At 58.6% G+C, this 51,280-nt stretch carries 42 protein-coding genes; 15 read left to right on the top strand and 27 right to left on the bottom strand.

The annotated features are described in order from the left end of the window. Positions 1-209: 209 nt before the first annotated feature. The 5 genes from CJF39_RS17715 to CJF39_RS17695 form a co-directional block, all read right to left on the bottom strand. Complete coding sequence (locus CJF39_RS17715; RefSeq protein ID WP_094994609.1) at positions 210-611, bottom strand: hypothetical protein; 402 nt, start codon at positions 609-611, stop codon at positions 210-212. A gap of 56 nt (positions 612-667) precedes the next feature. Continuing rightward, on the bottom strand, positions 668-1,303 hold the full coding sequence (locus tag CJF39_RS17710) for a TetR/AcrR family transcriptional regulator (protein WP_094994608.1): 636 nt from the start codon (positions 1,301-1,303) through the stop codon (positions 668-670). A gap of 5 nt (positions 1,304-1,308) precedes the next feature. Further along, a complete protein-coding gene (locus CJF39_RS17705) occupies positions 1,309-3,723 on the bottom strand; it encodes a membrane-bound PQQ-dependent dehydrogenase, glucose/quinate/shikimate family (protein WP_094994607.1) in 2,415 nt (804 codons plus the stop codon). A gap of 140 nt (positions 3,724-3,863) precedes the next feature. Then, positions 3,864-4,334 (bottom strand): GNAT family N-acetyltransferase, encoded by a 471-nt coding sequence (locus CJF39_RS17700; RefSeq protein ID WP_094994606.1) that lies wholly within the window; start codon positions 4,332-4,334, stop codon positions 3,864-3,866. 20 nt (positions 4,335-4,354) lie between these two features. Beyond that, positions 4,355-5,320, bottom strand: a complete 966-nt coding sequence (locus CJF39_RS17695) for a threonine dehydratase (protein WP_094994605.1) — start codon at positions 5,318-5,320, stop codon at positions 4,355-4,357. A gap of 86 nt (positions 5,321-5,406) precedes the next feature. On the opposite strand from CJF39_RS17695, the gene CJF39_RS17690 reads away from it, so the two are divergent. Together CJF39_RS17690 and CJF39_RS17685 are read left to right on the top strand one after the other, a co-directional pair. Further along, the gene (locus CJF39_RS17690) at positions 5,407-6,774 is read left to right on the top strand and encodes a PLP-dependent aminotransferase family protein (protein ID WP_094994604.1); all 1,368 of its coding nucleotides are present in this window, start codon (positions 5,407-5,409) and stop codon (positions 6,772-6,774) included. Further along, positions 6,759-6,983 (top strand): hypothetical protein, encoded by a 225-nt coding sequence (locus CJF39_RS17685; protein ID WP_094994603.1) that lies wholly within the window; start codon positions 6,759-6,761, stop codon positions 6,981-6,983. The genes CJF39_RS17690 and CJF39_RS17685 overlap by 16 nt, the downstream gene beginning before the upstream one ends. Positions 6,984-6,988: 5 nt before the next feature. Here CJF39_RS17685 and CJF39_RS17680 read toward each other — a convergent pair whose 3' ends face one another. Continuing rightward, positions 6,989-8,098, bottom strand: coding sequence for a DUF1615 domain-containing protein (locus CJF39_RS17680; protein ID WP_141232202.1), 1,110 nt, complete (start codon positions 8,096-8,098; stop codon positions 6,989-6,991). 43 nt (positions 8,099-8,141) lie between these two features. Further along, positions 8,142-8,483 carry an FKBP-type peptidyl-prolyl cis-trans isomerase gene (locus tag CJF39_RS17675; protein WP_094994602.1) on the bottom strand — a complete coding sequence of 114 codons (342 nt, stop codon included), beginning with the start codon at positions 8,481-8,483 and terminating at the stop codon, positions 8,142-8,144. Positions 8,484-8,838: 355 nt separating this feature from the next. Here CJF39_RS17675 and CJF39_RS17670 point away from each other — a divergent pair, with 355 nt between their 5' ends. From CJF39_RS17670 to CJF39_RS17645, 6 genes are all read left to right on the top strand, one after another. Then, on the top strand, positions 8,839-11,097 hold the full coding sequence (locus tag CJF39_RS17670) for a FepA family TonB-dependent siderophore receptor (RefSeq protein ID WP_094994601.1): 2,259 nt from the start codon (positions 8,839-8,841) through the stop codon (positions 11,095-11,097). A gap of 138 nt (positions 11,098-11,235) precedes the next feature. Further along, on the top strand, positions 11,236-11,526 hold the full coding sequence (locus tag CJF39_RS17665) for an iron transporter (protein WP_094994610.1): 291 nt from the start codon (positions 11,236-11,238) through the stop codon (positions 11,524-11,526). Further along, positions 11,523-13,061 carry a PepSY-associated TM helix domain-containing protein gene (locus CJF39_RS17660; RefSeq protein ID WP_094994600.1) on the top strand — a complete coding sequence of 513 codons (1,539 nt, stop codon included), beginning with the start codon at positions 11,523-11,525 and terminating at the stop codon, positions 13,059-13,061. The genes CJF39_RS17665 and CJF39_RS17660 overlap by 4 nt, the downstream gene beginning before the upstream one ends. 1 nt (position 13,062) lies before the next feature. Continuing rightward, positions 13,063-13,404 carry a DUF3325 domain-containing protein gene (locus tag CJF39_RS17655; RefSeq protein WP_094994599.1) on the top strand — a complete coding sequence of 114 codons (342 nt, stop codon included), beginning with the start codon at positions 13,063-13,065 and terminating at the stop codon, positions 13,402-13,404. A gap of 387 nt (positions 13,405-13,791) precedes the next feature. Then, positions 13,792-14,787, top strand: coding sequence for a hypothetical protein (locus CJF39_RS17650; protein WP_094994598.1), 996 nt, complete (start codon positions 13,792-13,794; stop codon positions 14,785-14,787). A 51-nt stretch (positions 14,788-14,838) separates the two neighbouring features. After that, positions 14,839-19,629, top strand: coding sequence for an RHS repeat domain-containing protein (locus CJF39_RS17645; RefSeq protein ID WP_094994597.1), 4,791 nt, complete (start codon positions 14,839-14,841; stop codon positions 19,627-19,629). A 42-nt stretch (positions 19,630-19,671) separates the two neighbouring features. Here the strand turns inward: CJF39_RS17645 and CJF39_RS17640 are convergent, their stop codons facing one another. From CJF39_RS17640 to CJF39_RS17560, 16 genes are all read right to left on the bottom strand, one after another. Next, a complete protein-coding gene (locus CJF39_RS17640) occupies positions 19,672-20,367 on the bottom strand; it encodes an amino acid ABC transporter permease (protein WP_094994596.1) in 696 nt (231 codons plus the stop codon). Positions 20,368-20,370: 3 nt separating this feature from the next. Continuing rightward, on the bottom strand, positions 20,371-21,099 hold the full coding sequence (locus tag CJF39_RS17635) for an amino acid ABC transporter permease (RefSeq protein WP_094994595.1): 729 nt from the start codon (positions 21,097-21,099) through the stop codon (positions 20,371-20,373). Between the two features lie 76 nt (positions 21,100-21,175). Beyond that, positions 21,176-21,982 carry an ABC transporter substrate-binding protein gene (locus CJF39_RS17630; protein WP_094994594.1) on the bottom strand — a complete coding sequence of 269 codons (807 nt, stop codon included), beginning with the start codon at positions 21,980-21,982 and terminating at the stop codon, positions 21,176-21,178. Between the two features lie 162 nt (positions 21,983-22,144). Further along, positions 22,145-22,924 carry an acetolactate decarboxylase gene (gene budA / locus CJF39_RS17625; RefSeq protein WP_094994593.1) on the bottom strand — a complete coding sequence of 260 codons (780 nt, stop codon included), beginning with the start codon at positions 22,922-22,924 and terminating at the stop codon, positions 22,145-22,147. 162 nt (positions 22,925-23,086) lie between these two features. Beyond that, a complete protein-coding gene (locus CJF39_RS17620; RefSeq protein WP_094994592.1) occupies positions 23,087-24,709 on the bottom strand; it encodes an ABC transporter ATP-binding protein in 1,623 nt (540 codons plus the stop codon). A gap of 1 nt (position 24,710) precedes the next feature. Further along, positions 24,711-25,733, bottom strand: a complete 1,023-nt coding sequence (locus tag CJF39_RS17615) for an ABC transporter permease (protein ID WP_094994591.1) — start codon at positions 25,731-25,733, stop codon at positions 24,711-24,713. Further along, the gene (locus tag CJF39_RS17610) at positions 25,733-26,803 is read right to left on the bottom strand and encodes a microcin C ABC transporter permease YejB (RefSeq protein ID WP_094994590.1); all 1,071 of its coding nucleotides are present in this window, start codon (positions 26,801-26,803) and stop codon (positions 25,733-25,735) included. Before CJF39_RS17610 ends, CJF39_RS17615 begins: the two co-directional genes overlap by 1 nt. A 1-nt stretch (position 26,804) precedes the next feature. After that, a complete protein-coding gene (locus CJF39_RS17605; RefSeq protein WP_094994589.1) occupies positions 26,805-28,679 on the bottom strand; it encodes an extracellular solute-binding protein in 1,875 nt (624 codons plus the stop codon). Between the two features lie 140 nt (positions 28,680-28,819). Beyond that, positions 28,820-31,546 carry a TonB-dependent receptor gene (locus tag CJF39_RS17600; RefSeq protein ID WP_094994588.1) on the bottom strand — a complete coding sequence of 909 codons (2,727 nt, stop codon included), beginning with the start codon at positions 31,544-31,546 and terminating at the stop codon, positions 28,820-28,822. 216 nt (positions 31,547-31,762) lie between these two features. Next, complete coding sequence (locus CJF39_RS17595) at positions 31,763-32,164, bottom strand: ExbD/TolR family protein (protein ID WP_094994587.1); 402 nt, start codon at positions 32,162-32,164, stop codon at positions 31,763-31,765. Continuing rightward, positions 32,164-32,868 carry a MotA/TolQ/ExbB proton channel family protein gene (locus CJF39_RS17590; RefSeq protein ID WP_094994586.1) on the bottom strand — a complete coding sequence of 235 codons (705 nt, stop codon included), beginning with the start codon at positions 32,866-32,868 and terminating at the stop codon, positions 32,164-32,166. Before CJF39_RS17590 ends, CJF39_RS17595 begins: the two co-directional genes overlap by 1 nt. A gap of 52 nt (positions 32,869-32,920) precedes the next feature. After that, positions 32,921-33,712 carry an energy transducer TonB gene (locus CJF39_RS17585; RefSeq protein ID WP_094994585.1) on the bottom strand — a complete coding sequence of 264 codons (792 nt, stop codon included), beginning with the start codon at positions 33,710-33,712 and terminating at the stop codon, positions 32,921-32,923. Positions 33,713-34,614: 902 nt separating this feature from the next. Next, entirely contained in the window at positions 34,615-36,429 is a 1,815-nt protein-coding gene (locus CJF39_RS17580) for an ABC transporter ATP-binding protein (RefSeq protein WP_094994584.1), read from the bottom strand. Positions 36,430-36,905: 476 nt separating this feature from the next. Next, complete coding sequence (locus CJF39_RS17570) at positions 36,906-38,312, bottom strand: sensor histidine kinase (RefSeq protein WP_094994582.1); 1,407 nt, start codon at positions 38,310-38,312, stop codon at positions 36,906-36,908. Beyond that, positions 38,290-38,973 (bottom strand): response regulator transcription factor, encoded by a 684-nt coding sequence (locus CJF39_RS17565; protein WP_094994581.1) that lies wholly within the window; start codon positions 38,971-38,973, stop codon positions 38,290-38,292. The genes CJF39_RS17570 and CJF39_RS17565 overlap by 23 nt, the downstream gene beginning before the upstream one ends. A gap of 135 nt (positions 38,974-39,108) precedes the next feature. Next, positions 39,109-40,644 carry an MFS transporter gene (locus CJF39_RS17560; protein ID WP_094994580.1) on the bottom strand — a complete coding sequence of 512 codons (1,536 nt, stop codon included), beginning with the start codon at positions 40,642-40,644 and terminating at the stop codon, positions 39,109-39,111. A 210-nt stretch (positions 40,645-40,854) separates the two neighbouring features. Here CJF39_RS17560 and CJF39_RS17555 point away from each other — a divergent pair, with 210 nt between their 5' ends. The 4 genes from CJF39_RS17555 to CJF39_RS17540 all read left to right on the top strand — a co-directional run bounded on the left by CJF39_RS17555 (position 40,855) and on the right by CJF39_RS17540 (position 45,269). Then, complete coding sequence (locus CJF39_RS17555) at positions 40,855-41,751, top strand: LysR family transcriptional regulator (protein WP_094994579.1); 897 nt, start codon at positions 40,855-40,857, stop codon at positions 41,749-41,751. A gap of 139 nt (positions 41,752-41,890) precedes the next feature. Further along, positions 41,891-43,987, top strand: a complete 2,097-nt coding sequence (locus CJF39_RS17550) for a putative bifunctional diguanylate cyclase/phosphodiesterase (protein ID WP_094994578.1) — start codon at positions 41,891-41,893, stop codon at positions 43,985-43,987. A gap of 63 nt (positions 43,988-44,050) precedes the next feature. Beyond that, a complete protein-coding gene (locus tag CJF39_RS17545; protein WP_094994577.1) occupies positions 44,051-44,797 on the top strand; it encodes an SDR family oxidoreductase in 747 nt (248 codons plus the stop codon). A gap of 142 nt (positions 44,798-44,939) precedes the next feature. Next, positions 44,940-45,269, top strand: a complete 330-nt coding sequence (locus CJF39_RS17540) for a DUF4880 domain-containing protein (protein WP_094994576.1) — start codon at positions 44,940-44,942, stop codon at positions 45,267-45,269. On the opposite strand, the gene CJF39_RS17535 is transcribed toward CJF39_RS17540, so the two are convergent. Further along, a complete protein-coding gene (locus CJF39_RS17535) occupies positions 45,222-46,490 on the bottom strand; it encodes an AGE family epimerase/isomerase (protein WP_094994575.1) in 1,269 nt (422 codons plus the stop codon). The genes CJF39_RS17540 and CJF39_RS17535 overlap by 48 nt on opposite strands. A gap of 114 nt (positions 46,491-46,604) precedes the next feature. Then, entirely contained in the window at positions 46,605-47,468 is an 864-nt protein-coding gene (locus tag CJF39_RS17530) for a LysR family transcriptional regulator (RefSeq protein ID WP_094994574.1), read from the bottom strand. A 206-nt stretch (positions 47,469-47,674) separates the two neighbouring features. On the opposite strand from CJF39_RS17530, the gene hcnA reads away from it, so the two are divergent. Genes hcnA through hcnC form a run of 3 tightly spaced genes read left to right on the top strand, consistent with a single transcriptional unit; the run spans position 47,675 to position 50,644 of the window. Next, positions 47,675-47,992 carry a cyanide-forming glycine dehydrogenase subunit HcnA gene (gene hcnA / locus CJF39_RS17525; RefSeq protein WP_094994573.1) on the top strand — a complete coding sequence of 106 codons (318 nt, stop codon included), beginning with the start codon at positions 47,675-47,677 and terminating at the stop codon, positions 47,990-47,992. Then, positions 47,989-49,386: a cyanide-forming glycine dehydrogenase subunit HcnB gene (gene hcnB, locus CJF39_RS17520; RefSeq protein ID WP_094994572.1), complete on the top strand. Its 1,398-nt coding sequence runs from the start codon at positions 47,989-47,991 to the stop codon at positions 49,384-49,386. Before hcnA ends, hcnB begins: the two co-directional genes overlap by 4 nt. 1 nt (position 49,387) lies before the next feature. Next, on the top strand, positions 49,388-50,644 hold the full coding sequence (gene hcnC / locus CJF39_RS17515) for a cyanide-forming glycine dehydrogenase subunit HcnC (protein WP_094994571.1): 1,257 nt from the start codon (positions 49,388-49,390) through the stop codon (positions 50,642-50,644). Between the two features lie 64 nt (positions 50,645-50,708). On the opposite strand, the gene CJF39_RS17510 is transcribed toward hcnC, so the two are convergent. Together CJF39_RS17510 and CJF39_RS23385 are read right to left on the bottom strand one after the other, a co-directional pair. Next, positions 50,709-51,158: a DUF1289 domain-containing protein gene (locus CJF39_RS17510; protein ID WP_094994570.1), complete on the bottom strand. Its 450-nt coding sequence runs from the start codon at positions 51,156-51,158 to the stop codon at positions 50,709-50,711. 45 nt (positions 51,159-51,203) lie between these two features. Then, positions 51,204-51,280, bottom strand: a 77-nt coding sequence (locus tag CJF39_RS23385) for a hypothetical protein (protein WP_223820631.1), incomplete at its 5' end; no start/stop codon positions are given.

The raw sequence follows: 51,280 nt of genomic DNA, 5'->3' as shown, positions 1-51,280 counted from the left end.
CTTCAGGTACAGGCTGGGGGGCCGCGGCGGGCGTGGGGGTATCAAGGCCGAGCGCTCTGCGCATTTCGTCCTCGGTGAATCCGGTGCTCATGGTGTGACTCTATTGATGTGAAACACGGGCTTATATTTCAGGCCTCTGGTCAAGGCAAGCGAATTCTTCAGGTAATTTCAAAAAATCGGGATTTGGGCGCCGGGTATCGCATTCCGATTCAGGTATCGCGCAACAGGTCGTGGCCGTCGAGCAGGCGATAGGCAATTTCTGGACGTTTCTCCAGCGCTCGCCGTATGGCGGCGGGAATTGCCTGACGGGTTTTGCGGCACAGGCCAGGCTGATCGGCCAAGCGGATGGCAATACCGCGCATGGTGCGCACTTCATTAAAACCCGGCTCTATGTCGAGCCGGATGCCCAGTTGCTCGTGCATGCGCCGTTGCAAGTGTTGAAGCTCGTTGAGGTCTTGAATGTTTTCCAGCCGTTGCAGCAGCTCTTTTTCAGCCTGACGGGTTAATTTGAAAATCCGCAGGTCGGCATCGGCGCGGGCCAGCAAAGTGTCACGCTCGCAGATGCAAACGCCGGGCGGGCAGGCAGGTCGGATGGGTACGGATGGGGTCATGGGCTAGAGCATAGCCAGATTGCCCGCAATTTGCCGCCGTGCCCGCCGCGCAGTGTTCAAGCGGTTTGCAGGCGCCGCATTACCAGGCCAATCAGCTCCTGAATCATGGGCTGGAATGCGTTGGCGGTACACGTTTGGCCCAGCATCACGGTGCGGGTCGTCAGGTGAGAGAACAAGGCATCGAACAAGATGGCGGGCAATTCGCTGGTAGATGCGTCGGTGGCGATCACCCCCCTTTGGCGCTGCTCTTCGAGCAGGTTGGCGATCAACTGGTGCCAAAATTTGGGGCCGTGCTCGTACCAGGTTTGCCCCACTTGCGAGACATGGGCCGAGCCATTGACCACCAGACGGTAGAAGCTGACATGACGAGGGCTGGTGACCACTGCCACCAACTGTTCAAGGATCATTTCCAGACCGCGCGTCAACTCGACACCCGAGGTGTCGAGTTGCTTGAGGTCCATGATGAAGTCTTCGCACAGGTACTCGACCACGGCCACCAGCAGCTCTTGCTTGCTGCCGAAATACCGGTAAATCGTGGCCTTCGAGCCGCCTGCAGCGGCGACGATGGCGTCCATGCTGAGGCCATCGTAGCCCTGCTGCAAAAACAGTTCGCTTGCCGTGATCAGCAGGTTGCGCCGTCGGTCCTCACTCCGGGTCGGGGTTGAAGTCGGGGAACGGTGCACCTGCGGCATGGGAACTACTCTTTGTCGGGAAGCGCGTACGCTATCACGTAATCCCCGCGATCTGGAGACTGACGCGCGCCACCTGCGACGATCACCACATATTGACGCCCGGTCTCAGGTGAGCGATAGGTCATCGGCGTGGCTTGGCCTCCCACCGGCAAGCGGCCCTTCCACAGCTCTTTGCCGGTGGCCATGTCCATGGCACGCAGGTAGTAATCCTGTGTACCGGCGTAGAACACGATTCCGGAGCCCGTGATGGCGCCGCCCCCCAAGGTCGGCATGCCCAGTGGAATCGGCAAGTTGGCGCGCACACCATGGATGACCGCGTCTTCAACGGTACCGGCCGGGCGCTCCCAGACCTGTTTGCGTGTCTTCAGGTCTACCGCAGCAAACACGCCCCACGGCGGGCTCTGGCACGGAATACCCAAGGGCGAGTTGAAGCTTTTGTGGTCAATCACGAACGGCGTGCCGTCCATGGGGTAGGTGCTGCCGACGCCATGTCCGGATTTGAGGTGGGAGAGGTCGACACCTTCACGCGGCACCAGTTTGACCACCTGCGGGATGCGAATGTCATTGACGAACAGGTAACCGTTTTTCTCGTCAATCGCCGCGCCGCCCCAGTTAAAGCCCCCGTAGTAGCCTGGGTAGATCAATGTGTCTTCGGTGCTCGGTGCGGTGAACTCGCCGTGGTAGTTGAGCTTCTTGAAGTCGATGCGGCACATCAATTGATCGAAGAAGGTCGCGCCCCACATGTCTTTCTCGGTCAGCGGTGCTGCGCCGAAGGTGGGCATGCCGACTGAGTAAGGTTGGGTTTTGGCAACCCAGTCGCCAGCCGCATGGTCCTGTGGCACCGCTTTTTCGATGACCTCGGCAATCGGCTGACCCGTGCGGCGGTCGAGCATGAAAATCTGCCCGCGCTTGGTCAGTTGGATCAGCGCCGGAATCTTGCCGCCTTTACCGTCCGGTACGTCATACAGGGCCGGTTGGGCCGCTAGGTCATAGTCCCAGATGTCGTGATGCGCGGTCTGGAACGTCCAGCGTTCGCGGCCGGTGGCCATGTCCAGCGCAACCACGGCAGACGAGTATTTCTCGGTCAATTCGGGGCGTGCGCCGCCCCAGAAATCCGGTTGCTGGTTACCCGTGGGCAGGTACACCAGACCCAGTTCGTCATCGAATGCCGGGCTGGACCACATGTTTGGTGTGCTGCGGGTGTAGGTTTGACCTTCAGGCGGCAATTTGGTGATGGCCGGATTGCCCAGGTCCCAGGCCCAGACCAGTTCACCCGTGTCGGCACTGAACGCCCGAACCACGCCGGACGGTTCATCGGTCGAACGCCCGTCAAAGACCCAGCCGCCCAAGATAATCAGGTTGCGCGAAACGGTCGGGGCTGAGGTGTAGGCGTAATACGGCACGTTTTCCATGACCTTGCCCAAGCCCTGGGTCAGGTCCACGGCGCCTTTGTCACCAAAGGCCTCGCACGGTTTACCGGTTTGGGCATCGATTTCCAGCAACTGGGCATCCATGGTCACTTGCACAATGCGCCTGGCACATACGCCGTCTTGCGGGGGAGCAGCGGGCTTCAGGTCGGCAAACACCAACGGGTGTTCAACCTTGGCAGGCTCGTAATAGCTCACGCCCCGGCAGCGGTTCCAGGTTTTGATGTTGTGCGGCTTGGGGTCGAACATCCAGCGTTGTTCACCGGAATCCGCATCCAGCGCGATGACTTTGCTGGTAGGTGTGCAGGTGTAGACGGTGTTGCCGACCTGGATCGGCGTGTTCTGGTATTCAGACGCGCCTTCGGCGACTTCACCGGTGCGATAGGTCCACGCCACTTGCAACTGATCGACATTGTCTTTGGTGATCTGATTCAGTGCCGTGTAGCGGGTGCCCGCCGGGTTGCTACCGTAGTGGCTCCAGTCCACGACACGTTCTTGCGGGGTGTCAGCAGCCAGTTGGGCAACCGGTAGCGGCGTGCCTTCGATCACACCGTGCGGGGTGAAGAGGGCATTGGCACCCACGGCCAGCAAGGCGGCAAACACTGCACTGGCGCTATAGCTGGCAGCACGCTGGCGACCCTGTGTGAGCCAGGGGTGCAGCAAACACGCCAACAGACCCATGACCAAGAACGGCGCCAGCCGCGGCACCATCGCCCAGAACGTGAAGCCGACTTCCCACAGTGACCAGATAACGGTGGCGACAAACACAATGGCCATGACCGCAGTGGCGGCGGGTTTGCGGCGGATATACAGCACACCCGATCCAAGCATGCCGAGCCCGGCGAGCAGGTAGTACCAGGACCCTCCCAGTGCCATCAGTCGCGTCCCTGCAACTGCCAGAAACAGCCCGCTGAGGGCCAGCAACAGTCCGAAGATGCCCAGTATCAGGTGTCTTCCTTTAGAGGCAGGCGCCTCTTGTTTAGCGTTTTTCATTACGGTGATCCCGGCAACCGGCAGCCAAGGCCTTAGAAGCGCTGCGGGTTTAGGTTTTAGAATGGTACTGTACAGTACAGTTTTTATTCTGAGCCTGTTTCCGGCACAAATAAAGACAATTTGTCGCAGGGGATGAAATTTTAGTTAACCGGTGATGACTCGTTCAGCGGCAGGTTCATGACGATGGTGCGTTCTTCGCCATGGTACTGGTCGCGCACTTTTTCAAAGCCCAGCCGGGAATAGAACGACTCGGCCGTGACCGAGGCCGGGACCTGCAATGCGCTCAGGTGTGCCGCGCGCGCCAGCGCAACGAGCTGCGCCATTAATGCTTGTCCTACGCCGCGTCCTTGCCAGTCGGGGTCCACAAATACACTTCGCACCACGGCGCCATCCAGGCTGGCGGTGCCGATCAGTTGCTGTTCGGCATGGGCGACGTACACCTGGCGCTGTTGCATGAGCTGAAGAATTGAGGGCGGGGCGAAGTGCTGCTCCACCTGCGCGATGACCTGCGGCGAGTAATCACCGGCGTTGGAAACACGCAACGTCGTGATAATCAGTTGGCTGATGGCGGGTGCCTCTGCGGGGGTGGCGCGTCGAATCGTGCAAGTCATGGCGCTTCCTTGTTGTGACCTCAGTCGTCGAACCCTTCGGCCAGAATGCCGGCATACAGCTGCCGATCAATATTGGCACCGCTCAAAATCACCGCCACTCGGCGTCCCTGCTGCTGGGGCTGTTCCTGGATCAAACCGGCCAGCGCCGCAGCGCCTGCACCTTCGGCGGTGTTGTGCGTGGTTTCATGATAGACCCGCATGGCGTGGGCAATTTCACGGTCTGAGACCCGAATCACTCGCGCAGCGCCCTGCGCAATCATGGCCAGCGCTTGCGGCATAGGCTGGCGGCAGGCCAGGCCGTCGGCGAAGGTATGGGCGGTTTCTGTGCTCACTACGCGACCTTGCTCAAGACTCTGGGCAAACGCATCGGCATGCCGCGACACAACGCCCACGATTTCGGTCTTGAGGCCCAGCAGGTCGCGGGCCTGGATCAACCCGCAAATACCCGAACCCATGCCAATAGGCACATACACCGTGTGCAAGTCGCTCACTGCTTCAAACAGTTCCAGTGCATAGGTGGCGACCCCGCGGATCAGGTCAGGATGGAACGCGGGCACCAGATGATGCCCATGGGATTGTGCAAGCAGGGCTGCTTCGGCTCGGGCCTCGTCAAAGTCGTTGCCAAACTCGATCACATGCGCCCCCAGTGCCCGCATCGCAGCGTTTTTTTCGGACGAATTACCGACCGGCACCACAATGCTGATCGCCAGCCCCATGCGGCGCGCAGCCAGTGCCAGGCTTTGCCCGTGGTTACCGCGCGTGGCGGTCACCAGGCCTCGCGTGTGGGGTTCGCGCTGGATCAAGCCTTGGACGTAGATCAACCCGCCGCGCACTTTGAAAGCGCCGGTCGGGGTGTGATTTTCATGTTTGACCCACACCTGCGCGCCCAAGCGCTCGGCCAATAAAGGCCACGCCAGTTGTGGCGTGGGTGCCAGGGTCTGGTGGATATCGTGGGCGGCGAGACGCAGGCTATTCAAGTCAAACATTGGAGGTACCGTGATCGAGGGTTTGACTCGATTCTAAGCACGGCACATTGTATGGGCCGATTCTTATATTGCATGGCCAACAATAAATGTGGATGCCGACCCTCAACCAGACACAAGAGCCGCGCTATTTGGCGTTGGTCGATGCAATCACCCGTGCCATTGCCTGTGGTGAGTTGCAACCCGGCGAACGCTTGCCGCCACAGCGCCGTCTGGCCTGGGCGTTGGGCTGGAACCCGAGCACCACGATGCAAGCCTATCGCGAGGCGGCGCGTCGGCATCTGGTGTCGGGAGAAGTGGGGCGCGGCACTTACGTACTGGCCAGCAGTCAGGAGGCCACATTATTCAAGCTGCAACAGGTTGAGGATCTGCCCTCGCGCCTTGACCTGCGAACCAACCTGCCTGCCATCGACCTGCACACCGAGCGCGACGCGCAGGCGCTGAGCTGGTTGCTTGACACCCGACAGGCCAGTCGCCTGCAACACTATGTCAGTGCGGCCGACTTGCTGCAGGCCAGGGCGCAAGGTGCAGCCTGGTTGCGCGGGCGGGGGCTGGAACTGCCGGTCGATCACATCATGTTGTGTACCGGCGCGCAGCAGGGGTTATTCACCGTGCTGTTGTCACTGTGTCAGGCAGGTGAACCGGTGTTGGTTGAAGCGTTGACCGCCCCCGGCATCAAGGCCGCCTGTGCGCAACTGCGGCTGCCCCTGCACGGCGTCGCACTGGACGAACAAGGCATCATGCCGGACGATTTCGACCGCATGATTCGCGCCACGGGGGCGCACATTGCAGTGCTCACACCCACTTTGCAGAACCCGACGTCAGCGGTCATGAGTGTGGAACGCAAGCAGATCATTGCGCAGATTGCCCGGCGCCATGGCGTGCAAGTGATCGAAGATGATGTCTATGGCGCCCTGACCGACAGCCCGCCGCTGTGCCAGTTCTTGCCCGAGCTTGGCGTGCTGATCACCAGCCTGTCCAAAACGGTCGGCGCGGGTTTGCGACTGGGCTGGATCGCGGCCCGCCCACAGGTACTGGCGCGCATTGACCCCCATGCCCAGGCGGCACATTGGGGGCTTTCACCCCTGACGCTGGCGATTGCCTGCCACTGGATCGGTGAAGGCATTGCCCGAGAGCGCCTCGACTGGCAAATCCGGGAGGTTGGACATCGTTGGCGGATGGCAAAACACCTCATGGGGCGAGGGATGTACCAGACGCACATGGCCTCGCCGCATATTTGGTTACAAGCCCCCGCCGAGGCAGAACCGCTGGTGCAGACGTTTCGCATGGCGGGGATTGAGGTGGTGCCTTCACAGGTATTTACGGTTAAATCAGCGCCCTTGAACGCAGTGCGAATCAGCCTGAGCGCAGCCCCCAGCATTCAGCAGTTGAGTGTCGCGCTGCAGCGTTTACCTCCTGACATCCCGTATATGAGAACCCCATGCGCAGAGAAATAGGCTATTGGCACCGCGAGGGTCGAGAACTGTTTTATTACCTGGAATTCAAGCCCGAGACCGCCGAGTTTTACTTGACCTGTGAACACACCCCCGACGTAGGCGAGGGCAGCGTACGATCGGTGTTGCTCAGCGAAGCGCGGGGCGAACGCTATTACGAGGATGCGCTGTTGATCATCAAGGAAGAACTGTTCAAACAGTACACAGTGTAAGGGGGCTATCGGATCGGCACCGAGCCCGCGCGATTCATGCAGCGTTGACGCCGTTCATCCACGCGTTGGGCAAACCAGGCGGTGGTCAGGTTGCGCGTGATTTTCGGACTTTTAAGGGTGATGCCCGGTAACACGGCACGGGGCAACGGTTTGCCTTGTTGGCGATCGGCCAGCGCGAACACCTTACGGTAGAGTTCGGTCTCATCGAAGGCCAGGCTGTCGCCTTTTTCGAGCTGACGCCGAATGGCGTTGTCACTCATGCCCAGTAGTTTGCCCAGCGCTCGCACGGCACGCTCGGTAGAGCCTACTGCGTAAGAACCGGGAATGGTCAAGTCGCCATCCAGTGCCAGCGGGATACCGGAAACCTGATTCACCGCGTTCTGAAAAGCCGCGTTGCGACTGGCGTACCAGCCCGCGTTGAAGTCAGCAAAACGGTACAGCGACTGTGAGTAATCTGCCGGGTAGCCCAACAAATGAGCGATACCGAAATACATGCCCCCGCGCCGGGTAAACACTTCCTGTCGGATCGAGTGAGCCACCTCGTAGGGATAATCCTTCGCCCGTTGTTCGGCAAACGCGATGCTCACTTGCATCGGGCCGCCAGTGTGTACCGGGTTCAGGCTGCCAAACAGCGTTTTGCCCATGGGCACCATGCCGATAAAGTCATCGAAAATGGCACTTAACTGGCCTTCGGTGCGGGCTGCGTCCAGACGTTGGTTATAGGTTTTGCCGGTCGGCGATGTGAGGTTCAGCGCGCTGCGTACCAAGAATTCCGGGATATGCAACTTGCTGGCACGACGGTTGATTTCAGTGCGGGCAATTTTTGCGAGCCCCGGCACGGGCGGGTCTGCTTGAAATGTGGACTCCTGCTCGGTGACGGCCAGTACCGAGCAGAGGTTCTCGTCGGACGCAGGGAGATCCTGCGCCACCAAAGCGACCTGAATATCAGCGGCCCAACCCTGACGATCAGACACCGTGGCCGGCAACAGTTGCACGATCCGCGCACGGGTTTGCTCAGGCGTCAGCACCGGGCCAGTACGGGTGTCCTGGCTGCTACAACCGCCGAGTACGGCCACGGACACACACGAGAAAACAAACAGGCTAAAACGGTTCACTGACAGGCAACTCCCGGAAAATCCTCAAAATGCACTGATGCGCTCAATCGTCTCGCGTCAGCACCTGCAGCAGTTCGATCTCAAAGGTGAGGTCAGAGTTCGGCGTGATGTGCGCGCCCATGCTTCTTTCACCATAGGCCAGATGCGCGGGCACCTGCAGCTTGCGTTTGCCACCGACCTGCATCCCCATCAGGCCAATATCCCAGCCTTTGATCACCCGGCCAGTGCCGATCACGCACTGGAACGGCTTGCCGCGCTCATGGGAAGAGTCAAACACCGTGCCATCTTTAAGCCAGCCGGTGTAGTGGGTGGTAATCAGGGCGCCTTTGACTGCGGCCTTACCGTCGCCGGTTTGCAGGTCCGTGATGAGGAGTTCAGGGTTCATTGATGGTTCTCAAGAAGTGTCTTGGGGAGCTTTTTTTTTAAAAGCCAATCTTCTACACAAAAAGTAACAAATTTAAGAAAAGCTGCTGTAGAGCCTTCTGGGCGCTGGTTTTCTCAGGGTTGCCGGGGTTTGGCAACCTTTTTCGCGCGTGAAAAAGCTGAAAAAAACGCGGGATACGGAACTGATTAATGAGGTTTATTGTCCGTTGCGCTTTACTCTCATTTGAGAGTGATTATTATTGCGACCCTTGCAGTGCCATGGCGCGCAAGCGTTGCAGGGTCCTTTGGAGCCCGGCGCAGACGCTTGCAGTCGTGCGCCTGCTGAGCACACTCCATTGTTAAGGGATCAACTGGACATGTCGTCTCGATTCAAACGCAGTCAGATTTCGCTCGCCTTTATTGCTGCACTGGCTTCACCCACGTTGCTGGCCGATACGCTGGAACGTGAGCGTGACGAGGTTCCCGTTCAAGGCGCGGACCTGCCGGTCGACGGCACCTCGCAGGCACTGGAGCTTGAAGAAACCCGCGTTCTGGGCACCGCCGCGCAGGAACTCAAGCAAGCGCCGGGGGTTTCGATCATCACCGCTGAAGACATCAAAAAACGTCCACCGGCCAACGACCTGTCAGAAATCATGCGCCGCGAACCAGGAGTCAACCTGACGGGTAACAGCACCAGTGGCAGCCGGGGCAACAATCGCCAGATCGACCTGCGGGGCATGGGCCCGGAGAACACCCTGATCCTGATCGACGGCAAGCCTTCGTCCTCGCGCAACGCTGTGCGTTATGGCTGGAGCGGCGACCGCGATACCCGGGGCGAAACCAACTGGGTGCCTGCCGAAGAGGTCGAACGCATCGAGATCCTGCGCGGCCCCGCCGCCGCTCGCTATGGCTCGGGGGCCATGGGCGGGGTGGTGAACATCATCACCAAACGGCCGAGCGACACACTCAAAGGTTCGTTGACTGCCTACTACCTGGCACCGGAAGACGACGCCGAAGGCATCAGCAAGCGCACCAACTTCAACCTCAGCGGGCCGATCACTGACGACCTGGTGTTTCGCGTGTACGGCGGTGCGAATAAAACCGACGCTGACGACGCGGGCATCAACACGGCCGAGCAGGCGTCGCCGGACAGCGTAGTGGCGGGCCGTGAAGGCGTGCGCAACAAAGACATCAACGGCTTGCTCAGCTGGCAGTTCACCCCGGAGCAATCGCTGGACCTCGAAGCCAGTTACAGCCGTCAGGGCAACATCTTTGCTGGCGACACCATGCTCAACAGCGGCGGCGATTTCGTAAACAGTCTGACCGGCAAGGAAACCAGCGTTCTGCAACGCAGCACCTTCTCGGCGACCCACAATGGCTCGTTCGACTGGGGCTCGACCAAGGCGTCGCTGAGCCATGACCTGACCCGCAACGCACGCCTGAACGAGGGCCTTGCCGGTTACGGCGAAGGAGCCCCTTCGCAAAGTGCGGGGCGCTTCGAATCGCGCTTGCGCAATACCCGCGCCACCGGCGAAGTGAACCTGCCGCTCAATGCATGGACCGAGCAAGTGCTGACACTGGGCGGCGAATACTTGTACGAATCCCTGAATGACCCGGGTTCGTTGCGTCCACAGAGCTGGGATCCGGGTTCAGACGGTACACCGGGCATCCCGGGTCAGGACCGCACGCAAACCAAGTCCACGGCCAACAGCTACGCGTTTTATGTGGAAGACAACATCGAAGCGGGTGCCAAAACCATCATCACGCCGGGGGTGCGTTTCGATCATCACAACGCGTTCGGCGGCAACTGGAGCCCGAGCCTGAACGCGTCGCATCAAATCACCGATGAACTGAGCGTCAAAGGTGGCATCGCCCGTGCCTACAAAACCCCTAACCTTTACCAGTCCAACCCCAACTACCTGCTGTACAGCCGCGGCGCAGGTTGCAGCTCGGTTGAAGTGAACATCGGCGGTTGCTACCTCGTCGGTAACCCGGACCTCAAACCCGAAATCAGCGTCAACAAAGAGATTGGTCTGGCGTTTGATAAAGGGACATGGCGCACCAGCGGTACGTATTTCCGCAACGATTATCAGAACAAGATCAACGCCAGTAACGAAGCCGCCTACCGCTTGCCCAATGGCCGACGTGTCTACCAGTGGGATAACAGCGGCAAAGCCATCGTGCAGGGGATCGAGGGCAACCTGTTCGTGACCCTGCGCGACGATCTGGACTGGAACACCAACCTGACCTACATGATCGAGAGCAAAGACAAGGAAACCGGCGATCCACTGAGCATCATTCCCAAGTACACGGTCAACACCACCCTGGACTGGTACGCCACCGAGAAACTGTCGTTCCAGGTCAGCGGGACTTACTACGGCAAGCAAGAAGCGCCAAAACGTAATAACCGTGCCAACGAAGAGCTCGATAAGTCGGTGCAGCAATCCGTAGACCCGTATGGTCTGGTGGGCCTGAGCGGCGGTTACGAGTTCAACAAAAACCTCAGCGTGCGACTCGGCATCAACAACCTGTTCGACAAGCAACTGTACCGCAAGGGCAATTCGGACGAAGCGGGAGCGCAAACCTACAACGAAGCGGGCCGCGCCTACTTCGCCTCGGTGACCACCTCGTTCTGATGACCTGAGTGACTGTGCATTGCCACCCCGGCAATGCCGGTCTTTACAGGCGCGACACCCGTATCCACGGGCGCCGCGCCGTTGTTGCATCTGGCACTGGCAAAACCGTGGCCGGCGCTGAACGAAGGATTGAACGCTATGAAACCCGTATCCTCGGCCTGGGTGCCGATTCTGTCTCGCACACTGGCGGCCTGGGTGGGCGGTTATGCTTTTACCTATGCCTTTACCGCAGCCCTGGCGCGTGTGTTGCCGCTGGACAACGTGGACGCACTGATCGTCGCCAGCCTGCTGTCTTTTGTGATCTACACCTTCGCCATCCTCTGGGCTTTTGCTGCCCGCCATCTCTGGTCGGCGTGGATGGGGGCGGTGCTGGCGCTGCCATTGGCGGCCATTGGTTTTTGGCCGCAGTGGATGGAGCGACTGGCATGAAACAGACCCTGACTCAGTCCATGGCGTGGCTGCACACCTGGGGCGGCCTGATCGTGGGCTGGCTGTTGTTTGTGATTTTCCTGACCGGCAGCCTCGCGGTGTTCGATCAGGAAATCGACAACTGGATGCAACCCGAACTGCCTGCCCATCACGTGAGCGACGAACAGGCGGCCGAGCGTGCGCTGGGCTATTTGCGTGAACACAAAGCCGATGCCAAACAGTGGGGCATCAGCCTGCCCGGCGAGCGCACGCCAGCCCTGCAAGCCTCGACCGGCGGGCGCCGCGACGGCGTGTCAGTGACCCTCGATCCGAACACTGGCGCGGTAATACCCGTGCGCGAAACCGCGGGCGGCCTGTTCTTTTTCTTCTTTCACTTCACCTTGCACATGCCGGGCATGTTCGGCATTTACCTGGTGGGCGCGATGGCCATGGGCATGCTCGCAGCGTTGGTCAGCGGCATTGTGATCCACAAAAAATTCTTCAAGGAGTTCTTCACGTTCCGACCTGCCAAAGGGCAGCGTTCATGGCTGGATGCGCATAACGCCAGCGCGGTGTTGCTGCTGCCGTTCCACCTGATGATTACTTACAGCGGGCTGGCGATTTTTTTGGTGATTTACATGCCTGCGGCCATGGACGCGTTGTTCGACGGCAATCGCGAGGCGTTTTTCAAGGCGCAGAATCCAGCGCCCGTTGTCCTTGACGTGCAACATCCGGCCACCGCCGAACCCGCTCCGTTGGTGGCGTTGGCGCCGCTTTTGAGCAAGGCGCGCGAGGTGATGGGGCCGCTGGGCGGGGTCAGCATTTCCAACCCCGGCCAGAGCAACGCGCAAATCATGATTCGGCCGTTGCTGGGCAACCGGATTGCACTGGCTAAAGGGCAGGGCATGCGCTTTGACGGCGTCACCGGCGAGCAGCTGTCCGGGCCCACTGAAATGCGCCCCAGCGTGTTGACCCATCGGGTCATTTCAGGAATGCACTTTGCCCAGTTCGGCGGCTATCCGATGCGCTGGTTGTACTTCATCTGCGGGTTGATCAGCAGCGCCATGATCGCCAGTGGACTGGTGCTTTTTACCGTCAAGCGTCGACGCAAGTACGCCACTGAAAACCGCGTGGCACAGGTGCTTTACCGCGGGGTCGAAGCACTCAATGTGACCGTCATGGCGGGCTTGAGCCTGGCCTGCATCAGCCTGCTGTGGGGCAATCGCCTGCTGCCGGTGGGCATGGCGGACCGTGCGGATGCCGAACTGAATGTGTTCTTTGGCGTCTGGGCACTGAGCCTGGGGCACGCCTTGCTCCGGCCGCGCATGCAGGCATGGCGCGAGCAAATGACCCTCGCGGGCACGCTGTGCCTGACGCTGCCAATACTGAGTTTGCTGACCGTCAATCAGCCGTGGGCGCTGCCCAGTCGTATGGGCGTGGAAGGCGTCGCGATGGTGATTGGCGCGCTGTTGCTCTGGACTGGCTGGAAAATCGCGCAACCGTCGATCGGGCGGGTGCCGCGCAAAAAAACATCGCCCATGGCCGAGGTGAGTTGAGATGGCTGCTTACTTTTTTACGGCCTTCGCGCTGGCGTATATCGGCATGCTCGGTTTGTGTCAGGGGTTAGAGCGGCATTACAAACAGGTGTGGCAACACGCGCCGTCGGCAACTGTGCGGCGACTGCTACGCGGGGCGGGCTGGTTGAGCCTGGCCCTGAGCTTTTACTTCTGTGGGCGTGCCTGGGGCTGGGCTATGGGGCCCATCGGCTGGTTTGGCATGTTGTCAGTAAGTGGATTCGGTTTGCTGATGCTGCTGCCTTATCGACCGCGTCTGGCGGTGTGGCTGGCGTTTGGCTGTGCGCCCGTGTGGGCGCTGTTCAGGGTAGTGGCCTGGGCGTGATAAACCTGTCCCTCCCTGTTGGGACGGAAATATAGGGCGATGAAAGATAAGATCGGTCAGCTGTAGTCTTAATCAGTTATTGGCAACGACTTATCCTGATAAGTCGTTGCCGATGTTTTTTTTCTGAGTGCATCGCTCTTTTTGAAACCTGTGAAGAAAGTAACTACACGTGTCTATGTTGATTCTAAGTGCTCGGGCAGCGTAACGCTGCTTGACGGAATTTTATTGCGTTCATTTTTAATATAAGGCGTGTAGGCCTCAGAGTTGTTTCCCGTGTTTGTGCTCTAGACTGGTTTTCAGTACCCCTGGTTCTACGTGGCGATAAGCACTTGGAACTCAGTGCTGGGTGAAATCACAAGACATTTCTCGAAGAGCGCAGGAAATAGAATGGACGCGAATTTTAAACGGGCATCAAACCGTCTCCCCCCGCTGCACCCTGTTCAGGAAGATGTGGCCCCAACGCCCGACATCGTGACATGGACAAATATTGCAGACTTTCAAGTTTATATGCCTGAGGGCGGCACAACACTCTATGCGAACGGTCAACAACAGTTGAAAGTTCGTGTATCTGTCCGCGTTAAGAATAAAGACCATGCGACAGTGGCGCTCGATGAATACGCGCTGTCTTCACTGCAATTGGTGGACGCAGGCACTGGCCAGCCGTTGGTGCACGGCAAGGTCAGACCAGGTGATCCAATTGGCTGGCAGTATGTGTTGGAACGAAATGACGCTTTCAAGCCGCTTCCCTATCAAGGCCAAATTGCAGGTGGGTTATTGGGGGCGAAAGTCTATAGTCGCGATTTTTATGTCAGCACAAATGCGAGTACCTCAATCTCGTTGTTGGCGTCGATTACCCGCGCTGACGGGACTGTTTTCTACTCAGAAGCGATCAAGGCCCACGGGCGAGTGACGCTTAACAGCATTCCTCCTGCCGTTTATTCACAGAATCAATTTCAGCTGAGGTTCCACGGTAAGACACCTTACGCGAGCAAGCATATTTCAAAAGTGGAGGTGTATCAGTTAACGCTGATCGTGGAGCAACATAAAGTAGACATCATCAAGTTGAACAGTGTTTATCCAGGTGTTTATTTGTGTAAAAGCGAACACCCTGATTACCTGGGGTATTACGCCTCGGCCTACGTGGGGGGTGAAAGTCGGCTCGACGATGTGGTGTTGTTTGAGCTGCCGCATGCACAAGCCAAGTACCATAATTACCCAGGTGCAGTGACACTTCTGATGAGTTATGCCAAAAAAGGTGGCGACTCACAAATCCGGTTTGAATACGACATATGGACCTTGGAGGTGTTGGATATGTATGGCAATACGCACACCGTCACGGTTAAAGCCTCGGAGCAGTCGCCGCCTGTCTTAAAGCTCTCTTGATGCTGAATCACTAAACTTTCACGTTGCGTTTACTATTTATTAGGTTGATGTATGAGCACGCCCGTAGAAAAGAAAGAAGTACTGAGTTCAGGTGCGTTTAATTATTCAAGTTTTATTCAGTCAGGCGTTGATCCACGCACGGGCGCCTACAGTTGCAGTCTTTCGTTGAGTGATCTGCTCAGTAATCACCTGTGTGGGCCAGCCATACCCTTGGTCCTTAGCTTTAACTCATTTGACTCCCGCAATCTGGGCTTGGGCACAGGTTGGTCCTTGCGCATGAGTGCTTACAGCCGTACAACACAAAAACTGTCCTTGTCCTCGGGTGCGAGCTATCAGGCTTATGCAAATGGGCGTGACGTCACACTGCTGGATAAGAAACTGGATACCTTTAATGTGTCTGTTGTGGATGATAAATGGATCATTCAACACAAAGATGGCACCGTTGAAGAGTTAGTGCGCCCTGACCCGGATGATGACCAATGGTTGCCCGCGCGTATTTATTCGGCAGACGGGCGGCATGTTTCATTTTCGTATGACATCGTCCAAGGGCATCGCGTTTTACGCGAACTCAGTGATGCCCATCACCGGTTACTGAAAATTGACTATGAAAGCGATAATAATTGGGACAGTTCGCCCGGGATTACTTTATGGCCTGACAACCCTCACCACAGAAGAAAATTTGGCTTTGTCATTCGTGACAGTTGGTTGAGTCAGATCTACATGGGGTCACGCGACGGGCAGGAAAAAGAACGTTGGGTATTTGATTACCAGCCCGGCGCAAATGAAACGCTTTTGATCACACGTTTACAGACGCCTGCCGGGGCCCTCGAAACCCTGAGTTATTCCATGGAGGGTCATGCCTTGCCGGTGGGCGCTCCCCTGGCGGCAATGCCTGCAGTCTTATCCTGCACAATAATCCCGGGCGCCGGGCAACCTGCAACGGTCCGTAGGTTTGAATTCTCAGCCCACAATTATTTCGGTAATGGCGCCGGGTACGAATGGAGCGACAGCGAGGACTATCTTTACAGGAATACCAGTGACTACACCTATTCGTCTGTTGAATCGGTGGCTTGTGGCAATAAAGTCAAACGGATAGAGAGGACCTACAACCGTTTTCATTTACTGATTGCTGAGCAGACGACGGTCGGGACAAAAGTACATCATAAGAAAATTGAGTACCACGACAGGGATGAGCAGGACTTTGCGGCTCAGCCAGCTGTTTTTCAGATGCAAAAAAAACTGACAAATACCTATTACGACAGCCTCGATCCGGCGTCAGGTGAATATTCGGAAGTTACCCGCACATCGTACGACTCTTTTGGTAATTTGCTGGAGCTGATAAGTCCCAGTGGGGCGCGCGAAGTGTACGTGTATTATGCCGCTGCGGGGGAAAACGGCTGTCCTCCCAGCCCGTCAGGGCGGCCTCACTACCTGAAAAGCAAACGCGTTATACCTGCACCTGATTATGTTCACGCGTCAGCCACTAACGTTGAACATACCTACCTTGACTTGCCCTCTCTTAGAGACAATAGCCAGCGCTTTATCGTGTTGCGCAGTGACGGACTGTATGAAAACAGTGCGGCCCAACCGACGGTCCGCACGACGTACAGTTATATCACCGATACTGCCCATCCTTTTTACGGAAAACCAAGTGCTAAAACTGAACACATGGGAGGTAACTCCACAGCTTACGCATATGCCTATGCCGTCAACGAGAAGGTTGTCGGATTCAGCCAGACCGTTGAAGTGGGTAATCAGTTTTATGCGCAACTCATAGAGTGCGATGTCTTTACCGGGCAGGAAGTCAACGTTAACGACCATGCTGGGCATGTGGTTGAGACGCTCTATGACGGACTTGGCCGTTTACAGCAGGAGACGGTGAAGCAGGGCGCTAAGACTGTTTCGAGAACCTATAGGTATCCTGGTTCCGAGGAGGGGACTGCGCGCGTACGGCAGGTTCTATTAGATTCAAGAGGGCAGGAGCATATTACGGTGCTTGATGGTCTGGGACGAACAATTGAGGTCTACGAGCAAGACATCGATTATCCCGGAGCAATCAAGCCGCTACGTGAAACGTACCGTGCTTCATACAATGAATGGGGGCAAATGACGCAAGAGATTACGACTGACTGGTTTGACGGGGACCCACAACCTCAGGCGGTAACGTTTATTTATGATGACTGGGGCAAAGCTGTTCAGGTCATACAGGCTAACGGCACTATTGCGAATGACACGTTTGACCCGGTTACCCGGACCCGGGTCCAGTGGTTGAGGGGAGGCGGCAAGACATTAACGGTGATAAATGCTTTCGCAAAGCCGAACAGCATCGAACGAGTCGACACGCAAGGTCGCTCCCTCGGGATAACGCTATATACCTATGACGGCTTTGGTCGTTGCCTGAAAACGGTGACACCTGAAAGCCTGACGACTTCTTTTACTTACGATCTGTTTGGCCGGGTCATAGAGTCACGATTGCCGGATGGCGTTGTCGTGACGCGCGAATACGACCCACGCAGTGCCGGGGATCATCCTGTTGCCATCAAAGCAAATGGGTATGCGCTGGGTCACCGCACCTATGACGCACTCATGCGTGTCAGTACAACAACTGTCGGTGGGCGAACCGAGCAGCTTGAATATGAACGCGGCCAGGCGGAGCCGTCGCGAAAAACCTGTGCAAGTGGCAAAGTGATCAACTTTAGCCTGGACCCTGTGTTCAAAGGTGAAGTGGCAGAGCGTTCAGTTGAGAATAATTCAAACGTGGTGTCCCGATTTAACAGGGACGCGTTACATGGTCAATTGCTGCAGGCCTCTAACCGCTCGTCACAAGAGAATTACCATTATTACGCCTCGGGCAGGCTTAAGCGTAAAGAATACCTGATTGAAAAAAAGCAATTTGAAACGTCTCATGCTTATTCCTTATTGGGAAAGGTCATGCGTTTTACCGATGTGCTGGGTAACCACCAACATTATCGTTACGACCCGTTCGGGCGTCTTGAACGTATAGAGGCCAATACGCTCATCACCACGTACAGTTACGATCGGCAAGGGGCATTGAAGAGCCTCCGTGTCAATGACTCCCATACGGGGTATTGGTTGAATACAGACTTGATTTACGACGATTTCGGGAGGGAAATACAGCGCACGTTTACGTCAAGTGAATCACCTGTGCTGGTGATAGAGCAGTCCTTTACGTCTGAGGACAAACTGCAGCGCCGCACCTTGCGCTCCCAAGAGACTGTTCTGCGCGATGAAACTTTTCGGTATGACAAACGTGGCCGTTTGAATCGGTATGCGTGCAGCGGATCTCAGGGGCCCGTTGACGCGTGGGGTAACACGATCATTTCCCAGTTATACGAACATGATGAGCTGGATAATATTATTCGCCTGACGACACACTTTCGTGGCGGTGAAAATATCACCACGTTTCATTATGACTACCTGGACCGAACGCAGCTAAGTTCGGTGACACACAGTCATCCTGACTACAGCCCGCGGCACCGACGGTTCGAATACGATGACGACGGAAATCAACTGAATGATGAGTTGGGGCGCCTCCTTGGATATGACGAGCTTGGGTGTTTATGTTCGGTTGCGGCAGGCACATCAAGCACTTCCTCCACGCTGGTTGAATACCGCTATACCCCGTCGGACAACATACAAAGCAGCAGGTCGGCAGCAGGGGTGATAAAAGAGTTTTTTTACCATGAAGGCTTTTTGACTAATGAGCTTCAAGGTGAGCATCGACGCAGCTACGTCCGGTATGGCGCCCACGCAGTGGCCCAAACGGACGGCAATGACTGTTTATTACTGAGTACAGATAGTCAGGGCAGCGTAATTCAGGCGGCTTCGAAAAAAGAAGAAGCGCGCGTTACCTATACGCCCTACGGGGGGCGTCCCCTTGATGATGGTATGAGTTCACTGTTGGGGTTCAACGGTGAATTACCTGACCCCTATACAGGTTGTTATTTGCTGGGCAATGGGTACCGTGCTTATAACCCGTTGCTGATGCGCTTTCACACGCCGGACAGTTTGAGTGTGTTTGATGGCGGTGGGCTTAATGCCTATGCCTATTGTTTGGGTGATCCTGTCAATTACCTCGACCCAACGGGCCACATCACTTCTTTTCAAGGCATAAAGATGGGGCTTGCCATTGGTTTGGCAGTGGCCGCTTTGGCACTGACTGTCTTCACATTTGGTGCAGCAGCCCCTACGGTAGGACTTTCAATAACGTCAATTATCAGCCTGGTTTATGACGTTGTTTCCACGGCTATTACAATCACGTCAGCTGTCCTGGATGAGTTGGCACCAGATTCCACGGTGGCTAAAGCATTCAGTTATGCAAGCATTGCTTTGGGCGTCGTTTCCGGGGGGAATGCGGTCGTGGGGAAACTGGCTCAAAAAGGGTTGAGTACAGCGTCGCAAAAAACGATAGAGCGTGTAGGAAAAGCGGCCGCGGCACAATCAACGTGGTCAGGTGCCAAGCTCACAACTGCATCCAGGCCAATGTCCACTCCAAGTGCATCACTGCGCGGCAATGGAGGGGTAAAAAACCTAAGGAAACTTCATGCGCAACTTCAAACGGTCTCTAAAGTAAAAGACGGTATCGATTACACGGGGTATGTGTTCACTGCCGTCAGGTCAAGCTATAAACACCGCGAAAAAGTCGCGGATGTTTGGAACAGTGACGGTTTTCAGGAGGGGCTTAGTTATCTGAATTTTGAACCGTTCGGTAGGGAACGTTTTTTTACCGGGGAATGTTCCACACAAGCACATCAAAAACTCCCGCTTGAAACGTTTCTAGAAGGTGTAGAGGGGCGGGTCAAGCAAATCAGGAGTACTTGATGCCCCTCTGAGGGGTGAGGATTGAGCGCGGGCCAAGCCTCGTTATTTTGCTCCAGAGTGAGCGTGCATAACGGGTTTGACCCAGCGCTGGGCCAGCCAGTCCAGGCTGCTGCACAGTACGAAGTAGACCAAGGCAACAAACAGGAAAATCTCGGTCGGGTGGACCATCACCCGATTGCTGACCTGAGTGGCGACAAACGACAGTTCGCCCACGCCGATCACGTACGCCAATGAGGTGTCCTTGATCAGCGAAATCCACTGGTTAAGGAAGGAGGGCAGCATCATTGGCAGGGCCTGCGGCAAGATAATTAACCGCAACACGTGCCATTTGCTTAACCCCAGCGCCTTGCCCGCCGCCCATTGTCCGGACGGCAAACTGCTGATACCGGCATACACCGAATGCGCCAAATATGCGCCGCCGATCAACGACAGCGCACACACCACGGTCGCCAGCGCAGGCACGTCTACCTTGAACAGGATGGGCAGCAGAAAGTAGCTCCAGAAAATCAGCATGACCACGGGAATCGCACGTAGAAACCCCAGCGCTCCCAGTAATAACCAGCGGCCTCGCCCGCGTATCATCACCAGCGCAACCCCGAGCAGTAGTCCAAGGAGTGCCGAAATCACCCCTGACAATACGCTTAGCACCAGCGTGAGTGCAGCGCCGCCTAACGGCCCGTCGGGGTAAGCCCCGAGCAAGAAATACGACAGGTTGTCGCTAATGACCGAAAAATCCATGGCTCAGACCACTCCCTGCTTGTACCAGTTGCTGCGGGCAATCCATTGGCCGATGACTTCAATCAGCGCGATGCTTGCCACATACAAGAGTGTGGCAAAGCCGAAAGCCTGAAACGTCTTGAATGTTTCGGTTTCAACCTGACGTGATGCGTAGGACAACTCGGCCAATCCGATGGCCATGGTCAGCGATGAGTTTTTCAATGCATTCATGTATTGACCCAGCAGCGGGCCTAGCGCGGTGCGTACTGCTTGTGGAAATACGATGTAACGCCATACCTGCGCGTTCGTGAATCCCAAGGCCAGACCGGCGGCCCGTTGTTCGATGCGCACCGAACTGACGCCGGCACGAAACTCCTCACAGATAAAGGCGGCGGTGTAGAGCATCAAGCCCCAGAACCCGGCGATGAACTCAAACGATGGCCATTGCAGTTCAAATAAACCCAATGACAGGCTGCGCGGCTGGTTAAGCCACATCACCAGCCCTTCGGGCAGCATCGCGGTAACGCCGAAGTACCAGAAAAACAACTGCACCAGCAGTGGCGTATTGCGAAACAGCGAAAGGTAGGCACGGGCAGGCCAGGACCAAAGACGCGAAGACGACATGCGCGCCAGGCACAGCAAAAAACCGAGGCCGGTGGCGAACAAGCAGGTGAGCAATGACAAGATCAGCGTAAGCACAAAGCCATCCAGCAGCCAGTGCAGGTAGTGCGGGGCAAGCAGTTCACCGAACATAAACAGCGTCCATCCAGAAACAAACAAACCCGTCCGGTTGACCGCGACGGGTTGCACGATGAAGCGGCGGCGAGGCCTAGCTCCTGTCACCAATCTTGTACAGACGGGCCAGCGGGGTTTTGGTGTTCGGGCCGAACCAGGCGTCATAGATGGCTTGCGCCTGGCCTTTGCTTTCAAGCTCGGTCAGTGTTTGGTTGACTACGTCAGTCAGCGCGGTTTCGCCTTTGGGAATGCCTACCCCGATCAAGTCGTTGGAAATGGTGAATGGCGGCACCTCGTACTTATCCTTGTCCGGCACATTGGCCAGCAAGCCAATCAGTTTCGGGCCATCCTGGGTGATGGCTTGTACGTTGCCGTTGCGCAATGCCGTGAAGGCGAATGGCGTGTCGTCATAAGCGACCACTTTGGCCCCCGGGTATTTAGCGCGCAGTACACCCTCATTGACCGTGCCTTTGTCGACGCCAACACGCCATTTATTCAGGTCCTCCGGGGATTTGAGGGTGCCTTTTTTGACGATGAACTGCTGACCGGACGAGAAATACGGAATGCTGAAATTCACCTGTTCAGCGCGCTCCGGGGTGATGGTGAAGTTGGCCAGCACCAGATCGACCTTGTTCGCTACCAGCAGCGGCACGCGGTTGGCCGGGTTGGTTGGCTGCAGTTGCAACTTTACCCCCAGCTTGTCGGCAATGGCCTTGGCGTAATCCACGTCCAGACCTTCAATTTGCTTGCTCTTGGCATCCACAAAACCGAAGGGCGGGTTGCTGTCAAACGACGCCACACGCAGCACACCGGATTTTTTGATGTCTTCCAGACGATCAGCGTGGGCCAGGCCAGACAGCACAGCCAGGGTTAACGCGGTGAGGGCAGTGATTTTCTTCATTTCGTTCTCATCATGAGTTGGAATCGTTATGACGAGAGTCTTGCAGGAAATTTATCTTTTAAAAAAGAATATAAAACGATTTGTATATTCTATTTATGAATATAAAGGGTCCGTTCGACTGACCTTGAGGCGAGCGCCTCAAGGTCACTGCAGGTGCAGCGATTAGTGCTCGGCCCTGCGGATATCCCGGTCAAGAAAGGCCGGGGTCAGATTGGCATGCCTGAAGTCTTCACCTTTGGGGAAGTGCACCACCAGCCGGCTGATGATCCCGAACTGAACCGAACCCTGCTGCAAGTGGTAGTCGATGACATGCCCTCCGCCCTGACGCTGCTCGGTGATGAAGTGTTCGTGATAACCGGCCACGCCGATTCCCTGGATGAAATCGGGGGAGCGGAACCCGACCAGCGTGCCTGTTGCGTGCGAAAAGTCGAATATCGGCTGCTGCTTGACGGCTTCCGTAAAGGGCCGAAAAGGGGGCACCTGTCGCACCACAGTGCGGGTTTTAACGCGGTTGAAATGCCCGTCGATGCGAATGGCGCAGAACACATTTGCTGACCCGATTTGCTCATCAATGTCGTGATGCAGCGCTCGACGTGAGACAGGGCTGTCGACCTTTAACGTCAGTTGCGGTTCGAAAAAGGTCACCACGGCGTAGGGTGTTTTTTGATCGCCGGTGGCAGGGCGCGCAGAGCCGTCCGAGCGCAATTGGAACGCTTCACCGTCAAAGGCAATCAATTCGCCGTCCAGCCCGTTAAACGTGCCGAGGCCGAAATCGCCTTTGCCAAACAGCTCGGCCAAGGTCATTTCGCCCTCATACACACCGTCCATCAGCGCACTCATGACCGACACTTGATGCAATTCAAGTCGGTTATCGCGTTGGCCTTGATTTACCAGCCCTTGCAGCAAGTGCTGCGGGCAAAGACATCCTTGCAGGTGGCTCATGATCACTCCTGTGTTCATTGTTTGCAGGCGGGTACCGCTGGCAAACACTAGACCAGGAATGGAGCCATGCCCGCGAAATAGACGCTCTGCGACGAATGGACGCTGCACCGGCCCCGGCCGAACCTGTGTATGCACGGCAGCGGGGCGACGGATTGCCTTACTTCAAGCCATGACTGGCACAGCGTGTATACCCGTTGCCAGTGGCACCGTGCGCAGGCTGCTGGCTTGCAACAGCGCTTGGGTATACGGGTGCTGCGGATCATTAAAGATCGTCTGCGCATCGCCTTGTTCCACCACCTTGCCCTCTTTGATCACGATCATGTCGTGGGCCAGCGCATGCACCACGGCCAGGTCGTGGCTGATAAACAGATAAGTCAGGCCATGGCGCCGTTGCAGGTCGCGCAACAAGTCCACCACCTGTTTTTGCACCGTGCGGTCCAGCGCCGAGGTGGGTTCGTCGAGGAGGATCAGCGCCGGCTCCATGACCAGGGCGCGGGCAATCGAGATCCGCTGACGTTGCCCGCCCGAGAACTCGTGGGGGTAGCGGTGTCGGCTTTGCGGATCAAGCCCCACCTCCTGCAATACCCGAATCACGGCGTCTTCGCGCTCGGCCTCGGTGCCGATACCGTGGGCCAGCAGGCCCTCGGCAATGATCTGCTGCACAGACATCCGCGGGCTCAGGCTGCCGAAGGGGTCCTGGAAGACGACCTGCATCTGGCGGCGCAAGGGTCGCAGTTGATCCTGATTGAGCAGGTTCAACTGTTTGTTACCCAAACGGATATCCCCCTCGGCGTCCACCAGCCGCAGGATGGCTTGCCCCAGCGTAGATTTGCCCGAGCCGGACTCGCCGACGATACCGAGCGTGCGGCCTTTTTTAAGTTCAAAACTGACCCCGTCCACCGCTTTGACGTACAGGCGCTCCCGGCTGAACAGCGGTTTGGGCAACGGGAACCACACGCGCAGGTTATCGACCTCCAGCAGATTGTGCCGGTAGTCACTCTGCACCGGCGTACCTGAGGGCTCGGCTTCGATCAACAGGCGGCTGTAAGGGTGCTGTGGTGCACCAAACAGGTCATCGCACGTTGCCTGCTCGACAATTTCGCCCCCGCGCATCACGCACACCCGTTGCGCGATTTTGCGCACCAGGTTCAAGTCATGGCTGATCAACAGCAACGACATGCCCAGCCGCTGCTGCAGGTCGATCAGCAGTTCCAGGATTTTCTGCTGCACTGTCACGTCCAGCGCCGTGGTGGGTTCATCTGCAATCAGCAGTTCCGGCTCGTTGGCCAGGGCCATGGCGATCATCACCCGCTGGCGCTGCCCCCCCGAGAGTTGATGCGGGTAGGCATTCAGGCGGTGTTCGGGGTCACGGATGCCTACCAGTTGCAGCAACTCAAGGGTGCGCGCACGGGCCGCACGGGGTTTCAGGCCTTTATGGGTGATCAGTACTTCGCTGACTTGCTTGTGGATGGTGTGCAACGGGTTGAGCGAGGTCATGGGCTCCTGGAAAATCATCGCGATCCGATTACCGCGCAAGCCGCGCAGTTGCCGGTCACTGGCGTTCACCAGGTCGATGCCGTCATAGCGGATGCTGCCGTGGGTCTGCACGTCCTTGCCGGGTAGCAGGCGCAGGATTGAATGCGCGGTCACCGATTTACCCGAGCCCGATTCCCCCACCAACGCCAGGCACTCGCCACGGCGAATGTCGAGGTTGACCCCGTGTACCACTTCACGCCCGGCAAACCCGACGCGTAGGTCACGTATTTCAATCAATGTTTGGTTCATATCAACTCCGGGGATCAAAAGCATCGCGGCAGGCTTCGCCGATGAAGACCAAAAGCGACAGAATCAGCGCCAGGGTGAAGAACGCTGTGAGCGCCAGCCAGGGCGCTTGCAGGTTGCGTTTGGCCTGACCGATCATCTCGCCCAGCGACGCGGTGCCGGGCGGCATGCCGAAGCCTAGAAAGTCCAGCGCGGTGAGGGTGGCGATGGCGCCGGTGAGGATGAAAGGCAGGTAGGTCAGGGTGGAGGTCATGGCATTGGGCAGAATGTGACGCCGCATCAGGGCGCCGTTGGTCAGGCCCAGCGCGCGCGCGGCCTTGACGTATTCAAGGTTACGCCCGCGCAGGAACTCGGCACGTACCACGTCCACCAGCGCCAGCCAGGTGAACAGCGCCATGATGCCCAGCAGCCACCAAAAGCTGGGGGCCACAAACCCCGACAAAATAATCAGCAAGTACAACACCGGCAGGCCTGCCCAGACTTCCTGCACGCGCTGGCCAAGCAAGTCCACCAAACCGCCATAAAAGCCTTGCAGGGCGCCTGCGGTAATCCCGATCACGGCGCTGATAGCGGTCAAGATCAAGGCAAACAAAATGGAAATCCGCGCCCCGAAAATCACCCGTGCCAGCACATCGCGTGCCTGATCGTCGGTGCCGAGCCAGTTGCTGCTGCTGGGCGGGCTCGGCGCAGGTTCCTTGAGGTCGTAATTGACGGTGTCGTAGCTGAACGCAATCGGCGCAAACAGCAGCCAGCCGCCCTGACCGGTGATCAAGTTGCGTACGTAATCGCTGCGGTAGTCGGGCTCGAACGGTAACTCGCCGCCGAAATCGGTTTCGACGTAGCTCGAGACAATTGGGAAGTACCAGTGGTCTTTGTAGTGAATCGCCAGCGGCTTGTCGTTGGCCACCAGTTCCCCGCACAAGCACAGCACCAATAGCGCTACGAACAGCCACAACGACCACCAGCCACGGCGATTGGCCCTGAAATGAGCGAGGCGGCGCTTGCCGAGAGGAGAGAGGTTGAGCATCAGGCAGTCCTCGCCGAAAAGTCGATACGGGGGTCGAGCAGGGTGTAGCAGAGGTCCCCGATCAACTTGATCAGCAACCCGAACAGGGTGAACAGAAACAGCGTGCCAAACACCACCGGGTAATCCCGCGATACCGCCGCCTCGTAGCTCATGCGGCCTATGCCGTCGAGGTTGAAAATGGTTTCAATCAGCAACGACCCTGCGAAAAACACTTCAATCAACGCCTGAGGAATGCCTGCCACCACCAGCAACATTGCGTTACGCATCACGTGGCCGTACAACACCCGACGTTCAGTCAGCCCCTTGGCCCGGGCTGTGACGACGTATTGGCGGCTGATTTCGTTGAGGAAGCTGTTTTTGGTCAATATCGTCAGGGTCGCGAACCCGCCAATCACTAACGCCGAGACCGGCAACACCATGTGCCAGAGGTAGTCGCCGAGCTTGCCGAAAACGCTCAGGTGCTCAAACCCCTCCGAGACCATGCCCTGCACCGGAAACCAACTGACATAACTGCCGCCGGCAAACACCACTACCAGCAAAATCGCGAACAGGAAGGCAGGCATGGCGTAGCCGATGATGATCGCGGTGCTGGTCCAGACATCGAAGGCGCTGCCGTTGTGAATGGCCTTGCGGATCCCCAGTGGAATCGAGATCAGGTACGTGATCAGCGTTGCCCATAACCCCAGTGATATTGAAACCGGCAGTTTTTGCAGGATCAAATCCGTGACCTTGGCACCGCGGAAAAAGCTGCTGCCGAAATCCAGTTGCGCGTAGTTCTTGAGCATCAGCCACAAACGCTCATGCAGGGGTTTGTCGAACCCGTAATGTTTGGTGATTTCTTCAACCAGTGCCGGGTCGAGGCCACGGCTGCTGCGGCTGGCACCGCCATTGCTGGCGGCCATGTCCCGCGCGCCACCGCCCACCGAGGCACCGCTAAACCCTTGCAGGCGGGCGATGGCCTGTTCCACCGGGCCACCTGGAGCTGCCTGCACGATGAGAAAGTTGACCACCAAAATGCACAACAAGGTGGGGATGATCAGCAGTAAACGACGACTGATGTAATGCACCATCTCATTGACCCTCCGACGGCGTTTGGGCGGTACGCATGGCGGCGTTGGTTAGCGCGCTTTTACTGATTTCCCACCAGGTGTCCAGGCCCTCGTCGTACGTGGGCTCATGGGGCGGGCGTCCAAAGCGGTTCTGAAACACGGTCGGGGTGCCGACCGAGTAGTAGTTGGGAATCATGTAGTAGCCCCATTGCAGGACGCGATCGAGGGCGCGGGCGTAGTGCACCATCTCGTCACGGCTGTTGGCCTGGACCAGCCCGTCGAGCAGGGTGTCGATGGCGGGATCGCGCAGCACCATCGCGTTGGAGGCGCCCACCTGCGTGGCGCTGCGCGAGCCGTACATGTCATACATCTCGCGGCCGGGCGAGACGATCGGCACGCCGCTGCGCGGGAAACCCACCACGATCATGTCGTAGTCGCGGGCATTGAGCCGGTTGATGTACTGCGCCGAATCAATCTTGCGGATGTCCATGGTGATGCCGATCTGCGCCAGCGTGCGTTTGTAGGGCAGGATCATGCGATCAAAACCGCCCTGACCATCAAGGAAGGTAAAACGCAGCGGCTCGCCTGCGGCATTCACCAGCGTATTGTTCTTGGCGGTCCAGCCGGCTTGCTTGAGCAGATCAAGGGCTTGCAGCTGTTTGTCGCGGATGTAACCGCTGCCATCGGTTTTCGGCGCCTGGTACACCTGGGTAAAGACTTCATCCGGGATTTGCCCGCGCAACGGTTCCAGGATTTGCAGCTCACGGGCGTCGGGCAGGGCGGTGGCGGCCATTTCGCTTTTAGGAAAGTAGCTTTGCTGGCGCACATAAAAGCTGCGCATCATCTGCTTGTTGGTCCATTCGAAATCCCACAGCAAACTCAAGGCCTGACGCACCCGGCGGTCTTGAAAAAACGGGTTTTGCAGGTTGAACGCAAACCCTTGCGCTGCCCCCGGTTTGTTTTTGGCAAACACGCCTTTTTGCAGCCGGCCGTCTTTGAGCGACGGGCTGTCGTAACCGATGCTGAAGCCGGTGGCCGAGAACTCGCGGTTGTAATCGAAAGCCCCGGCCTTGAGCAGTTCGCGGGCGACGTCGGTGTCGCCGTAAAAATTCACCGTCAGGCGGTCGAAGTTGTACAGCCCCTTGCTGACCGGCAAGTCTTTGCCCCACCAGTCTTTAACGCGTTCAAAGCTGATACTGCGACCGGGATCGACGTGCGAGACCGCATACGGGCCGCTGCCCAATGGGGGTTCAAAGCCGCCACCGTTGCTGAAGTCGCGGGTCTTCCACCAATGCTCGGGAAGGATGTGCAGGTTGGCCAGATCCAGCGCCAACGTGCGGTTCTGGTTGTTCTTGAAGTCGAAACGTACGCGCAGCGGACCTTCTATCACCAGGTCTTTAACCTCGCCGTAGAGCATGCGAAAACTCAGGCTGCCCCGGGTCATGAGTGTGTTGTACGTGAAGGCCACGTCCTGCGCGGTGATCGGGGTGCCGTCAGCGAAACGGGCTGTGGGGTTGAGGTTGAAACGCACCCACAGGCCCTGCGGGTCGCGTTCCATGGTCTGGGCCACCAATCCGTAAACGGTGTAAGGCTCGTCCAGCGAACGAAAGGCCAAGGGTGCATACACCCACTGATCGATCTGGGCCACGCCTGTGCCCTGGTCGACATAGGGTGTGAGGTAGTTGAACTGACCGATTTCCATGGAGGCGCGGCTCAGCGACCCGCCTTTGGGTGCATGCGGGTTCACAAAGTCAAAGTGCTGGAAACCGGCCGGGTACTTGGGGGCTTCGCCATAGACCGTCATGGACTGGCCAGGCGCGGCGCTGGCACCGAAGCACAGGCACGACAGTACGGGCACCAGAAACGAACGGATCAGGGGCAGGAAAATTGACGACATGTGTGGGGTTTCCTTGTGCCGCGTGTAGAACCGGTGAGGACCGTGAAAAATCCCCCCGGCCTTGCGCGTGAACAGGCCGAGGGGGCGCGATTTCGCAGTCAGACCGACGCAGGCTGGAGTCGGCCTGCGCCGGTGATCACTCAAAAGTGGTAAGTGGCGCGAGCGAAGAACGTACGGCCCATAGGATCGGTATAACGCGGATCGAAACCGCTCTGAAAGTTATAGGCCTGATTGGAGAACGGTGGATTGCGGTCGAACATGTTTTTGATGCCCGCATCCAGGTCCACGGTTTTGTTGAAGGTGTAACCGGCCGACACGTCCCACAAGGTGTACGAAGCGACTTTGGCATGGGTGCTGGGGTCGTAGTCGTTGTAGCCGCTGGTGAAGCGGTTAACCAACGATGCACGGTAGGGGCCCAGGTTCCAGGTGCCGTTCAGCACGTGTTTCCAGCGTGCAACGACGCCTGTGCCTTCGAAGTCCCCGACGTTATCGGTGTAGGTGCCACCGAGCGTGCTCTGGAAATCGTAGCGGGTCACGTAGGTGCCTTGCAGACCCAGACCGAACTGCCCATACGGTGTGTTCGGGAAGCGGTAGTCCATGCTCACGTCAATGCCGCTGGTCTTGACGGCTCCCAGGTTGGCGAGGCCAGTCTGCACGTAGTTGAGTGAGCCGTCCGGGTTGCGGATGTAGCGATCGGCGTACAGGTCCGGGTCATCGAACACAGTGGATTCCGGGAACTCGGCGATCTGGTTGGCGATGTGAATCCACCAGAAGTCCAGACCCAGCGACAGTTCGCGCACCGGTTGATAGACAAAGCCCAATGTGACGTTGCGGGCTTTTTCCGGGGCCAGTTTGGTATTGCCGCCGGTGCGATTATGGAACTGCTGACCGCAGTCGCGGCCGCTGTTGCCACCCGGCTGCACCACGCCGCCCGCACACAGCACCGGGTCGTTGTAATACCCCTGGGTGTACGTGGTGTATTGCGGGTTGTACAACTCGTACAGCGAGGGTGCGCGGAACCCTTCGCTGTAGGCACCGCGCACTACCAATTCCTTCACCGGCTGGTAGCGGAACGAGTACTTGGGGTTAGTGGTGCTGCCGAAGTCGCTGTATTTGTCGTGACGCACGGCCGCCGAGAGTTCCAGGCTGTCGAGCACCGGTACGTTCAGTTCGGTGTACACCGCTTTCACATTGCGGTCGCCTTCGACGCTGCCGTCGGGGTCGACGCCCAGGCTACTGATGTCTGCGGCAAACGCTTCGTAGTTCTGGTGGAATTTCTCCTGACGGTATTCGCCGCCAATGGCCAGGCCGGAAGGCCCTGCGCCGAACCAGTCGCCAATTTCGCGGCTCATGCGCCCGTCAAGGCCGCTGACACGCCCCACGGAGGACGAATACTGGCCGTGGTATTGATTGGCGTCGATGTACGCCTGACCGGCCGATGTCTGCGGGCCAAAGGGGTTGAGGATGCCGTCAGCAATCCCGCTGATCATTGCCGCGTCGCTGGCATAGCCGCCCGTGACGCTGGAGATCACCTGGTTCTGGTTGTACGAGGCCCCGAGGTTGTAATCCCAGCCCTTGACCATGCCGTCGAAGCTCAACACCAGGCGCTGGCTGGTGTTCTGGTCTTTGGACTGACGGCCACCGGCAGCGGTTTCTCGCCAGTTCAGGCCAATCGGCTGGGTCGGGTCGAAGGCAGCATCGTTACTGCCCGGGGTGATGCCGTTGCCGGGGTAGTACGGTGAGGTCGGGTCCATGGTCAGGCCGGTCAACGGGGCCGGGGCAACCGACGTGGCGTTGTTGTTGCGGGCCCAGAAGTATTCAAGGTTGACGTTGTCGTCATCGGTGATCTTGCCGGTGGCCTTACCGAAGAACGAGGTCTTTTCGGTTTCGGGCAACAGGTCGATGTAGTCCCGGGTGTCGTAGCGGCATACGCCCTGACGCAATACCAGATTGGCGCCGCTGCAATTGCTGCCCGACAACGGGTTGGTGTTGAGGTTGCCCTGGCTCCAGTTGGCCGGGTACGAGGTGCCGGAGGTCTGGTCCAGCCCGCGGTCGGGGGCGTAGTTGGTGGTGAACGTGCGGTCTTTGCTTTGTAACGCGCTTTGTTTGTTGTAACCCACCACGCCCATCACATTAAAACGGTCTTTTTCCAGATCGCCGTAGCCCCAGCTGCCGCTGATGTCATGGCTATTGCCGCCACCGCTGGCATCGGCACCTTCGCCACCCAGCGACAGGGTGCCATCGGTCAGGGACTTTTTAGTGATGAAGTTGATCACGCCTCCGATGGCGTCTGTACCGTACAGGGCCGAAGCACCGTCGCGCAGTACCTCGACGCGATCAATGGCGGCGAACGGGATGGTGTTCAGGTCGACTGCCGAGCCGTCGATGGCGTTGTTGCCCAAGCGCCGGCCGTTGAGCAGCACCAGGGTTTTATTGGCACCGATGCCGCGCATGTCAGCGAACGTGGCGCCGCCAGTGGCCGAGCCCACGGAGCTGGCCGAGTTGCGGATTGACTGGTTGCCGGTCACGCGCTGCATGATTTCAGCCGTGGTGGTCACGCCTTCGTTGCGCAGTTGCTCGGCGCGCAAAATGGTCACTGGCACTGCGGTTTCAGCATCGACCCGGCGAATCGCCGTCCCGGTCACTTCCACCCGTTGCAGTTGCGTGGTGGCCGGTGCAGCCACGGCATCCGCGCTGACGGCCGCCGCACTTACGGCCGCGCCTGAATCGTCTGCTGCAACGGCTTCGGCTGCGTGTAACTGTCCTGTGCTCATCCCCAGAGCAACCAGATACAGCGGCACAAAACGATGGCGTTGCAGGCTGGCAACGAGCGGCTTGAGGGTAAAACCTGAACTCTTCATCTGCATAATTATTTCCGACTTTTTCAGACGTTTATTGGAATGGCCTTGTGAGCCCTCATGACTCCAGTTGGGTTGTGTCGACCCTTGCAAAACACGGTTTTCAAGCAAGCCGCTCCCCTGCACGGACTAACAGCGTTCGCGCGCGGCGTGGGTACTGCGTAGTGACAGCGATTGCACGGTGTGCGCTGTCGCCGCGCCCTGGGGCTGCGGCGACAGGCAGTGTTATTTGGCCGTCATCACCGAAATCCTGGTGATGCCCGCACGTTCGATGGAGGCCATGGCCTTGGCCACCTGCCCGTAGTTGACGCCCGCATCGGCCTGCAACTGAACGCGCACTTCCGGGTCCTGGTTTTTCACGTCTTGCAGGCTTTTCTCGAGCAACTCGGGGGCCACCTCGTTCTTTGCCAGATAAAAGGTGCCGTCCTGATCGACGCTGACAACCACCGGGTCTTTCTTCTGCTGCGTGGCCACGGCGTCGGTCTTGGGCAGGTTGATTTTGATGGCGTTAGTCATCATCGGCGTGGTGACGATGAACACCACCAGCAGTACCAGCATCACGTCCACCAGCGGAGTGACGTTCATTTCACTGAGTACTTCGTCGCTGTCCTGAGTTGAGAAAGACATCAGCTGGCCTCCCGCACCGGCGTGCGCTTGTTGACAATGGCTTGGCGGTCGATGGCGAAGGCGCTGCGCTGGGCAAGGGCGTCGAAGTCGTGGGCGAAGTCATCCATGTTGGCGGCAGCCAGCTTCAGGCGACGCAGAAAGAAGTTGTAAATCAGCACGGCCGGGACCGCGACGGCGATGCCCACGCCGGTGGCGATCAAGGCGTGTCCGATGGGGCCGGCCACTGTTTCAAGGCTGGCCGAACCCGTAGCACCGATGGTTTGCAGGGCTTCCATGATCCCCCACACCGTGCCGAACAGGCCGATGAAGGGCGCGGTGCTGCCGATACTGGCCAGAATGGCCTGGCCACTTTCCAGGGCGCGGCGTTCTTTCTGGATCTGTTGGCGCAAGTTGCGCTCCAGGCGATCAGAGCGGTTGATGGTGTGAGCCAGTTGCTGGGTGGTACGCGGACTGTCATCGACAATCATGGCTTCAAAACCGCTGTTGGCGATGCGCGCCAGTGCGCCGGGGTACTGGCTGGCGTGCTCGGCGGCGGTGAGCAGGTCCGGGGCGGCCCAAAACGCTTTACTGAACAGTTTGTTTTGCTTTTTCTGGCGCAGGTACTGCGATGACTTGATGAGCAACAGTGCCCAACTCACCACCGAAAACAGCACCAGCGCCCACAACACGCCCGGGACAATCATGGAAGACAGAGACTCGTTCATGGCTACACCTCACACACGGCTAAATAAAAGTTAACGTCGGCCCCTGAGCGGGTTATGCCGGCAATTTGAACGCGATGGTCTGGGTTGCAAAACCTTCGATGGGCGTGTCCCCGCGTTTGGCCGGGACAAACTTCCAATTGCGTACCGCCGTGACAGCAGCCTCATCCAGTGCCTGCTTGCCGCTGGAGCGGGTGACTTCCACAGCCCCGGCGCGGCCGTTGGGCAGGACCTTGATGCGCAGCACCACGGTGCCTTCCCAACTGCGACGCAGGGCCAGCGACGGGTACTCCGGCGGCGGGTTGCCCAAGCTGGCCAGGCCCGACACCGCAGCGGTTTCCTTGACCGGCCCCGGCGCGGCAGCAGGCGCCGCAGGTGCGGCAGGGGCTGGTGGTGCTGGCGGAGCCGGTTTGACGGGCTGCGGTTTGAGCACCGGCTTTGGCTTGACCACCGGTTTCGGTTTTTCGACCGGCTTGGGTTTCTCCAGCGGTTTGGGAGGCGGCTTGACGGCGTCTTCGTCCTCTTGAGGCACTTCAGGCTCGGGTGGCGGCGGTGGGGGTGGCGGCTCTTCGACCGGTGGTGCTGGCGGCGCCGGGCTGGTGAGTTCGACGGTCATTTCCGGGATCTCGGGCGGGGTGACCACCGGCGCTGCCTTGGCCTGCTGAAATGCCCACCAGGCTGCGGCATGCAGCACCGCCGCAACGCCTATCAGCAACAGCACCCTCGGCACACTCACGCCCCCCGGCGTTGAGGTGTTGGGCACATGGGGAATATGTGTCCACTGCTGCACACGCTCAGCGTCGAGTAGAGGGGCGGGCCGCGCTTTGTTCTTTACCTCGTCACTCATTAAGAGTCCCTCGACTAAATGAAGGGCAATAAGGCTCCGTTCGCCCTTGCATGCAGGGACGAGAACTGTCCGTTAACGGTTGAATCAATCATTAACCGATCAATGACTGCTCATTGATCGAAGGGCCTCAAGGGCTGATAAAAAACGGTTTCATATACACTCCTTGTTGTGTGCTACAGGGTTGAATGGTCCGATCTTGTCAGGCGTTTAAACCTATTTCTATTTGTTACAAGCAATGGCTGTGCCAATCAAGGTGAATGCAAGGTGTCAGATATATTAATCAGTGAAAAGTGCGAACTGATTCAATAAAGAGCTTATCAATTAACGCCATTGCGGGGCCGAGCAGTACCGTTTTAATAAGCATGAATGTGCCAAACTCTAGTGAGTGTAATTGCCATTGTTGGACAATCTTAATTGCCCCTTAATGCGGTGTTGATGGGTGCACCAATATGACCAGTTACTGTATGAAAACAGTGCACTTACAAAGCTGTTATGGGTATAGCGTCAGTGTATAAGCGTCTAAACGCGCGTCGTTTAGCCAGACTGACGGGCGCACACCACCGTGTACGGGGTTTTCCGGAACGTGTGCGATTGCGGTGCCATTGATACCGCCTTCTATTAAAAAGAGGCCTGGAGGTGGCGTTGAATACGCTGCTTTATCGAGTGCCTTAATATCTACAGGGTGTGGGCTAAATAAGCCTGAAACATAAGTGAGCCGGTTAGGGCTGCCTATTAATCTTGCAGGCGCATTCAAGTCGCCCCGACGTTGTTGAAAGAACAGCCATTGAACATTGGCGCGTGCCAAAGGCGAGGCCGTTGCGGATGATGCAGACGTAAAAAGTCGGGTGTATTTATGCCGGTTTTTATTTTTTAAAGTTTATTCATGGCGGGGTTGAGGGTGATTAACTAACCCAGGCGTCATATTTTTCATCAGCGCTTTCATTTAATACACCGTCAGACTGGCGTTGCCAAAGCCGGTAGTACACCCCGCGGAGTTCAAGTAATTGGCTGTGATTGCCGTCTTCTACAATTTGGCCATTTTCCAGCACCACAATCCGGTCCAGGTGCGCGATGGTCGACAGTCGGTGCGCGACGACCAGCACGGTTTTGTCCGCCATGATGTCGTCAAGGCTGCCCTGAATCAGGCTTTCCGTTTCGGAGTCGAGGCTCGCAGTCGCTTCATCAAGCACCATGATGGGCGCGTTTTTCAACAGTGCACGGGCGATGGCAATACGCTGGCGCTGACCACCTGACAGTTTGACCCCGCGCTCGCCGATGAGCGCGTCATAACCGTCGGGCATTTGCATAATGAATTCATGGGCGTGTGCGCGCTTGGCCGCGAGGATGATCTGCGCATCGCTGGCGTTCACGTCGCCATAACCGATGTTCTCGCGCAGGGAACGATGAAACAGCCCCGGTTCCTGCGGGATAAGCGCGATGTGATTGTGCAGCGAGGGTTGAGTCATGCCTTGAATATCCAGGCCATCGACTTCAATCGTGCCACTTTGCGGGTCGTAGGCGCGCAGCAGCAGGTTTAACAAGGTCGATTTGCCAGAGCCCGAAAACCCGACGATGCCCACGCGTTGACCGGCGCGAATGTCGAGGTTGAAGTGTTTGAAGAGGGGTTTGTCCGGGGTATAGCCAAAGCTTACATCGCGAAAGTGGATCGAGCCTTTCTCGATCTGTGCAGGAGAGGCGTTCTCGCGGTCGGGCATTTCGTGGGGTTGCAACAGGGTGTCGAGGCTGTTTTCGATGTTGCCAATGAATTCGAAAAAATGCATGAACTGCATGCTCAAAAAGCTGCACTGCGCCACGATCATCAACCCCAGCGTGGCGACCATCACCAGTTGCCCGACATCGATCATGCCCGCCTGCCACAGGTACAAAGCCAGTGCCACCAGCCCCACGCGCAGTACCACCGACAGGCTGTCCTGTAACAGGCGGATCTTTTCCTGGTAGAAGAACGAACGCTGGGCGGCCTGTTTTTCTGCGGTCTGGTAGCGGGTCAGGTAATCGAGTTCAAACCCTTGGCGGGCGAATAGCCGGATGCTGTTCAAATTGCCCACCGCATCGACAATCTTGCCGGTGGTAATGCTGCGTGCCTGCGCGTGGGCTCCCGCCAGGACCTGGGCCTTGCGTGACAGGACAAATGCGAGCCACCCATAAGTGCCCACCCACAGCAACAAACCCAGCCCCAGCCAGGGCGAGGCCAGGGTCAGCAACACCAGGCTGGTGATCAACACCACCAGAATCGGCAACATTTCCACCACCAGTGACCAGGTGATTTCCAGCAAACCTATACTGCCCTCGCTGATGCGGTGGGCGAGGCTGCCTGCGAAGTGCTCGCTGAAATAGCGCGGTGAATGCTGCTGCAGATAGGCAAACAGTTCGCGGATGATGCGGATCTTCTGCTGCGGGCGAACCATGATCATGCACAAGGTTGCGCCACGGGCGAACAGCGTTTGAGCCATGGCAAGGCCAAAAAGCAGCCCCAACGCAGGCAGGCTGGCGTGCCGCAGGTCAACGCTGTCCCACGTGCCATCGCTGACGGCGCCGGTGATGCGGCCAATGGCATAGGGCATCAGGGTCGCGGTCATGGCGGCGCCGATTTGCAACAAGGCGATGCCCCAATACCAGCCGGGATAAAGGCGAATGTAATGCCAGACAAAGGCCCATGGCCGTTTTGGCGGAACGGTTATAGCGTCAACATCAGACATGACAAGCTGCCTTTTCTTGAGCAAAAGGAGTGGTATTGGCGGCGCACAGAAGCGCTGCCACGTACGGGCTGAGATTCAGCTACGTGCTGTGTGCGTCTTTACAGCCCCCGGGTACGTCGAGGGCGTTAAGGGCTACGTGTCGATGCCCGCGCTACAAGGGCAGAATCGCGCACTGAAGGGGCGCGGGGAGGCGGGACAGAGGGTCAAGCGTGAAACGGTGCACACATCCGACATGGTTCATATTCCTTTATAACAACCGCGTATTGACGTGACTTTTGGCCCGTCATTGCACTGAATGTGGACGGCGTTACCGTCCGTGTTTGCAAATGGTGCGGGTTGCGCACGCCGGGGCTGAATTTCCGGCTGAAAAATTGCGAACACGGATAGACAAGAAAAATCTGTGCCAAAGTGTGTCGACAGAAGTGTAAAGATGGGTTGCGATGAGGGGAGGGCGCCCCCTCGTCTTTGGGCCGCGACTACACGACCCAAGGTCGTGGTTGAGCGCTGATCAGGCTTTGCCGGCAATGCAGGCTGAGTCTGGCGCCGCCACCGGGGCGGTTGTCCACCTCGAGGCTGAAACCATGCAGGTTGACGATGGCCGCGACGATAGACAGGCCAAGGCCAAAGCCGCCGTGCTGGTCGTCGCTGCGGTAAAAACGCTGGAACACCGCTTCACGCTCAGCTTCCGCAATGCCGGGGCCCGTGTCGAGCACGTCGATGCGCACGCTGCCTTGATCGTTGACGGCGCGCAGTGTCACCTCACCACCGGACGGGGTGAACTTGATCGAGTTGCTTAACAAATTGGCCAGCGCTTCAAACAGCAGCGCGCGATCCCCGTTCAGGCCCGGTAATGGTGGCGGTGCCTCCAGTAACAAGGTGACCTGGCCTTCTTCAGCCAGCGGCAGGTAGAAGTCATACAGCTCCTGCAGCAGCGGCTGCGGGTCGAGTTGTACAAAGCCCGAGCGGCGTTGATGGTCTTCCAGTTCGGAAATGCGCAGTAACCCGCGAAAGCGCGCCATCAAGGTATCGGTTTCAGCGATCACTTGATCCATTTGCACGGCCTCGGGCGATCCTTCCGGGGCTTGCTGCTGGATGCGATACAGTTGCGCACGCAAACGGGTCAACGGGGTGCGCAAATCGTGGGCGATGTTGTCGCACACGCCTTTGACTTCGTGCATCAGCCGTTCGATGCGGTCGAGCATGGCGTTGACGATGGCCGCCAACATGTCCAGTTCGTCACGCCGGTTGGACAGCGGCAACCGATAGGTCAAATCCCCTGCGACGATCGCTTCGGCACTGGCCTGAATCGCCCGGATGCGTTGCAAGGGGCGACGTCGCAGCAAATGCCACCCTGCAATGCCGGGGATGATGGTCAGCGACAGTCCCCAAAACAGCGCATGCAAAATGATCCGTGTGACCGCGAACAGTGAACCGTTGTCGCGCACCAGCACCAGCCAGCGGCCATCGTGGGTTTGTGTGGCCACGGCGTCGCAGCTGTCTTGCGGCAGGTTGGGGTCGTCGGCGTCGACGCAAGTGCTCAGTTCATGGATCTGGCCGTCCAGGGGCAGGTCGGCGGGTATTACCTGGATCGGCCCGCTGAGGTGGCGCTGTTGCGCATCGAACAGTCCATACGCATCCACTGTTCGCAAATCAAACGTCAGGCTGGTGGCCAGCGCCTCGTCCAACTGTTCGCCCTGAAAGCGTGAAAAGAGGTGTTGGCGCTGCATCAATGAATGCTTGGCCAGATTGCCGAGGTAATCCGACACCTCGTAATACAGCACGCCCATCAAGATGCAGCTCCAGGCCACGAACAGAAAGCTGTACAGCGCCAGCAAACGGCTGCTGGAAGAACGCCAGCCCTTAGAGGGGTTCGGCAATGACATAACCCGAGCCTCGGACGGTGCGAATCAGGGGCACCTGGCCCGGCGGGTCAATCTTTTTGCGCAAACGCCCGATGTGCACGTCGATCAGGTTGGTGCCCGGGTCGAAGTGATAGCCCCAGACCTCTTCGAAAATCATCATGCGCGAGAGGATTTGCCCGGTATTGCGCATCAGGAACTCAAGCAATTTGTACTCGGTGGGCAGCAGGCTCAGCTGTTGTTCGGCGCGACTGGCTTCGCGGGTGATGAGGTTGAGTTCGAGGTCAGCCACCCGCAGCGACGTTTCATATTTGTCGGCGGGGCTTTTGCGCCGTAGCAGGACTTCGACCCGGGCCGCCATTTCGTCGCTGGCGAACGGCTTGGTCAGGTAGTCGTCGCCCCCGGCACGCAACCCGCGCACGCGCTCGTCCACATCGGAGAGGGCGCTGATCATCAAAATCGGGGTGCTGACGCCGATGGTGCGCAGGGTCGTGACAATCGCCAGTCCGTCCAGCTCGGGGAGCATGCGGTCCAGGGTAATCAAGTCATAGTCGCCACTGACGGCGCGCACCAGACCTTCCCGGCCGTTGTCCACCCAATCGACATCGAGGCCGTGGCTGCTCAATTCAGCCACGATTTCTTTCGCCGTCACGGCATCGTCTTCAATGGTCAAAATGCGGGTCATACCGTCACCTGATTAGCCTTCACAGCGGTGAGCACATTTTGCCCGCAAATAGCTGAAACGTTTCTTAATATTTCTTCATGTTCAGCCGGGCGTCAGGTGCAACGGCTTTTCGCATGCTCAAACCCTGCACGGGCTTTAAAGGGGCCGGGTAACGAGCGTCAGTTGCGGGATCGGCTTGCGCATTAACGTACCCACCACCAATGCGCCAAGTAGCCCCAGCCACCCGGCGACCCACAACACCACACTGAACCCGCTCACAAAGGCCTCAGTGGCCAGCGTCTGAATCAGGGGTTGGGCCGACAGGGGCAATGCGCTCACTGCGCCGCGCAGATCACCCGCCACCACCCGTGACGCGATGGCATGGGTTTGATCAATCCATTGCGGGGCAACGGATACGAGACTGGCATGCAGGCGCTGTTCAGCATGACTGCCGAGCAAGGCGCCGAGCACGCCAATGGCCAGCACGATGGCACTGAAACGCATGGTGGTGCTCATGCCCGAGGCCATGCCTACACGGTCGCGTGGCACGCAGGCCATGATGTTTTTTTGCGTGTCGCCATTCAGCAAACCGGCGCCTGCGCCCGTCACGGCGGTGGTCAGGGCAAAACTCAGGTAGCCGCCGTGCTCCACCGCCCAGGCGCTGAGCAGGTTGCCGCAGCCCACCAGTGTCAGCCCGGTTGCCATCAGGGTGGCCGGGCTGTAGCGCATGGCCAGGCGGGCGCCAATGCGCGGGCCAATCAACATGGTCACAGCGAAGGGCAACATGCCCAGCCCTGAATAGATGGCGCTAAACCCCAGGCCGTTCTGCAAGTAAAACGGCAGCAGGGTCATCATCACCTGTGCACAACCCGCGTAGGCGAACATGCCGAGCAGGGCGCCGATAAAGCGTGGGTGGCGGAACAGTTGCAGGTCGATCATCGGGCGCTTTTGCATCGACTCGACCCACACAAACAGCCCGAGCAGCAGCAACCCGCCAACGATCCGTGCATAGGTCAACGGGCTGTTCCAGCCAATGCGATTGGCCTCGATCAAGCCCCAGATCAGGCACAACAGGCTGGCGCTGAACACCAGGCTGCCCCACGGGTCGAGCCGCGCGGATTGCGGGTCACGGGATTCAGCGATGGCATGGTTGACCAGCGCCATGAGGAGCAGGCCCACGGGCAGGTTGAGGTAGAAAATCCAGCGCCAGCCCAGGTATTCGGTAATCAGGCCGCCGAGCGTGGGGGCGGCCGTCATGGCCACCCCCATGCACGCGCCCCAAAACGCCCAGGCCTTGGCACGTTCCACCTCGTCATGAAACGCGTGGCCGATCGAGGCCAGCGCGGAGGTCAGCAGCAGCGCGGCACCGACACCTTTGATGGCGCGGGCGATGTCCAGCAGCAAGGTGGTGGGTGCGGCCCCGCAGCCGATGGAGGCGAGGATAAAAATGCTCAGGCCCCAGAGCAGGGTCTTTTTCCGGCCAAAGCGATCGGCAATGCTTCCTGCCGGTAATAACAGTGCGGCGAACGCCAGCATGTAGGCGCTGACGACCCATTCGATGTCGACAAAATTGGCCCCCAGGTCTTGGGCGATGCTCGGCAAGGTGACGGCCACAATGTTGGTGTCGAGCACGATCAGGGCGCAGACGCCGGAGGCGCTCAGCAGGGTCAGGCGCGGGCTGACAGGTTTCATGGCCGGAACGCCCTGCACACCCTCAGGATTGCCTGTGAGGCAATGCGGCGGACGAGCGGCTGCGTGAAGTGACTGAGCGGCACGGTAGGTCGTAATTTGACGGACATGGAAGCGGCTCTCTAGTGTGACGGTCGGCACAGGTTAACGCGGTGCCAGCACGGGTCGGTTAGGCATCGACCGGGACTTCATTACCTATGAGCTAATGCACCCATGGACATACGTCATTTCCGCTACTTTCTGGCGGTTGCGCAGCAACGCAATTTCACCCGCGCGGCCGAGGTGCTAGGCATTGCGCCGCCTACCCTGAGTCGGCAAGTGCAGGATCTGGAAGCCGAGTTGGGGGTGCGTCTGTTTGTGCGCGAGCAACGTCAGGTAAGCCTGACCCAGGCCGGCGAGGCGTTATTGCCTGAGGCCCAGGCCACGGTGAGTCAGTTCGAACGGGCCCGGCGCCACGCACAGCGGGCAGGTCGCGGCGAGACCGGGCATATCGAGTTGGGGTATGTGGCGTCCGCAGTCTATTCCGGGGTTTTACAGCGCCAAGTGCAGGGCTTTTGCCGCGAATCAGGCGAAGTCAGCCTGTCGGTACGTGAGGCCGCCATGGCGAGTTTGCCAACGATGGTGGCTGAAGGCCGCTTCGATATTGGCTATGTGCGCTCGCCCATGGCGTTGCCCGACGGGGTGGAGGCGGTTCGTCTGAATGCAGAAGGCTTTGTCTTGGCGCTGGCGGCGCACGCATGGCTGGCACGTTTAAAGGTCATCAGCCCCGAACACCTGCAAAACGAAACGTTTGTGTTGCCCGAGCAAATCAGCGGGACGTTGCAGGTAGCCAGTCAAGGTGGTTTCGCGCCCAGGCTTGGCCCGCAACCCGGCGGGCTGGTGGCGGTGATCGCGCTGGTGTCGCTGGGGCAGGGAGTCGCGGTGGTGCCTGCCTCGGTAGTCGGGCAGATCAGCTTGCCAGGGGTGGTTTATCGGCAGATCGAGGGCTGTGACGTCACCTCGTGGCTGTCGTTGATCCACCGGCGCTTTGAAAAGTCGGCGGTGGTGGCGCGTTATATCGAGCATGCCAGGCGGGATTTTCGGCTTCATCCACCGGCTTGCGGCGATTGATCCGGAACGGGCAACGGCCAGTTCGTCAGATGCTGGCAATTAGCCTATGTCTGTGCGTGCGTTTGCCCATGGAATCAGTACAATCGCGCACTTTTCACTGTGCATGGATGCCGTTCGGCTTGCGCTCTGCAGAAGGTCCATGGTTTTGGCAAGTTACTCCCCCGCGTTGGTTCTAATTTCTTTGTGTGTGGCCATTCTTGCTTCCTACACTGCCCTTGACCTGAGCGGTCGCATCGGCACGGCGAACGGCCGTGCAGCTTACCTATGGATAGGTGGCGGTGCATTGGCGATGGGGTTTGGCGTGTGGTCGATGCACTTCATCGGCATGCTCGCGCTGTCCTTGCCGATTGAACTGGGCTACGACCTCGGGCTGACCGTGTGGTCGTTGCTGGTGGCGATTCTTTCATCGGGTTTTGCTTTGTGGCTGGTCAGTCAGCCGCGGCTGCCAGCGCTGCAACTGCTCTATGGTGCCCTGATCATGGGCGCGGGCATCAGCGCCATGCACTACAGCGGCATGGCGGCGTTGCGCATGCAGCCGGGGATCGACTACGACCCTGCGTTGTTCGGTTTATCGCTGGTGATCGCGGTGGCGGCGTCAGCGGCAGCGTTGATGATTGCGTTCCGTTTGCGTCAACAAACACCCTATGTGCGCCTGGCTCGGGCTGGGGCAGCAGTCGTCATGGGCCTGGCAATTGTCGGCATGCATTTTACCGGCATGGCGGCGGCCAGTTTTCCTGAAGGCAGTTTTTGCGGCGCAGCCCTGAATGGCCTGAGCGCCAAGGGGCTCGACAATCTGGTACTGGTGGCGAGCCTTGCAGTCATGACCATCGCACTGCTGACCTCGATTTTTGATGCCCGACTCGATGCCCGCACCGCGGCACTGGCGCAATCGCTGACCCTGGCCAATGAAGAACTGACCCAGCTTGCCTTGCATGACAACCTGACCGGGTTGCCCAATCGCATCCTGCTGGCCGACCGCATCGGGCAGGCCCAGCGCAAAGTGGCGGAACAGGGCGGTTGTTTTTCATTGATGTTCATTGACCTGGATGGTTTCAAACCGGTCAACGATGCCTTTGGTCATCACTTGGGCGATCGTTTGCTGCGCGAAGTGGCCCAGCGGTTGCGTCAACAGTTGCGGGGGCAGGACACGCTGGCGCGCATCGGCGGCGATGAGTTTGTGATGCTGGTGCGCCTGGCCGAAGCCAACGATGCACCGCAGGTGGCTGCGCGGCAAGTCAGTCTGCTGTCGCGTTCATTTCAGGTGGACGAGCATCAACTGCAAATCTCCGCCAGCATTGGCATTGCGCTGTACCCCGGCAATGGCGTCAGCGCTGAAGAACTATTGATGAACGCTGACGCAGCGATGTACCACGCCAAAGGCGCTGGCAAGAACGGTTACAGTTTTTTTGATGTGTCGATGAACACCAATGCGCGCAAGCAATTGCAATTGCTGCAGGATTTGCGTCAAGCGCTGGCGCAACAGCAGTTCAGTTTGCACTATCAGCCCAAGATTGATGCCAGCAACGGCCAGCCAGTGGGAGCCGAGGCGTTGTTGCGCTGGGAGCATCCGCAGCAAGGGCTGTTGATGCCTGATGCGTTTATCGGCGTAGCGGAAAAAACCGGTTTGATCATCCCCATCGGTGAGTGGGTACTCAATGAGGCCTGTCGCCAAATGCGAGTGTGGTTCGATCAGGGTTACAGCCATTGGCGGGTTGCGGTGAACCTGTCGGCGTTGCAGTTTTGTCACAAGGGGCTGGTCGACAGCGTGGCGTGTGCGTTGGCCCGCCATCAATTGCCAGCTAACAGCCTGACCCTGGAAATTACCGAGACCACGGCCATGAGCGACGCGGATGCCAGCATGACCGTGTTGCAACAGCTGTCCCTGATGGGCGTCGACTTGTCCATCGACGATTTCGGCACCGGGTATTCAAGCTTGATGTACCTCAAACGCTTGCCCGCCAACGAACTCAAGATTGACCGCGGTTTTGTCCGTGATCTGGAGCACGACAGTGATGACGCGGCCATTGTGTCGGCCATTGTCGCGCTGGGTCAGGCATTGGGCCTGCGGATTGTGGCTGAGGGTGTCGAGACCGACACCCAGCAAAGTTTCCTCACCACGCTGGGCTGCGATGCTTTGCAGGGCTATCTGTTGGGGCACCCAAAGCCTGCGCAACAGTTCATGGCCGATATCCACCGCGTTCAGCAAACAGCCGGGGTCCCTGACGCCGCGCACTGACAAAGGCGTGCCGCCCGGTTATTCTGGCCGCAGGTTTACACCGTGAATGGGGAACGCGTATTTATGGACAAAGTCATCGTGATCACCGGTGGCAGCCGTGGCATTGGTGCAGCAACGGCATTGTTGGCTGCCCGGCAGGGCTACAAGATTTGTATCAATTATCTGGCGGACGACGCGGCGGCGCATGAGGTGCTGGAGCAGGTGCGCGCACTGGGCGCGCAGGCAATCAGTGTGCGGGCCGATGTCAGCAATGAAGATGAAGTCATCAGCCTGTTCCTGCGGGTTGACCAGGAGCTGGGGCCGGTGACGGCGCTGGTCAACAATGCGGGTACGGTCGGACACAAGTCGCGGCTGGAAGAGATGTCCGAGTTCCGCGTGCTGCATACCCTTAAAACCAACGTGTTAGGCCCCATCCTGTGCGCCAAGCATGCAGTGCTGCGCATGTCGCCCCGGTATGGCGGCCAAGGCGGCAATATCGTCAATGTGTCTTCGGTGGCGGCGCGGCTGGGGTCACCGGGCGAATACGTCGACTACGCGGCTTCCAAAGGTGCGCTGGACGCTTTCACCATCGGCCTGTCCAAAGAGCTTGCGGGCGAGGGTATCCGGGTCAACGCTGTGCGACCGGGGTACATCTTTACTGACTTCCACGCCTTGAGCGGCGATCCGGGCCGTGTCAGCAAGCTGGAGCCCATGATCCCCATGGGCCGGGGCGGGCGCCCGGAGGAGGTCGCGGAGGCGATTGTCTGGCTACTGTCCGACAAAGCGTCTTACGCCACGGGCACCTTTGTGGACATGGCTGGCGGCCGGTGATTGTGCAGGCGGCAAAAACAGACGTGTCTGTCATGCCCCTGCAGCCTGCGCCACCTTGCAATTCATATTGATATCCCGATAATGCGACTTATTACTATTTAAGTTCGGTTATCTTATGAGTTGTTCGAGTGGCGCAGTCCCTATGAGCAAAAGCAGCGTTGACCCCATAACCCGTGCAGCTGTTGAGTGGATGTTGCTGCTTGAGTCCGGTCATGCCTGCCCGTCAGAGCGTCAGGTGTTCAAGGCCTGGCTGGCTGAAGACCCCGCGCATCTGGCGGCATGGCAGCGTGTCGCCAATGCGCTGAGTTTCAACCCGCGAGCGCGCGCGACCGACCCCGACTTGCTCAAGCAGGTGCAACGCATGTTGAACGGGCGTTCCTTCTTCACCCGGCACAAAGCCCTGCAACACGCCCTGTTGGCCGTCTTAGTCGGTTTGGGCGTGCTGGCGTCCGGGCTGTTGTGCCAGGGCTGAGGCCAGACTGACCGCTAACGGAAGGCGCGGCAGCAGGGTGGCCTGATACGCGTGGTACAAGTCCGGTTTGCCCGACCAGATGCGCGCTGAAGGCTGGTTGTTCGGGTCCAGTTCGTGATGCCAGCTGCCGTGCTGACGATCGATCAGGTACTGGTCGATAAACGCCCAGAAGCACTGACCCCACTGTTCATATTCCGCTTCCCCCGTGCGCTGCCATAACGCCGCGGCCGCGGCCGAGGCTTCGGCCACTGTCCAGTGCAGACGTTCGCGCACCAGCGGTCGGTTATCCCAATCCAGTGTGTACACCACGCCGGGCTGCCCATCGGCATTCCAGCCATGTAGGCACGCGCTGTGAAACAGTTGCCGGGCATCGCTCAGTAGCCAGTCTGGCGTTGGCATGCCGCGTCGAGTGCGCGCCGCTTCCAGATGCAACAACAGACGCGCCCACTCAAAGGCATGGCCAGGGGTTTTGCCGAAAGGGCGGAAGGGGTCGGCCGGGTTGTCGCGGTTGTAGTCGGGCAGCGGTTGCCATTGCGCATCAAAGTGTTCGACCGGCAAGTACCCGGCCTGAGCTGCCTGGACATGGATGACCCGCTCGGCGATACGCAAAGCGCGGTCCAGCCACAGGTTTTCGTCCAGTACATCGGCCAGCGCCAGAAAGGTTTCGACGCCGTGCATGTTGCTGTTGGCGCCGCGATACGCCTCGCACTCGCTCCAGTCGTCCGCGAAGGACTCCAGTAACGCCCCTTCGGCGTCGTTCCAGAATGTGCCTTCCAAGAGCGCCACTGCATCCCCCAGTAACTGGGCAGAGCCGCGTCGGCCGGCCACCGCTGCCGAGCTGAAGGCCAGTGCTACAAAGGCATGCAGATAGGCTTGTTTGCGGTTATTACCGGTCTGCGCGTGCGGGACGGCAAACCAGCCCCCATGACGGGCATCGCGCAACGGGCCTGCCAGCGCCGCCAGCCCGTGATCAATCAACTGAGCACAGCCGGGCAGGCCTTGCAGGTGGGCGAGGGCGAAGCTGTGAACCATGCGTGCCGTGGTCATGGTATCGGCACGGGCGCTGTCGGGGCGCTGGCCAAATGGGTCGAGGCGGGCAAATCCATCAGCCACGCGGGCGGCGCGGGCGAAGTCCACCAGCCGCCGTCCTTCGTCTTCCAGCCAGCGGTGGTGGGCACTGCACGCCATCCAGCCAGCGTCGGTGCGGGTAAGGTCGGACATGGGTCACCTGTGTTGTCATTGTTATTCAGCGTTGCAGCAGCCTAAGGGATAGCGCGGCCGCTGCAAAGCTGAAAGGTTTCAGGTGCCTGAGGTTTCATCAAGGCGCAGGGCAGATCAAACTTCCGGCCCCCAGCGCTGCGACCAGTCACTGTCCAGCTTGACGATGTCGCGCAGCAATTCCAGTGCCTGTTGCAAGGCCGGGCAATCGCGCTCGCGTGAATACACCAGGTAGGTCGGGTAACTGAATTCAGGTGCTTTGGGTACCCGTTCCAGTGCGCCGCTGTTGAGGTAGCTTTGCACCACGCGCGTGCGGAAGTAGCCGCTGCCGCCGTTCTCAAGGATGTAATGCAGCGCTACTGGCCCGAGGTTGAAACTGATGGCGGCCCGCGCCTTTTCCGGCAAGGCGGCATCATGCTGAAGGCGAAAATCGTCGCCCCAATCCACGTACACATAGGGATCGGGCATCGCGGGGCGGCGTATCTGGATCAGCTTTTCTTCCAGCAGTTGCTCCACCTGCACCCCTGGCCAGTACGCGGGCCGGTACACCAGTGCGGCGTCCAGCAAGCCCATTTCAACCTGCCGCAACAATTGCTCGCCATCCCGGATCTGCACGCGCACGGCATGGGACGTGAGGTGCTGACGCAGGGCTTTGGTCCAGCTGAGGATCAGCGGGTTACACAAGCTGACCTCGCCTGCGATGTGCAGCACCCGGTCGAGCCCTTCAGGGCGCGGCAGGTCACGCCGCGCTGCTTCCCAGGTTTGCAACAACTGGTTGGCATACACCACAAACGCTTCGCCTTCAGGGGTTAATTTCGCCCCGGCGCGGTTGCGGATGAACAGCGTCACCCCCAGCAGGCTTTCGAGTTTTTGCACCCGCGCCGTGACGGCAGTCTGGGTTACGTGCAAGTTCTCGGCAGCGCCGGCAAGGCTGCCGTAGCGAACAATCTCAAGGAAAGTGCGAGCCAGATCGAGGTCCATGGGGGGGCGCCAACATGCAAAGGGCATTCAGTGTAAGTGCATTGCGTCGAGAATTCGAAAAAGGGGGCTGATCTATTGGCTTATATCAATGCTTATTTTCACCAATCGACTAACGTTCTGGCCTTGGTTCCCAGTGACCAAGACCTCTGGCTGCCTAAAAGCCGGAGGCCCGCGCTAAGCAGTTCAAAAAAGGACTACATAAGAAAATGGATGATTTGAACCGGCAGTACGACATTCAACCTTTAATGCAGGCGGATATGACCATCCTGCTCAATGGTCAGGCGGTGAGCGCTGCTGAAGGCGAAACCGTACTCAGTGTCTTGAACGCGGTAGGTGTACGCCAGGTGTCGGCCAACGACCACGGGCAGGCCAGCGGCGCATATTGCGGCATGGGCGTGTGCTATTGCTGTCTGGTCAACATCGACGGGCGGCATAAGCGCCGGGCCTGTCAGACCGTGGTGCGCCCCGGCATGAAAGTCGAAACCGGGCAAAACCGGGTCGCTGAACAGGAGCCTGCACGATGAGCCTTAATCCTGTGATTGTCGGCGGCGGCCCGGCCGGTATGTCGGCGGCCATTGAACTGGCGCAGCACGGTGTACAGAGCACGGTGCTGGAAGAAGCCTCACGCTTGGGTGGTGTCGTCTATCGCGGGCCGCTGCGCGAAGGCGTGGAGCTCGATTATTTGGGCGAACGTTACAAAGACGCACTGCATAAGCTGCACGGCGAATTCGCCGCGATTGCCCAGCATGTCGATGTGCGCCTCAACCACCGGGTGATCGGCGGTCAGGGTGAACAGCGCCTGCAATTGCTGAATGCCGAGGAACAGGTGCAGGAAATTGCCTTCGCGCAGCTGCTGCTGTCCGCAGGCTGCCATGAGCGCAGCGTGCCCTTTCCGGGCTGGACCACCCCCGGCGTGATTATGCTCGGCGGTCTGCAATTGCAAATCAAAAGCGGTGTGGTCAAGCCCAAAGGCCCGGTGCTGATTGCCGGTACGGGGCCGCTGTTAATGTTGGTTGCCTGTCAATTGCATGCGGCGGGCGTGGAAGTGGCCGGGGTGTATGAAGCCTGTGAGTTCGGCCGTATCGCCAAAGAAAGCCTCGCGCTGCTCAATCAGCCGCAACTGTTCCTTGATGGCCTGAGCATGCTGGTTTACCTCAAGCGCCATGGCATTACCTTGCGTTATGGCTGGGGGGTGGTTGAGGCCATTGGCGATGGTGAGGTGCAAGCGGTCAAGGTGGCGCCCTATGACAGCCACTGGCAAGCAGACGTGAGCAAGGCCCAGACGGTGATGGCACGCACCTTGGCCGTAGGCTATGGCTTTATCCCGCGTACCCAGCTCACCCAGCAAATGGGGCTGGAACACGCTTACAACGTGGACGGTTATCTGGCGGCCACGGCCAACAGCTGGCAGCAGAGCAGCCAGCCCGCCATTCACCTGGCGGGGGATGTCACCGGGTTGCGCGGCGGCGAAGCCGCGATGCTGACCGGGCGCATCGCGGCCCTGTCGATTTTGTTGCAACGCGGGGTGCTCAGTGAAAAGCAGGCCCTCGAACAGCGTCGTGCCTACCTCTCCCAACTCAATACCATCGTGCGCTTTCGCGGCGGGATTGACCGCTACACGCAACGTGGCACGCGTCAGATTGACTTGCCACAGGCCGACACCGTGGTCTGCCGTTGCGAACACGTGACCCGCGCCGACATCGACCTGGCCCTCAGCCAAGGTGTACAGGACATGGCCGGTTTGAAGATGCGCACACGGGTCAGCATGGGCGACTGCCAAGGGCGCATGTGCGTTGGCTATTGCAGCGACCGTCTGCGCGACGCTACCGGGCGCAAGGACGTGGGCTGGTTGCGCCCGCGCTTCCCGCTGGAACCCGTGCCATTTTCGGCCTTCACCAATGCCTGCAAGGATGCCTGACATGATCAAAACGTATGACGTAGTCATTGCCGGTGGCGGCGTGATCGGCGCTTCAATCGCCTATCACCTGTCACGGCGCAAGGATCTGAAAATCGCCATGATCGACTGCAAGCGCCCCGGCAATGCCAGCCGTGCCTCGGCGGGCGGATTGTGGGCCATCGGCGAGTCGGTGGGGCTGGGCTGCGGGGTGATTTTCTTTCGCATGATGTCGGCTGAACGCAAGCGCGAAGCCCAGGGTTCGGCAGTGGTGGTGGATTCCAGCACGCCGCATATCCTGCCCGACTGCTTCTTCGACTTTGCCTTGCAGTCCAACGCGCTGTACCCCGGCCTGCATGAGGAACTCAAAGAAAAACACGGCATGGACTTCAAGTTCGAGCGCACCGGTCTCAAATACGTGATTTACGACGACGAAGACCGCCTCTACGCCGAGCACATCGTCGCCAATATTGCGCATCTGGCCCATGAGGTGCGCTGGCTTGACCAGGCCGCGCTGCGCGAGTCCGAGCCGAGCGTCAGCCACGATGCGCAGGGAGCGCTGGAGTTTTTGTGCGACCACCAGGTCAGCCCGTTCCGCCTTACCGACGCCTACACCGAGGGTGCCCGCCAAAATGGCGTGGACCTGTTCTTCAACACCAACGTCACGGGCGTGTTGCGTCAAGGTTCGAAAGTGCTGGGCGTGCGCACGGACAACGAAGGGGTGTTCCACAGCACAACCCTGATCAACGCGGCAGGTGCGTGGGCGGCCGAGCTGAGCGTCATGGCCACCGGCATGAGCATCCCGGTTGCGCCGGTCAAGGGCCAGATCGTGCTCACCGAGCGTATGCCCAAATTACTCAACGGGTGTTTGACCACCAGCGATTGCTACCTGGCGCAGAAAGACAACGGCGAAATCCTGATCGGCAGCACCACCGAAGACAAAGGCTTCGACGTGACCACCACCTTCCCGGAAATCAGCGGTTTGGTGCAGGGCGCCATGCGTTGCATCCCGGAACTCAAAGACGTCAACCTCAAGCGCACGTGGGCGGGGTTGCGTCCGGGGTCGCCGGATGAACTGCCGATTCTGGGGCCGATGGCGGGGGTGGAGGGGTATTTGAATGCCTGCGGTCACTTCCGCACGGGCATTCTGACGTCGGCCATTACCGGCGTCATGCTGGATGCATTGGTACGCAATGAACCCTTGCCACTGGACGTGACGCCATTTCTGGCTGACCGTTTTGACCTGCAGCCGGTGGGGCTAGCTAAAGTCATCGGCGCCTGACGCACCCCTCACCTGTGGGGGCCAGTCAACTGGCGCCCACAGTGTCGAGTGTCAACGGCACGTGTTAAAGCTCGTGCGCCTGGATGCGCTGGTAGTGCATCTCGGACAGCACAAAGAACTCTTTGTCGATTAAGGCTCGCACGTCCACCAGCGGCATACCCCGGATTTGCGGGGCGAGCCGTATGCCGTAATGCTCGATGTTCTTGATCGTGTCCGCCCCTCGCCAAATCACCTGATACGCCAAGTAGTAAATGGAGTGTTCGGGTCGCAGTTGAATCTTGCGCCGGGCCAGTTGGTCCTTGAGCAAGGCTTCATCGAACACATCCACCAACCCTTGCGTAACACGGTCGAGCAAGTGCTCAAGCCGCCACAATACGGCTTGTTTGTCCGTTTCCGAATACCCGTTCCAACCCACAATTTCATGGTGAAAGCGTTTGCATCCGCGGCACACGAGGTCCCCAAAAACCGTCGAGCACAGCCCCACGCAAGGGGTTTTTATTTTCTGGCTACACATAAGTATCAGTTTGAAAAAAATGAAGGCCGCATTGGGCCGATTGGCTCAGTCCCAGCTCAGTGCGCCGCCCGTTTGGTACTCGATCACGCGAGTCTCGAAGAAGTTTTTCTCTTTCTTCAAGT

This window comes from Pseudomonas lundensis (assembly GCF_002269125.1).
Classification (GTDB): Bacteria; Pseudomonadota; Gammaproteobacteria; order Pseudomonadales; family Pseudomonadaceae; genus Aquipseudomonas; species Aquipseudomonas lundensis_A.
Note: the sequence above shows the minus strand (reverse complement) of the source record. Positions and strands in the feature narration are given on the sequence as shown.

Bases quoted from the DNA above. Each gene is read 5' to 3' on its own strand.
- CJF39_RS17715 (WP_094994609.1), bottom strand. From the start codon at position 611: ATGACCCCATCCGTACCCATCCGACCTGCCTGCCCGCCCGGCGTTTGC.
- CJF39_RS17710 (WP_094994608.1), bottom strand. From the start codon at position 1,303: ATGCCGCAGGTGCACCGTTCCCCGACTTCAACCCCGACCCGGAGTGAG.
- CJF39_RS17705 (WP_094994607.1), bottom strand. From the start codon at position 3,723: ATGAAAAACGCTAAACAAGAGGCGCCTGCCTCTAAAGGAAGACACCTG.
- CJF39_RS17700 (WP_094994606.1), bottom strand. From the start codon at position 4,334: ATGACTTGCACGATTCGACGCGCCACCCCCGCAGAGGCACCCGCCATC.
- CJF39_RS17695 (WP_094994605.1), bottom strand. From the start codon at position 5,320: ATGTTTGACTTGAATAGCCTGCGTCTCGCCGCCCACGATATCCACCAG.
- CJF39_RS17690 (WP_094994604.1), top strand. From the start codon at position 5,407: ATGTGGATGCCGACCCTCAACCAGACACAAGAGCCGCGCTATTTGGCG.
- CJF39_RS17685 (WP_094994603.1), top strand. From the start codon at position 6,759: ATGCGCAGAGAAATAGGCTATTGGCACCGCGAGGGTCGAGAACTGTTT.
- CJF39_RS17675 (WP_094994602.1), bottom strand. From the start codon at position 8,483: ATGAACCCTGAACTCCTCATCACGGACCTGCAAACCGGCGACGGTAAG.
- CJF39_RS17670 (WP_094994601.1), top strand. From the start codon at position 8,839: ATGTCGTCTCGATTCAAACGCAGTCAGATTTCGCTCGCCTTTATTGCT.
- CJF39_RS17665 (WP_094994610.1), top strand. From the start codon at position 11,236: ATGAAACCCGTATCCTCGGCCTGGGTGCCGATTCTGTCTCGCACACTG.
- CJF39_RS17660 (WP_094994600.1), top strand. From the start codon at position 11,523: ATGAAACAGACCCTGACTCAGTCCATGGCGTGGCTGCACACCTGGGGC.
- CJF39_RS17655 (WP_094994599.1), top strand. From the start codon at position 13,063: ATGGCTGCTTACTTTTTTACGGCCTTCGCGCTGGCGTATATCGGCATG.
- CJF39_RS17650 (WP_094994598.1), top strand. From the start codon at position 13,792: ATGGACGCGAATTTTAAACGGGCATCAAACCGTCTCCCCCCGCTGCAC.
- CJF39_RS17645 (WP_094994597.1), top strand. From the start codon at position 14,839: ATGAGCACGCCCGTAGAAAAGAAAGAAGTACTGAGTTCAGGTGCGTTT.
- CJF39_RS17640 (WP_094994596.1), bottom strand. From the start codon at position 20,367: ATGGATTTTTCGGTCATTAGCGACAACCTGTCGTATTTCTTGCTCGGG.
- CJF39_RS17635 (WP_094994595.1), bottom strand. From the start codon at position 21,099: ATGTTCGGTGAACTGCTTGCCCCGCACTACCTGCACTGGCTGCTGGAT.
- CJF39_RS17630 (WP_094994594.1), bottom strand. From the start codon at position 21,982: ATGAAGAAAATCACTGCCCTCACCGCGTTAACCCTGGCTGTGCTGTCT.
- budA (WP_094994593.1), bottom strand. From the start codon at position 22,924: ATGAGCCACCTGCAAGGATGTCTTTGCCCGCAGCACTTGCTGCAAGGG.
- CJF39_RS17620 (WP_094994592.1), bottom strand. From the start codon at position 24,709: ATGAACCAAACATTGATTGAAATACGTGACCTACGCGTCGGGTTTGCC.
- CJF39_RS17615 (WP_094994591.1), bottom strand. From the start codon at position 25,733: ATGCTCAACCTCTCTCCTCTCGGCAAGCGCCGCCTCGCTCATTTCAGG.
- CJF39_RS17610 (WP_094994590.1), bottom strand. From the start codon at position 26,803: ATGGTGCATTACATCAGTCGTCGTTTACTGCTGATCATCCCCACCTTG.
- CJF39_RS17605 (WP_094994589.1), bottom strand. From the start codon at position 28,679: ATGTCGTCAATTTTCCTGCCCCTGATCCGTTCGTTTCTGGTGCCCGTA.
- CJF39_RS17600 (WP_094994588.1), bottom strand. From the start codon at position 31,546: ATGCAGATGAAGAGTTCAGGTTTTACCCTCAAGCCGCTCGTTGCCAGC.
- CJF39_RS17595 (WP_094994587.1), bottom strand. From the start codon at position 32,164: ATGTCTTTCTCAACTCAGGACAGCGACGAAGTACTCAGTGAAATGAAC.
- CJF39_RS17590 (WP_094994586.1), bottom strand. From the start codon at position 32,868: ATGAACGAGTCTCTGTCTTCCATGATTGTCCCGGGCGTGTTGTGGGCG.
- CJF39_RS17585 (WP_094994585.1), bottom strand. From the start codon at position 33,712: ATGAGTGACGAGGTAAAGAACAAAGCGCGGCCCGCCCCTCTACTCGAC.
- CJF39_RS17580 (WP_094994584.1), bottom strand. From the start codon at position 36,429: ATGTCTGATGTTGACGCTATAACCGTTCCGCCAAAACGGCCATGGGCC.
- CJF39_RS17570 (WP_094994582.1), bottom strand. From the start codon at position 38,312: ATGTCATTGCCGAACCCCTCTAAGGGCTGGCGTTCTTCCAGCAGCCGT.
- CJF39_RS17565 (WP_094994581.1), bottom strand. From the start codon at position 38,973: ATGACCCGCATTTTGACCATTGAAGACGATGCCGTGACGGCGAAAGAA.
- CJF39_RS17560 (WP_094994580.1), bottom strand. From the start codon at position 40,644: ATGAAACCTGTCAGCCCGCGCCTGACCCTGCTGAGCGCCTCCGGCGTC.
- CJF39_RS17555 (WP_094994579.1), top strand. From the start codon at position 40,855: ATGGACATACGTCATTTCCGCTACTTTCTGGCGGTTGCGCAGCAACGC.
- CJF39_RS17550 (WP_094994578.1), top strand. From the start codon at position 41,891: ATGGTTTTGGCAAGTTACTCCCCCGCGTTGGTTCTAATTTCTTTGTGT.
- CJF39_RS17545 (WP_094994577.1), top strand. From the start codon at position 44,051: ATGGACAAAGTCATCGTGATCACCGGTGGCAGCCGTGGCATTGGTGCA.
- CJF39_RS17540 (WP_094994576.1), top strand. From the start codon at position 44,940: ATGAGCAAAAGCAGCGTTGACCCCATAACCCGTGCAGCTGTTGAGTGG.
- CJF39_RS17535 (WP_094994575.1), bottom strand. From the start codon at position 46,490: ATGTCCGACCTTACCCGCACCGACGCTGGCTGGATGGCGTGCAGTGCC.
- CJF39_RS17530 (WP_094994574.1), bottom strand. From the start codon at position 47,468: ATGGACCTCGATCTGGCTCGCACTTTCCTTGAGATTGTTCGCTACGGC.
- hcnA (WP_094994573.1), top strand. From the start codon at position 47,675: ATGGATGATTTGAACCGGCAGTACGACATTCAACCTTTAATGCAGGCG.
- hcnB (WP_094994572.1), top strand. From the start codon at position 47,989: ATGAGCCTTAATCCTGTGATTGTCGGCGGCGGCCCGGCCGGTATGTCG.
- hcnC (WP_094994571.1), top strand. From the start codon at position 49,388: ATGATCAAAACGTATGACGTAGTCATTGCCGGTGGCGGCGTGATCGGC.
- CJF39_RS17510 (WP_094994570.1), bottom strand. From the start codon at position 51,158: ATGTGTAGCCAGAAAATAAAAACCCCTTGCGTGGGGCTGTGCTCGACG.